General features: G+C 64.0%; 58 protein-coding genes (1 of these 58 cut by a window edge). 31 read left to right on the forward strand and 27 right to left on the reverse strand.

All coding sequences use genetic code 11. The features are described 5' to 3' along the window. Positions 1–67 precede the first annotated feature (67 nt). Positions 68–1,324, reverse strand: a complete 1,257-nt coding sequence (locus E5X34_RS22780) for a hypothetical protein (RefSeq protein ID WP_292569152.1) — start codon at positions 1,322–1,324, stop codon at positions 68–70. Positions 1,325–1,472: 148 nt separating this feature from the next. Between E5X34_RS22780 and E5X34_RS22785 the strand changes: the two genes are divergently transcribed. After that, positions 1,473–2,516, forward strand: coding sequence for a CapA family protein (locus E5X34_RS22785; protein ID WP_292569157.1), 1,044 nt, complete (start codon positions 1,473–1,475; stop codon positions 2,514–2,516). Positions 2,517–2,596: 80 nt separating this feature from the next. Next, positions 2,597–3,568 (forward strand): DUF3137 domain-containing protein, encoded by a 972-nt coding sequence (locus tag E5X34_RS22790; protein ID WP_292569160.1) that lies wholly within the window; start codon positions 2,597–2,599, stop codon positions 3,566–3,568. Positions 3,569–3,570: 2 nt separating this feature from the next. On the opposite strand, the gene E5X34_RS22795 is transcribed toward E5X34_RS22790, so the two are convergent. Both E5X34_RS22795 and E5X34_RS22800 read right to left on the reverse strand, forming a co-directional pair. Continuing rightward, complete coding sequence (locus tag E5X34_RS22795; protein ID WP_292569163.1) at positions 3,571–3,972, reverse strand: DUF2314 domain-containing protein; 402 nt, start codon at positions 3,970–3,972, stop codon at positions 3,571–3,573. Between the two features lie 338 nt (positions 3,973–4,310). Further along, a complete protein-coding gene (locus E5X34_RS22800; protein WP_292569166.1) occupies positions 4,311–4,826 on the reverse strand; it encodes a hypothetical protein in 516 nt (171 codons plus the stop codon). An 823-nt stretch (positions 4,827–5,649) separates the two neighbouring features. On the opposite strand from E5X34_RS22800, the gene E5X34_RS22805 reads away from it, so the two are divergent. Next, positions 5,650–6,588: a diacylglycerol kinase family protein gene (locus tag E5X34_RS22805; protein ID WP_292569169.1), complete on the forward strand. Its 939-nt coding sequence runs from the start codon at positions 5,650–5,652 to the stop codon at positions 6,586–6,588. 72 nt (positions 6,589–6,660) lie between these two features. On the opposite strand, the gene E5X34_RS22810 is transcribed toward E5X34_RS22805, so the two are convergent. Genes E5X34_RS22810 through E5X34_RS22820 form a run of 3 tightly spaced genes read right to left on the reverse strand, consistent with a single transcriptional unit; the run spans position 6,661 to position 10,399 of the window. Beyond that, positions 6,661–7,578, reverse strand: coding sequence for an NAD(P)-dependent oxidoreductase (locus E5X34_RS22810; protein WP_292569172.1), 918 nt, complete (start codon positions 7,576–7,578; stop codon positions 6,661–6,663). Further along, a complete protein-coding gene (locus tag E5X34_RS22815) occupies positions 7,575–8,786 on the reverse strand; it encodes a mandelate racemase/muconate lactonizing enzyme family protein (RefSeq protein WP_292569175.1) in 1,212 nt (403 codons plus the stop codon). Before E5X34_RS22815 ends, E5X34_RS22810 begins: the two co-directional genes overlap by 4 nt. Further along, complete coding sequence (locus tag E5X34_RS22820) at positions 8,783–10,399, reverse strand: GMC family oxidoreductase N-terminal domain-containing protein (RefSeq protein ID WP_292569178.1); 1,617 nt, start codon at positions 10,397–10,399, stop codon at positions 8,783–8,785. Before E5X34_RS22820 ends, E5X34_RS22815 begins: the two co-directional genes overlap by 4 nt. Positions 10,400–10,588: 189 nt before the next feature. On the opposite strand from E5X34_RS22820, the gene E5X34_RS22825 reads away from it, so the two are divergent. Both E5X34_RS22825 and E5X34_RS22830 read left to right on the forward strand, forming a co-directional pair. Next, positions 10,589–10,984: an acyl-CoA thioesterase gene (locus tag E5X34_RS22825; RefSeq protein ID WP_292569182.1), complete on the forward strand. Its 396-nt coding sequence runs from the start codon at positions 10,589–10,591 to the stop codon at positions 10,982–10,984. Between the two features lie 117 nt (positions 10,985–11,101). Next, positions 11,102–11,305, forward strand: a complete 204-nt coding sequence (locus tag E5X34_RS22830; RefSeq protein WP_292569185.1) for a hypothetical protein — start codon at positions 11,102–11,104, stop codon at positions 11,303–11,305. A gap of 169 nt (positions 11,306–11,474) precedes the next feature. Here E5X34_RS22830 and E5X34_RS22835 read toward each other — a convergent pair whose 3' ends face one another. Continuing rightward, the gene (locus E5X34_RS22835; protein ID WP_292074511.1) at positions 11,475–11,843 is read right to left on the reverse strand and encodes a helix-turn-helix domain-containing protein; all 369 of its coding nucleotides are present in this window, start codon (positions 11,841–11,843) and stop codon (positions 11,475–11,477) included. Between the two features lie 90 nt (positions 11,844–11,933). Here E5X34_RS22835 and E5X34_RS22840 point away from each other — a divergent pair, with 90 nt between their 5' ends. The 5 genes from E5X34_RS22840 to E5X34_RS22860 all read left to right on the forward strand — a co-directional run bounded on the left by E5X34_RS22840 (position 11,934) and on the right by E5X34_RS22860 (position 16,469). Further along, positions 11,934–12,539 carry an NADPH-dependent FMN reductase gene (locus E5X34_RS22840; RefSeq protein ID WP_042646171.1) on the forward strand — a complete coding sequence of 202 codons (606 nt, stop codon included), beginning with the start codon at positions 11,934–11,936 and terminating at the stop codon, positions 12,537–12,539. Between the two features lie 228 nt (positions 12,540–12,767). Further along, entirely contained in the window at positions 12,768–13,133 is a 366-nt protein-coding gene (locus tag E5X34_RS22845; RefSeq protein ID WP_292569191.1) for an avidin/streptavidin family protein, read from the forward strand. A 132-nt stretch (positions 13,134–13,265) separates the two neighbouring features. Then, entirely contained in the window at positions 13,266–13,808 is a 543-nt protein-coding gene (locus E5X34_RS22850) for a helix-turn-helix domain-containing protein (RefSeq protein ID WP_292569194.1), read from the forward strand. Then, positions 13,805–14,899, forward strand: a complete 1,095-nt coding sequence (locus E5X34_RS22855; RefSeq protein ID WP_292569199.1) for an HlyD family secretion protein — start codon at positions 13,805–13,807, stop codon at positions 14,897–14,899. The genes E5X34_RS22850 and E5X34_RS22855 overlap by 4 nt, the downstream gene beginning before the upstream one ends. A 7-nt stretch (positions 14,900–14,906) precedes the next feature. Beyond that, complete coding sequence (locus E5X34_RS22860; protein ID WP_292569202.1) at positions 14,907–16,469, forward strand: MDR family MFS transporter; 1,563 nt, start codon at positions 14,907–14,909, stop codon at positions 16,467–16,469. Positions 16,470–16,498: 29 nt separating this feature from the next. Here E5X34_RS22860 and E5X34_RS22865 read toward each other — a convergent pair whose 3' ends face one another. The 4 genes from E5X34_RS22865 to E5X34_RS22880 all read right to left on the reverse strand — a co-directional run bounded on the left by E5X34_RS22865 (position 16,499) and on the right by E5X34_RS22880 (position 23,501). Then, the gene (locus E5X34_RS22865) at positions 16,499–16,750 is read right to left on the reverse strand and encodes a hypothetical protein (RefSeq protein ID WP_348632071.1); all 252 of its coding nucleotides are present in this window, start codon (positions 16,748–16,750) and stop codon (positions 16,499–16,501) included. Between the two features lie 76 nt (positions 16,751–16,826). Then, the gene (locus E5X34_RS22870; protein WP_292569208.1) at positions 16,827–21,539 is read right to left on the reverse strand and encodes an autotransporter outer membrane beta-barrel domain-containing protein; all 4,713 of its coding nucleotides are present in this window, start codon (positions 21,537–21,539) and stop codon (positions 16,827–16,829) included. Between the two features lie 426 nt (positions 21,540–21,965). Then, a complete protein-coding gene (locus tag E5X34_RS22875; RefSeq protein WP_292569211.1) occupies positions 21,966–22,142 on the reverse strand; it encodes a hypothetical protein in 177 nt (58 codons plus the stop codon). A gap of 48 nt (positions 22,143–22,190) precedes the next feature. Next, positions 22,191–23,501, reverse strand: coding sequence for a hemolysin family protein (locus E5X34_RS22880; protein WP_292569214.1), 1,311 nt, complete (start codon positions 23,499–23,501; stop codon positions 22,191–22,193). Between the two features lie 252 nt (positions 23,502–23,753). Between E5X34_RS22880 and E5X34_RS22885 the strand changes: the two genes are divergently transcribed. Then, positions 23,754–23,930: a hypothetical protein gene (locus E5X34_RS22885; RefSeq protein ID WP_292569217.1), complete on the forward strand. Its 177-nt coding sequence runs from the start codon at positions 23,754–23,756 to the stop codon at positions 23,928–23,930. 33 nt (positions 23,931–23,963) lie between these two features. Here E5X34_RS22885 and E5X34_RS22890 read toward each other — a convergent pair whose 3' ends face one another. The 4 genes from E5X34_RS22890 to E5X34_RS22905 all read right to left on the reverse strand — a co-directional run bounded on the left by E5X34_RS22890 (position 23,964) and on the right by E5X34_RS22905 (position 27,253). Beyond that, on the reverse strand, positions 23,964–24,671 hold the full coding sequence (locus tag E5X34_RS22890) for an LssY C-terminal domain-containing protein (RefSeq protein ID WP_292569220.1): 708 nt from the start codon (positions 24,669–24,671) through the stop codon (positions 23,964–23,966). Positions 24,672–24,736: 65 nt separating this feature from the next. Continuing rightward, positions 24,737–25,567: an extensin family protein gene (locus tag E5X34_RS22895; protein ID WP_292569223.1), complete on the reverse strand. Its 831-nt coding sequence runs from the start codon at positions 25,565–25,567 to the stop codon at positions 24,737–24,739. A gap of 135 nt (positions 25,568–25,702) precedes the next feature. Then, on the reverse strand, positions 25,703–26,719 hold the full coding sequence (locus E5X34_RS22900; protein WP_292569226.1) for an extensin family protein: 1,017 nt from the start codon (positions 26,717–26,719) through the stop codon (positions 25,703–25,705). Positions 26,720–26,827: 108 nt separating this feature from the next. Next, positions 26,828–27,253, reverse strand: coding sequence for a DUF3775 domain-containing protein (locus tag E5X34_RS22905; protein WP_292569229.1), 426 nt, complete (start codon positions 27,251–27,253; stop codon positions 26,828–26,830). A gap of 177 nt (positions 27,254–27,430) precedes the next feature. Here E5X34_RS22905 and E5X34_RS22910 point away from each other — a divergent pair, with 177 nt between their 5' ends. Then, positions 27,431–27,979, forward strand: a complete 549-nt coding sequence (locus E5X34_RS22910) for a tetratricopeptide repeat protein (protein ID WP_292569232.1) — start codon at positions 27,431–27,433, stop codon at positions 27,977–27,979. On the opposite strand, the gene E5X34_RS22915 is transcribed toward E5X34_RS22910, so the two are convergent. Beyond that, a complete protein-coding gene (locus E5X34_RS22915; protein WP_292569235.1) occupies positions 27,961–28,188 on the reverse strand; it encodes a hypothetical protein in 228 nt (75 codons plus the stop codon). The genes E5X34_RS22910 and E5X34_RS22915 overlap by 19 nt on opposite strands. 52 nt (positions 28,189–28,240) lie before the next feature. On the opposite strand from E5X34_RS22915, the gene greA reads away from it, so the two are divergent. After that, a complete protein-coding gene (greA, locus tag E5X34_RS22920; RefSeq protein ID WP_027168132.1) occupies positions 28,241–28,714 on the forward strand; it encodes a transcription elongation factor GreA in 474 nt (157 codons plus the stop codon). 168 nt (positions 28,715–28,882) lie between these two features. Here the strand turns inward: greA and waaC are convergent, their stop codons facing one another. The 3 genes from waaC to rfaD are packed head-to-tail and all read right to left on the reverse strand — an operon-like array spanning position 28,883 to position 31,808. After that, positions 28,883–29,884, reverse strand: a complete 1,002-nt coding sequence (gene waaC, locus E5X34_RS22925) for a lipopolysaccharide heptosyltransferase I (protein WP_292569238.1) — start codon at positions 29,882–29,884, stop codon at positions 28,883–28,885. Next, on the reverse strand, positions 29,881–30,888 hold the full coding sequence (gene waaF, locus E5X34_RS22930; protein ID WP_292569242.1) for a lipopolysaccharide heptosyltransferase II: 1,008 nt from the start codon (positions 30,886–30,888) through the stop codon (positions 29,881–29,883). The genes waaC and waaF overlap by 4 nt, the downstream gene beginning before the upstream one ends. After that, complete coding sequence (rfaD, locus tag E5X34_RS22935) at positions 30,861–31,808, reverse strand: ADP-glyceromanno-heptose 6-epimerase (RefSeq protein ID WP_292569246.1); 948 nt, start codon at positions 31,806–31,808, stop codon at positions 30,861–30,863. The genes waaF and rfaD overlap by 28 nt, the downstream gene beginning before the upstream one ends. Positions 31,809–31,952: 144 nt before the next feature. On the opposite strand from rfaD, the gene E5X34_RS22940 reads away from it, so the two are divergent. The 6 genes from E5X34_RS22940 to E5X34_RS22965 all read left to right on the forward strand — a co-directional run bounded on the left by E5X34_RS22940 (position 31,953) and on the right by E5X34_RS22965 (position 36,076). Further along, positions 31,953–32,189 (forward strand): type II toxin-antitoxin system Phd/YefM family antitoxin, encoded by a 237-nt coding sequence (locus E5X34_RS22940; protein ID WP_292569249.1) that lies wholly within the window; start codon positions 31,953–31,955, stop codon positions 32,187–32,189. After that, positions 32,182–32,595 carry a hypothetical protein gene (locus E5X34_RS22945; protein WP_292569252.1) on the forward strand — a complete coding sequence of 138 codons (414 nt, stop codon included), beginning with the start codon at positions 32,182–32,184 and terminating at the stop codon, positions 32,593–32,595. The genes E5X34_RS22940 and E5X34_RS22945 overlap by 8 nt, the downstream gene beginning before the upstream one ends. A 9-nt stretch (positions 32,596–32,604) precedes the next feature. Further along, positions 32,605–33,237 (forward strand): LysE family translocator, encoded by a 633-nt coding sequence (locus E5X34_RS22950; protein ID WP_292569255.1) that lies wholly within the window; start codon positions 32,605–32,607, stop codon positions 33,235–33,237. A 152-nt stretch (positions 33,238–33,389) separates the two neighbouring features. After that, a complete protein-coding gene (gene rfaE1, locus E5X34_RS22955; RefSeq protein ID WP_292569258.1) occupies positions 33,390–34,874 on the forward strand; it encodes a D-glycero-beta-D-manno-heptose-7-phosphate kinase in 1,485 nt (494 codons plus the stop codon). Positions 34,875–34,881: 7 nt separating this feature from the next. Then, positions 34,882–35,454, forward strand: coding sequence for an SIS domain-containing protein (locus E5X34_RS22960; RefSeq protein ID WP_042646200.1), 573 nt, complete (start codon positions 34,882–34,884; stop codon positions 35,452–35,454). Continuing rightward, entirely contained in the window at positions 35,447–36,076 is a 630-nt protein-coding gene (locus E5X34_RS22965) for an HAD family hydrolase (protein ID WP_292569261.1), read from the forward strand. The genes E5X34_RS22960 and E5X34_RS22965 overlap by 8 nt, the downstream gene beginning before the upstream one ends. Positions 36,077–36,145: 69 nt before the next feature. On the opposite strand, the gene E5X34_RS22970 is transcribed toward E5X34_RS22965, so the two are convergent. Further along, the gene (locus E5X34_RS22970) at positions 36,146–36,622 is read right to left on the reverse strand and encodes an Lrp/AsnC family transcriptional regulator (protein WP_126081712.1); all 477 of its coding nucleotides are present in this window, start codon (positions 36,620–36,622) and stop codon (positions 36,146–36,148) included. A gap of 231 nt (positions 36,623–36,853) precedes the next feature. On the opposite strand from E5X34_RS22970, the gene trxB reads away from it, so the two are divergent. Further along, positions 36,854–37,828, forward strand: a complete 975-nt coding sequence (gene trxB, locus E5X34_RS22975) for a thioredoxin-disulfide reductase (protein WP_292569265.1) — start codon at positions 36,854–36,856, stop codon at positions 37,826–37,828. A 72-nt stretch (positions 37,829–37,900) separates the two neighbouring features. Next, positions 37,901–38,797, forward strand: coding sequence for a LysR family transcriptional regulator (locus tag E5X34_RS22980; protein WP_042646207.1), 897 nt, complete (start codon positions 37,901–37,903; stop codon positions 38,795–38,797). 150 nt (positions 38,798–38,947) lie between these two features. On the opposite strand, the gene E5X34_RS22985 is transcribed toward E5X34_RS22980, so the two are convergent. From E5X34_RS22985 to E5X34_RS22995, 3 genes are all read right to left on the reverse strand, one after another. Beyond that, positions 38,948–39,445 carry an isoprenylcysteine carboxylmethyltransferase family protein gene (locus tag E5X34_RS22985; protein ID WP_292569268.1) on the reverse strand — a complete coding sequence of 166 codons (498 nt, stop codon included), beginning with the start codon at positions 39,443–39,445 and terminating at the stop codon, positions 38,948–38,950. A gap of 681 nt (positions 39,446–40,126) precedes the next feature. Then, positions 40,127–42,175 carry an elongation factor G gene (locus E5X34_RS22990; RefSeq protein WP_292569271.1) on the reverse strand — a complete coding sequence of 683 codons (2,049 nt, stop codon included), beginning with the start codon at positions 42,173–42,175 and terminating at the stop codon, positions 40,127–40,129. A gap of 224 nt (positions 42,176–42,399) precedes the next feature. Further along, a complete protein-coding gene (locus E5X34_RS22995) occupies positions 42,400–43,929 on the reverse strand; it encodes an EAL domain-containing protein (protein ID WP_292569274.1) in 1,530 nt (509 codons plus the stop codon). Between the two features lie 307 nt (positions 43,930–44,236). Between E5X34_RS22995 and E5X34_RS23000 the strand changes: the two genes are divergently transcribed. Continuing rightward, complete coding sequence (locus tag E5X34_RS23000; protein ID WP_292569277.1) at positions 44,237–44,632, forward strand: cupin domain-containing protein; 396 nt, start codon at positions 44,237–44,239, stop codon at positions 44,630–44,632. 65 nt (positions 44,633–44,697) lie between these two features. Here E5X34_RS23000 and E5X34_RS23005 read toward each other — a convergent pair whose 3' ends face one another. After that, entirely contained in the window at positions 44,698–45,900 is a 1,203-nt protein-coding gene (locus E5X34_RS23005; protein ID WP_292569280.1) for a pyridoxal phosphate-dependent aminotransferase, read from the reverse strand. Between the two features lie 219 nt (positions 45,901–46,119). Between E5X34_RS23005 and E5X34_RS23010 the strand changes: the two genes are divergently transcribed. The 3 genes from E5X34_RS23010 (at position 46,120) to E5X34_RS23020 (ending at position 48,590) form a co-directional block, all read left to right on the forward strand. Beyond that, on the forward strand, positions 46,120–47,010 hold the full coding sequence (locus tag E5X34_RS23010; RefSeq protein WP_292569283.1) for an EAL domain-containing protein: 891 nt from the start codon (positions 46,120–46,122) through the stop codon (positions 47,008–47,010). Continuing rightward, positions 47,007–47,867, forward strand: a complete 861-nt coding sequence (locus E5X34_RS23015; RefSeq protein ID WP_292569286.1) for an EAL domain-containing protein — start codon at positions 47,007–47,009, stop codon at positions 47,865–47,867. Before E5X34_RS23010 ends, E5X34_RS23015 begins: the two co-directional genes overlap by 4 nt. A 114-nt stretch (positions 47,868–47,981) precedes the next feature. Continuing rightward, positions 47,982–48,590, forward strand: coding sequence for a glutathione S-transferase family protein (locus E5X34_RS23020; RefSeq protein WP_292569290.1), 609 nt, complete (start codon positions 47,982–47,984; stop codon positions 48,588–48,590). Positions 48,591–48,887: 297 nt separating this feature from the next. On the opposite strand, the gene E5X34_RS23030 is transcribed toward E5X34_RS23020, so the two are convergent. Together E5X34_RS23030 and E5X34_RS23035 are read right to left on the reverse strand one after the other, a co-directional pair. Then, positions 48,888–49,088 carry a hypothetical protein gene (locus tag E5X34_RS23030; RefSeq protein ID WP_292569296.1) on the reverse strand — a complete coding sequence of 67 codons (201 nt, stop codon included), beginning with the start codon at positions 49,086–49,088 and terminating at the stop codon, positions 48,888–48,890. A gap of 327 nt (positions 49,089–49,415) precedes the next feature. Further along, on the reverse strand, positions 49,416–49,628 hold the full coding sequence (locus E5X34_RS23035; RefSeq protein WP_027168154.1) for a cold-shock protein: 213 nt from the start codon (positions 49,626–49,628) through the stop codon (positions 49,416–49,418). A 279-nt stretch (positions 49,629–49,907) separates the two neighbouring features. Between E5X34_RS23035 and E5X34_RS23040 the strand changes: the two genes are divergently transcribed. Next, on the forward strand, positions 49,908–50,237 hold the full coding sequence (locus E5X34_RS23040) for a hypothetical protein (RefSeq protein WP_292569299.1): 330 nt from the start codon (positions 49,908–49,910) through the stop codon (positions 50,235–50,237). 28 nt (positions 50,238–50,265) lie between these two features. Here E5X34_RS23040 and E5X34_RS23045 read toward each other — a convergent pair whose 3' ends face one another. Further along, complete coding sequence (locus E5X34_RS23045; protein WP_292569302.1) at positions 50,266–50,835, reverse strand: methylated-DNA--[protein]-cysteine S-methyltransferase; 570 nt, start codon at positions 50,833–50,835, stop codon at positions 50,266–50,268. Between the two features lie 165 nt (positions 50,836–51,000). On the opposite strand from E5X34_RS23045, the gene E5X34_RS23050 reads away from it, so the two are divergent. From E5X34_RS23050 to E5X34_RS23070, 5 genes are all read left to right on the forward strand, one after another. Beyond that, positions 51,001–52,017: a lytic transglycosylase domain-containing protein gene (locus E5X34_RS23050; RefSeq protein WP_292569305.1), complete on the forward strand. Its 1,017-nt coding sequence runs from the start codon at positions 51,001–51,003 to the stop codon at positions 52,015–52,017. 34 nt (positions 52,018–52,051) lie between these two features. Further along, a complete protein-coding gene (locus E5X34_RS23055) occupies positions 52,052–52,549 on the forward strand; it encodes an N-acetyltransferase (RefSeq protein WP_292569426.1) in 498 nt (165 codons plus the stop codon). A gap of 374 nt (positions 52,550–52,923) precedes the next feature. Further along, entirely contained in the window at positions 52,924–54,186 is a 1,263-nt protein-coding gene (locus E5X34_RS23060; RefSeq protein WP_292569308.1) for an ABC transporter substrate-binding protein, read from the forward strand. A gap of 23 nt (positions 54,187–54,209) precedes the next feature. Then, on the forward strand, positions 54,210–55,124 hold the full coding sequence (locus tag E5X34_RS23065) for a sugar ABC transporter permease (protein WP_292569429.1): 915 nt from the start codon (positions 54,210–54,212) through the stop codon (positions 55,122–55,124). Between the two features lie 7 nt (positions 55,125–55,131). Further along, a protein-coding gene (locus E5X34_RS23070; RefSeq protein ID WP_292569433.1) for a carbohydrate ABC transporter permease crosses the window boundary here: on the forward strand, positions 55,132–55,543 show its 5' portion. 407 nt of this gene lie beyond the right edge of the window; the window shows 412 of its 819 coding nt (coding positions 1–412); the start codon lies at positions 55,132–55,134; its stop codon lies off the right edge, out of view.

A 55,543-nucleotide genomic window follows, 5' to 3' on the forward strand; every position in this document is an offset into this window, starting at 1 on the left:
CCGTCTCGGCTTCGCCGAGCCACCTCTCCCCCATTTCATGGGGGCGAGGAACCCAGACTTGCGACACTCAATTGAACCACAGCGCAAACGTCAAAAACCCGGCGCCGCCGAACTCGCGCTGGATCTGGTCGAAATCGTCGCTGGTAAGGATCTTGCCGCTCTCGAGATAGGGCGCGATGCCGGGGCCGGTGATCGACAGAACGAGGTCGAAGGGTTTCGGCTCGTCGAAGAAGCGCTTCATGTTGATGCCCTTGCCGGCGATGCGGAAATGCGGCAGCAGCACGCGGCCTTCGAGAAGGTCCTCCGCCATCGTCAGCGTGGCGAGCCAAGCGGTTACCTGCTCCTGGCCGACGTCGAGGCCGGTGAGGGGATTGGCGCCTTTCTGCTGCGGCCCGGGCAGCCATTCGCGGTTGTTGTCGGTCTCGGCCAGGATCGCTTTCCAGTCCTCGCGCGACAGCCGGATCATCTCCAGCAGGTGGCGTCGCGCGGCCTGCCGGCGTTCCGGCTCGACCACCGGCCAGTTGACGAGATGCACCAGCGAGATGAAGTCGGCGAAACGCCATTCCGAGGCGAACATGTTGCCGCTCATGCCGACGTCCAGCGGCACCAGCGCGTCCTGCAGCGGCAGTTTGGCGCGCGGGAACAGCATGTGGAAAGAGCCGTCGAACATGGCCTTGAAATCATGCGCCAGCCAGAAATCGGCCTGCGCCATCAGGAACTCCGCATAGCCTTGCAGCCAGAAACCGTCGGCGCGGTCGAAGCGGAAGGTGAGCGAGGGCGCGGCAGCGCTCATGTCGACGCTGCCGCGTGAGAGCGCTGCCATGATCGCGGCGAAGCTTTCCTCCGGCGCGATGGCGCCGTCCTCGTTGAGATCGATGCCAGCGCGGGTGAGGTCGACGACCATGCCGATGTCGGCGTTGGCCGGGACGGAACCCAGCGTTGCGGCGGATTTTTCCAGCCGGTCGCGGAACGAGACCAGGATGGCGCGGAATTCCTCATAGGTCAGAGGCTGCGGGTTGGGATTGTCCGGCACGGGCAACTGCATCAGCGGCAGCATGAAGGATTTCGGGCTATCGAAGCCGTAGCGATGCAGACCGCCGGCGAGGAGCTCGAGCGCAGTGAAGAACTCGCCGGCGCCGGCCGCATAGCCCGATGCCGGGTCCTTCGCCGCTGAGGCCTCCAATGTCGATAGCGCTGTGTTCCGCTCGGCCACGCTCTTCGCCTCGAACAAGGACTTGGCTGCGTCCGGCATCTCCGCCCAGGCGAAGGACGCCGGCAGGAATGCTAACAAGGCTGCTGCAAGGACCGTTCTACGCATCGTCATCGCCCTCCACTGCGTCGTGTCGCAAGCATATACGCATTTGGCTCGTGGCGTCGCCTAGCCCACGCCGATTGGGGGGCAGCTTTCGATACGGCGGTCGGCTTCAATCGGCTGGGCAGACAGTCTAGAGAAAGCAAAACTGGACCTGGCCGTGTCGAATTATCCGCTTTCCTACAAACTGTCCTGGCTGCCGCGCCTGCTGCGGCCGTCGCTTGGCGGCGACAGCAATGGTTTTGCTGCGTCCAAGGCGAGGTTGAGCGATCCGCCGCCGATGCGGACGGTGCGGCTGGCCTTCGTCGGCGACATTTCGGCCGTTGCCAATCGCGATGCGCCGGAATGCGATCCGGCGATTGCCGGGCTGCTTTCGTCTGCAAACCTCGTGGTCGGCAATTGCGAAAGCCCGATCATCGAACGGTCACGCGCGGCGATGGGCACATGGCTCGGCACGCATCATGCGATGAGCGAGCGCTTTCTCGCTGACGCCCTTGCTGCTGTCGGCATCGCGCGCGACAGGCTGGTGCTGTCGCTGGCCAACAACCACGTGCTCGATCAGGGGATTGGCGGTTTCGAGGAAACGCTCGCGGCGCTCGACCGGCTCGGGATCCGAACCGTCGGAACGGTTGCGGGCGGACCTGTCCAGCGTCATGCCGCCGGATCGCTGACGATCGGCTTCGCGGCCTTTACGCTCTGGCGCAACACCGGCGCCGCGCCGTTTGAGGAACGTGTCTTGATGCAGGCCGCCGAATGGCCCCGCAACGCAATGTCCGGTATCGACCTTGCCTGCGCGGTGCCGCACTGGGACTGGGAGTTCCGGCATTTTCCGCGCAAGGCGACGCGGGCGCTGGCGAGGCTGCTGGCGGATAAGGGCGCCGGGCTGATCGTCGGCCATCATGCCCATGTCGTGCAGCCCGTCGAGCGCATCGGCGGCAGTGTCACCGCTTATGGGCTCGGCGATTTCCTCGGCACTGCCTTGACCAGGCTGCCATGGCCGGCACGCATCGGCTCGATATTCGTGGTCGACGTCAGCGCCGATCCGGCCACGCACGGTAGGATCGCCGCCTACCGGCAGCATTTCTTCATGCGACTGCGAGCAGGCAACCACGAGCGGCTGGTGCCGGTGGAGGCTCTGGACGGCGCGCTCAAGCGGCGGGTTGCGGCGCGGCTGGAGGCGGTTTTCCCGATTTCGGGGGACTAGCTCCACCCGCCGCAAGCGCAGGCGACTTTCGCGCGAAAGCCGCTATCATAGGCCGATCTCAGCGACGGCCGGGGGTGGCCATGGAAGCAGCGGATTTCATGCCGAGCGAGGCGGTTATCGCGGGCATCAGGCGCGGCATCGAGGCGTATGAGGCGAAACGGGCATCGGCCCAGAGACAGGTACGCTGGCGCGTGCCGGTGTTCGTCGGCCTGGTCGTCGTCTTCGTCGCGCTGATAGCCTGGCTGTTCAACGCTGTCGCCGATCCTCACGAACAATGGCTCTCGACGCCGCATGTCTTTCTCTATCTCGGCGGCATGGTCGCGGCGGTGGTGCTCTATTTCCAGGCGCTGCGGCCAGCGACCCGGCTGCAGCAGTCGTTCCGCGACACGCTGCTGCCGATGATCTTCGGCTTCGTGCGCGACGTGCGCTATCAGCACGGCGTGCGGCCGAACTCCTTCGACAGGATGCCGCGCGAAACCGTCGGCGCCTTCAACCGGCAGAGCTTCGACGACGTCATTTCCGGACGCTATGAGGATTTTCCCTTCGAGCTTTACGAGGCAAAGCTCTGGGAAGGATCCGGCAAAAGCGAGACGACCGCCTTCAAAGGCGTCATCGTCGCCTTCGAAACCATCGAGCCGTTCCCGGGAACGCTGGTCGCGGCGCGCAAGGCCGGCAAGGTGGCGCATTTCTTCCGCGGCATGTTCGCCTCCAAGATGCAGGAGCTGTCATCCGGCGTCGAAGACCTCGATGCGAGCTATGAATTCCGCACCGACAATGTCGAGGCGGCGCGGCCTCTGGTCACCGGCCGGATGGCGCAGGCGCTGACCTGGCTGCGCGAGACATGGCCCTACGACCAGGCGCGGGTGGCGCTCAGCGGCAGCGACGGCTTTCTGCTGATGCCGCGCTCGAAGAACTTCTTCGAGTTGCCGGATATTGCGCAGCCGATCGACTACAACGCGCATGTCGCGCCGATGATCACCGATCTCGGGGCCATGCTGGCGACGGCGGCGCTGGTGCGCAAGATCGGCGCGAAGGACGAGTCGGTTGGCTAGGCTCAGCAGTCGAAGCCGTACTTGGCGCGCAGGTCGTCGGCTTCCTCCTTCGACATCCTTTTGAACATCACGCAGACGGTGAAGCTACCGACCTGATGGCCGTTCCTGGTGTAGCCCCAGTCGGAGATATCGTCCCTGGTGAATTCGATGTTCTGGCCGAGCAAGACGTTATGCACCTCGGCGGGCTGGTTCGACAGGATTCCGACAAATCCGGCCTCGGTGCGGCGGAAGGGCACGACCCAGAAATGCTCGGTGATATTGCCGTCCTTTACCTTCACCTTCAGCTTGAAGCGCGACGTGCCGGCCGGAGGGCTGTCGGCGAGCGCGAGGAACTCGTCGAGGCCGGAAAGCGCCTGCTTTGTCGCGGCTGCCATTTCCGGATCGCCGGGAGCGAATATGGTCACGTGGTCATCGTTCGGATCGGTTGCCTGAGCGCCGGCCGTCGCCGACCCCAACATAGAGAAAAGACACAGTGCGGCGCGAACAGCCAAGGTCATCGAAGGGCCCCCAACTTCCGAAAGGCCTCTATCTTTCCGCATCGCGGGGACGTGATCAACCGGGTGGTTTGCAAAGTGGCCCACGTCAACCGTCATCGAAATGATAAGCGCTACGTCGGAACCAGCGTCTGCTATTCATCACGCGCATCGGCGACCAGGAGAATGCAGTTCTGGGAGATTCTCAAGGTCAAGCTGTAGGGCGTGCCGATATTCAGGTGAGGCGGCCTGACCTCAATTGGATGGGCTTACAGCCCTGTCAGATCGGCCAGCCAGCTTGCCGAGCGCTTCGCTGCGTCCACGGTCGCGCCGGCGGCGCGGCTGAGATCGGTCTTGACCACGGCATAGCCGGCCTTGGTGCGGTAAAGCACGGCGCGGCCGCCATCGACCGACCCATCGAAGGCGACGGGCTTCGCGGCTTCCGTTTCGCTGGCCGTCACGGTTCCGCCCACTGGAACGCTTGGGCGATGGTCGAGCTCGGGCGGCAGCGGGGCGATGGTTTCGACCACGCGGTTCCTGGGCTTCAGATCCGGCCTGGAGGCTTTCGCGGCAAGCTCCGAGGAAGAGGCCGAGCCCTTGACGCGGCAGATGCCCGAAACCAACGGATAGTTGAAATTCTTCTGATGCAGCATCTGGCTCTTCATCGCCGCCTCGCAGTCGGCAATCGTCGCCCACTTGGCCGGCGTCTCGCCGATATATTCGCAGAGCTTCGCGTCGCAGTCGCAGCCGACGATGGTCATGGCGACAAGGGCGGTCTTGATCACGGTCTTGTCCCTTCGAAATTGCCCCTTCACCCCACTCGCATCAATCCATGCCGAACAAGGCGGGATTTGGCCACGATTGTGAAATGTGGATGACGGGACGTTTCCGAAGGTTGCTCAGGCGGCGACTGTGACCGAAATGCCTCAGGCATGCTTGGCTACCCAAAAAGACAGTCGGCGCTGGGATTGCTCCCAGCGCCTCCCTGTCAGATCAGGAACCGGTCAAGGCAGCAACTTCCGTGAAGTCGTCGCGCCAGGCCAGCCTTGATTTTGACGGTCCTTCCAGTCGCCACCCGAGGGCAGCGCCCGTTCCAGACCACGCCGATCTCCACCCTTGCGGGCTTCGCCCAGCGTGCCATCGAAGGTTTTTCCCGGCCTTCATGGCAGCATCGGTCCGCCGTCGGCGTTGGCACGCTTTCCGCGGCACCCGTAGGTCTCGGCATCCGTCCCTCCAACAGGCGAACCTGCTCTCGTTCTGGGCCGTACGGGCCTCAGGAAATCCGCCTTGCGCTTTTGCCTTTCGGCTGGGGCGTTCAGTGGCCGCCTGAGATGGGTTGAATGTACGCCGGGTAAGCGGTTTGCGGAATGCCCGCCTGCCTGTGGATAGCGGGATTATCGGGGACCGACGGCAAAACCTCGGAATTCGGCGGCCGAACCCCTTAGACAGCCTGCCCCGCTTTTTTAGCGACCTTGGATGTTGGAGCCTTGTCGCGCCGCCCGGTCCGCGTTTGAATGTCGGCAAAAGAGTTTGGGTCGGCAAAAGACTTCGGGCGCCAGCGCGGATTCTGCCGCGCATTTCGCGCGATGTGCCTCGGGGGAGGTCGGTTTGAAGGTCGGGGTGGTTCTCAATCCGATTGCCGGAGGCGGCAGGCTCAAGCGGCACTGGGCGGAGGCGGCGGCATCGCTCAAGGCGAATTTCGGCGATTTCGACCTGCGCGAGACGCAAGCCGCCGGCGACGCCGAGCGGCTGGCGATCGACCTCGCCGCCGGCGGATGCGGGCTGGTGATCGCGGCCGGCGGCGACGGCACCGCCAGCGAAGTGGCCGACGGGCTGCTGCAGGCGCAGGACGAGACCGGAAGGACGAGCGAACTCGGGCTTTTGCCATGCGGTACCGGCATCGATTTCGCGCGCGGGCTTGGCATGCCGCGCGGCATCGATGCCACGCTGAAACGGATCGCCGATACCAAGGCGCGGAAAGTCGACGCCGGGCGGGTTTGCTATATCGACGATCATGGCAAGCTGGCCAGCCGCCACTTCATCAACATCGCCAGCCTCGGCCTATCCGGCGCGACGGATCGCGCCGTCAATGCCGACAAGCGCAAGGGCAGGGTCTCGGCCAAGGCGCTGTTCTTCTGGCGCACGGTGCTGGAGTTCGTCCGCTACCGCTTCCAGGACGTCCGGATCACCATCGACGACGGCGAGCCGGTCGAGGCGCGCATGGCGCTGGTGGCAGTGGCCAACGGCAAATTCTTCGGCGGCGGCATGATGATCGCCCCGGACGCCGAGCTCGCCGACGGCCTGTTCGACATCGTCATCCTGCGCGCAGCCGGCAAGCTCGGCCTGATAAGAGACATCCGCCTGCTCTATGGCGGGCGGCACCGCAACCATCCGGCGATCACCATCCTGCGCGGCCGCAAGGTGCTGGTCGAGCCGTTGGGCGATGTCGAGAAGAATGGCGCGCTGGTCGACATAGACGGCGAGTCGCCGGGGCGGATTCCGGCGACGTTCGAGATCCTGCCCGGCGCGCTGAGGCTCAGAGGTTGAGTCAACTGGCTGAGGGCTTGATTCAGCCGAAGTGGTCAGGTGATTGAAATAGCTGGCTAAATTCTTGCCGGATTACAGTTCGAGCCTGGCCGGAAAGCCCGGCGCGCGAAGCTCCGTGCCGACCGCATCCTCAAGCAGCTTGACGATCTGCGTCGACCAGGCATCGCCGCCATAGGCGCGCTTGCCCTCCTCGAAGATCGCGTTGACGCGTGTCGCCAGATCGAGCGGCGCGCCGAAATCCCTGCCCATGGCGAGCGCGAAGCCGAGGTCCTTCAGCGCCAGGTCCATGGTGAAACCGATATCGTAGGAGCCGTTGAGCACGAGCTGGCTTTCGGTCTCGTGGACGAAGCTGTTGCCGGAAGAGGCGACGATCGCGTGATAGGCCTGGGCGAGGTCGAGACCGCCTTGCTTGGCCAGCATCAGCGCCTCGCCGGCGGCGACGAGATGGATGAAGGCTAGCATGTTGGTGATCACCTTGATGACCGCCGCCGAGCCGACTGGTCCCATCAGGAAGGATCTTGCGCACATCGCCTCGATCGCCGGGCGATGGCGTTCGTAGAGCGCGGCGTCGCCGCCGACGAGAGCGGTGATCTTGCCGGCCGCCGCCAGATGCACGCCGCCGGTCACAGGGCATTCGAGCGTCTCGATGCCCTTTGCCGAAGCAAGCGCGGCGAGCCGCAAAATCTCGTCGCGGCCATTGGTCGACATCTCGATCCAGGCGCCGCCCGCGGGCAGGCCCTTGAGCAATCCGTCCGCGTCGGCGAGCACCGCTTCGCTGACCTCGGGGGAAGGCAGGCAGGTGATCGCGTTGCCGGCGCGGGCAGCGGCCTCGGCGGGGCTCGCCGCCGCCGTGGCGCCGAGCGCGACGAGGCGCTCGACAGCCGCCGGGTCGCGATCGAAGACCGTGACGGCGAAGCCTTTGCGCAGCAGGCTGGCGGCAAGATTGCCGCCGAGATGGCCAAGGCCGATGAAGGCGTAAGCGAGGGTCACGGCATCAACGGCGTCTGCATCATCTGCAGATGCAGGTCCTTGCCGTCATAGGGGTGCGCGTCGCAGACCGCCTCGTCGAGCTCGACGCCGAGGCCAGGCTCCTTCGACGGGATGACGTTGCCGTCCTGCCATTCGATCTTCTTCTTGAGCAGCGTGGCGTGGAAACCGTCCCACTGTTTCAGCGATTCCAGGATGAGGAAATTGGGCAGCGTCACCGCGAGCTGGATGTTCGCGGCGCCGACGATCGGGCCGCAATAGCAGTGCGGCGCCACCTGGATGTGGTAGGCCTCGGCCATGGCGGCGATCTTCTTGGTCTCGAGGATGCCGCCGGAGCGGCCGAGATCCGGCTGCAGGATGGTCGCGGCACGGTTCTCGATGACGCGGGCGAACTCGAATTTCGTGGTCAGCCGCTCGCCGGTGGCGATCGGGATCGAGGTGCCGCGTGCGACCTGCGCCATCACCTCGGGCATATCCGGCGGCACCGGCTCCTCGAACCACAGCGGATCGTAGGGCTCGATGGCGCGGGCCAGGCGCAGCGCGCCGGAGGCGGTGAACTGGCCATGCGTGCCGAACAGGATGTCCGCCCTGGTGCCGACAGCTTCACGGATCGCCTTGATCATGCGCGCCGAGAGGTCGATGTCGATCAGGCGCGGCTGGTGGCCGTCATAGGCGGTGTAGGGCCCGGCCGGATCGAGCTTCACGGCGTTGAAGCCCTGCTCGACATATTCGAGCGCGCAGGCGGCGGCCATGTCGGGGTCGTTGTAGACATTCCGGCCGCGCGCATCTTCCGAGTGGACGCTGCCGGTGTGCGGATAGAGATAGGTATAGGCGCGCAGCGTCTCGTGCACCTGGCCGCCAAGCAGCTTGTAGACCGGCTTGCCGGCCTCCTTGCCGATGATGTCCCAGCAGGCCATCTCCAGCGCGGAAAAGCAGCCCATGCCGGAGACGTCCGGGCGCTGGGTGAAGCCGGAGGAATAGATGCGGCGGAACAGGTTTTCGATGTCGTGCGGGTCGCGCCCGACGAGATAGCGCTCGGCCATGTCCTCGATCATCCTGGCGGTGACATGGGCCGAGAAGGTGGCGTTATAGGCTTCGCCATAGCCGACGACGCCGCCATCGGTAGTGAGCTTGACGAAGATGAAATACTTGCCGCCGATGCCGGGCGGCGGGTTGCCGACAACCCAGGTCTTCACGTCGGTGATTTTCATTTCTGATCCTCCAGAACCAGGTCGGCGCCTTTCCATCCGGTCAGGATCGAGGCGGCGTTGGTGTTGCCCGTGATGTTGTCGGGGAAAATCGAAGCGTCGATGACGCGTAGGCCCTCGAGCCCGTGCACCCGAAGCCGTGGATCGACGACGGCGCGCGCCGCGTCCGGCCCCATGCGGCAGGTCGAGACCGGGTGGTAGACGGTGCCCGAGCGCTTCCTGAAATCCTGGATGAGGTCGGCGTCCGATTGGATCGAGGGCCCAGGCAGAACCTCTTCCTCGATGATCTCGGCCATGGCCGGCATCGCGGCGATCCTGCGCACGAACTTCACCGCGGCCAGCATCTCGTCGACATCGGCATTGGTCGAATAGGCATTGGCCGTGATCCTCGGATAGTCGCGCGGATTGTTTGAGCGGATCATGATCTCGCCGCGGCTCGACGGGCGGCAGTTGGACAGGCCGATCGAGAAGCCCGGCCAGGGGTCGGGCGTCAGGATCGGACGTTCGCCGCTTTTCGGGATGACGGTCGAGAAGGCCTGGAAATAAAGCTGCATGTTCGGCCGCGCCATCGACGGATCGGTGCGGAAGAAGCCGCCGGCATTGTTCATCGACAGCGACAGCGGTCCGGAGCGCAAGAGGATGTATTGCATGCCGACCAGCAGCTTGCCCCACCAGGGCCGCAGGATCTGGTTCAGCGTCGGCAGCTTGCCTTTGAAAGTATAGTTGATGCCGACATGGTCCTGCAGATTGGCGCCGACATTGTCGTTGGCGTGGACAACCGGGATCCCCAGATTGCCAAGCAGCGCCTCGGGGCCGACGCCGGACAACTGCAGCAACTGCGGCGAGTTGATCGAGCCGCCGGAAAGGATCACCTCGCGGCCGGCGCGAGCCGTCTTGGTCTCGCCGTTCTGCTCGTATTCGATGCCGACCGCGCGCTTGCCCTCGAACAGGATTCTTGTCGCCAGTGCGTTGGTCTCGACGCGAACGTTGGAGCGTTTCATCGCCGGGCGCAGGAAGGCGCGGGCGGCGGACATGCGGCGGCCGTTCCTGGTCGTGATCTGGTAGACGCCGACGCCTTCCTGGGAGGCGCCGTTGAAGTCCGGATTGAAGGGCAGCCCGGCCTGTTCGGCGGCAGCGAGATAGCGCTTGGTCAGCGGGTGCACCGCGCGCGAACAATCGGTGACGTGCAAGGGGCCGCCGACGCCGCGCCATTGGTCGGCGCCAGCCGCATTGTCCTCCATCGCCTTGAATGAGGGCAGGAGGTCGTCATAGCCCCAGCCGGGATTGCCGGCGGCGGCCCAGGCATCGAAATCCTCGCGCGCGCCGCGGATGAAGACCATGGCGTTGATCGAGCTCGAGCCGCCGAGCAATTTGCCGCGCGGCCAGTGGTCGGCATTGTTGCTGAGACCCGGATCCGGCTCGGCCTTGTAGTTCCAGTTGACGGCCGGGTCGAAGAAGGTCTTGCCGTAGCCGAGCGGCATCTGGACGTAGAAGCGCCGGTCGGTCCCGCCGGCCTCCAGCACCAGCACCGAGAAGCGGCCGGAAGCCGACAATTTGTCGGCCACGACCGAACCGGCCGAGCCGGAGCCGACGATGATGAAATCATAAGTCTGCATGATGGGCGGCCGCGCTCCGAAATTCGTAGCCTAGCCTAGACATTGCCGGTTCACGTCGTCGCCGGACCTTCCGGCATGGCTTGTGAAAAAAGCGACTGGCGGGGTGGCGCGCATTTCGCTTTCACCAGAGCTTGCGACATGGCGGTCGCATTGCTAGGCAACAGCAACTGACCCCCTAAGGATTTCGCCATGGTGCATTACGCGGACGGAAAACCACTCGGCGATCTCACGCTGCGCACGCTCGCCATGCCCTCCGACGCCAATGCCGCCGGCGACATCTTCGGCGGCTGGGTGATGGCGCAGATGGACCTTGCCTGCGGCATCCGCGCCGCCGAGCGCGCCAAGGGGCGCGTGGTCACCGCCGCGGTCAAGGAGATGTCCTTCGCCAAGCCGATGAAGATCGGCGACACGCTCTGCATCTACACCCATGTCGAGCGCGTCGGCCGCACCTCGATGCTGCTCAAGGTCGAGGCCTGGGCGCAGCGCTACCTTTCCGACCTGATGGAGAAGGTCACCCATGCCGATTTCGTCATGGTGGCACTCGACGGCGAGGGCAAGCCGAAGCCGGTTCCGGCCGAGAGCTGACGGGTCTCCGATTCTCCCAAGCTTGCGGTTTTGTAACGACGCCCGCGCGGAAGATGCGCTCCGCGACATCCAATGGTTGCCTTCGCGCCCCAGTTTGTGGTCGCGAGGGGGAAAACAATGCGTCAACACATGCTGAACGGCTGGCTCGTGGCAGCCCTTATCGCGCTGGTCTGCTTGCTCGGCGTTACAGCCTATGTGGAGATCAGCAAAGACCTTCCACGCGTCGCATGCGTGAAGGGCCTGAAGGCGATCGACAAGAAGGACGCGCAGCACGAGAACTGCTCGACACCGTGCTGCACCACTACCGCTGCAAGCGCCTGATCGGTGGCCGGCTAAAGACAGTCATCCTTGTCGAGACGGTTGCGTGGCGACGCCTGCGAGGCTGGCTGCAGAGCCGCAGAAGATCCGGCCAAAGCCGGAGGCACGACGGGCCCGGCGCCGAGCGGCACGGTTGTTCAATGGTTCGCAAACCTTTGAACCAAAAAGGGGTTCAGGCTTGCTGGCTGTCGAATCTCGCCCGCGCCTCGCGGACCCGATTGGTGTTCTTCCGGGCCCATTCGCCAAGCGCGCCGACCGGCACGAGCAGTTCATGACCGAGCTCGGTCAGCTCGTAGTCAACGCGTGGCGGAATGGTTGGAAACACCTTGCGCGTGACGAAGCCATCGCGTTCCAGACCACGCAAGGTGGTGGTCAGCATCTTTTGCGAAATGCCGCCGACGGCGGCGCGCAATTCGTTAAAGCGCAACGGCCCGTCGCCCAGCTTGCCGACCACGAGCACGGTCCATTTATCGCCGACCCGCTGCAGGATTTCCGACACGGCACGGCAGTCTTCGGTGATATGCGGGTGCCTCAGTAACATAAACGTGCCCCCTTGCGCGCTGGTTTGTCAGTATCACATATAGCGCCGGTATCCAAACGATACCAGAAATTCCCGCAAGGAGAGCCCCTTATGTCCAAGCCCAAAATCGCCATCGTCGTCGGTTCGACACGCGCCGCTCGCTTCGCCGACGTGCCGACGCAGTGGATCGCGAAGATCGCCAAGGCTCATGCCGACATCGACGTCGAGATCGTCGATCTGCGCGACTGGCCGCTGCCTTTCTTCGACGAGGTTGCGTCCTCCGCCTGGGCGCCGTCACAGAACGAAGTGGCGCAGCGCTGGCAGAAGAAGGTCGCCGAGTTCGACGGCTTCATCTTCACCGCCGCCGAATACAACCACGCTCCGACCGGTGTCCTGAAGAACGCCATCGATTACGCCGCCAATGAATGGAACAAGAAGCCGGCCGGCTTTGTCGGTTACGGCTCGGTCGGCGGCGCGCGCGCGGTCGAACAGCTCCGCCTCATCGCCGTCGAGCTGCAGATGGCGCCAGTCAAGTCGGCCGTGCATATCGCCTGGGGCGATTTCCTTGCGGTGCGCCAGGGCGAGAAGAAGCTCGAGGATCTCGAGCACCTGAACCAGGCCGCCGTGGCGCTGGTCAATGACGTCGCCTGGTGGGCGAAGGTGCTGAAGGCGGCCCGCGCCGCCGACGCGATCGCCGGCGAAGCCCAGGCCGCTTAAAGCGCCTACGAAACATCATCCTCCCGAAGGGCGGCGCTTGCGCCGCCCTTTTCAATGCGCGGTGGACTCAAAACCACCGATGTTCCCTGGACCCAGCTTGATCCCCTAAACCAGCGCACTGTCCTGCGTTCGGTCCGGGCACGTCTGGCGGTCCTTGACCGCTCGGAGCGGTGCTTTAGATGCAGGACCGAATCCGCCGAAAGACGAAGACGGTCGTGGAGGAGCGGAATGCCTTGGCGCGGCAGATGGCGCAATCAGTATGGGTCCGTCCTCGATATCACCCGCGAGGAGGGCGGTCGGATCGAAGGCACGTTCCGCACGGCGCTCGAAGACAGCAGCTTCTATGGACAGACCGTGCCGATATTCGGCATCGCGCATGGCGATGTGATTGGCGTGACGGCCGCCGGCGAGGGTACGGCCGGCCCGGCCGCGGTGAGCTACACCGGCATATTGCGGGACGGCAAGCTGGAGACGATGTGGCTGACGGTGGCGGGCAGCACCATCACCGGCAAGGAGGGCGAAATCGCTTCCCGCAAGCAGGTCGGGACCTGGCGTGCCTTCGGCACCAGCCTCGACACCTTCGTCCGAGAATAGCCAAACAGCCAGCAGGTACGAGACCGCTCACGACTTCGTGTCGAGCGATTCCAGATCTGCGCCGCATAGTGACTTGCATTATGCAACTAACTCGGCTATTCGTGACTTGCATCTTGATAGTGAGCGACGGAAATGGTTGCCAGGACGAGCTTCGAAACGCGCCCATGTCCGATCGCGCGCAGCCTCGACGAGGTCGGCGAGTGGTGGAGCATCCTTTTGCTGCGCGACGCATTTCAGGGCCTTACCCGCTTCGACCAGTTCCAGAAGAGCCTTGATATCGCGCCCAACATCCTGACGCGGCGGTTGAACAGCCTGGTCGAGCGCGGGCTGTTCGAGAAGCGCGCCTACTGCGAACGGCCGCTGCGCCATGAATATGTGCTGACCGCCAAGGGCCGCGACTTCCGGCCGGTGCTGCTTACGCTGCTTGCGTGGGGCAACCGGCACCTGGCGCCCGAGGGCCCGAGCCTCGTCGTGGTGGACACGGCGGACGGGCGCTGGGCCGATCCGGTCCTGGTCGACAAGGAGACCGGCAGGCAGCTCGACAGCGGCGGCTTCGCCTTGGCCACGGGACCGAGAGCCAGCGATCGCATGCGGCAACGCTACCGCTTCAGCAGCGAGGGGCCGGGCCTCCCGCTGGTCGAGAATGGCGGCCAGGAAGAGGTGCGAAGCAGATGAACAAGGCTCTTTCCCCGGCCGAGTTGCAGGCCTCCGTCGTTGAAGCCCCGAAGCCGGCGAAGAAGCGGCGCAAGCCGCTGCTGCTCGGCGCAGCCCTGATCGCTATCGCTGCCGCCGGTTGGTATGGCGCCGAGTGGTGGCAGGCCAACCGCTTCATGGTGACGACCGACGACGCCTATGTCGGCGGCAATGTCACGCCGCTGGCGCCGCGCGTCGCCGGCCATATCGACCAGGTGCTCGTTGAGGACAACCAGCATGTCGCCGCCGGCCAGCCTGTCATCCGCATCGACGACAGGCCGTTCAAGGCGGCGCTGGAACGTGCGCAGGCATCGGTTGAGCAGAAGCAGTCGGCGCTCGACAATCTGCGTGCCCAGATATCGCTGCAGAACTCGCTGATCGAGCAGGCCAGCGCCGATCTCGAGGCCAAGAGCGCTGCCGCCGCGTTCACCGCGCAGGATGCCAAGCGCTACGCGGTGCTTGCCAGCGCCAGCACCGGCTCGCAGCAGGATGCCCAGAAGAGCGCCGCGGCCGACGGCCAGGCGCAGGCCTCCGTCGCCGCCGCGCGGGCGGCGCTTGCGGCATCTAGGCAGCAGCTCGACGTCCTCAACACCCAGATTTCGGAGGCGACCGCGGAAGTCGCGGCCGCCAAGGCGGATCTCGACACCGCCCAGCTCGATCTCGGCTTCACGGAAATCCGCTCGCCGATCGACGGCATCGTCGGCAACAGGCTGGCGCAGGTCGGCACCTATGTCTCGCCGGGCAGCTACCTTTTGACCATCGTTCCTGCCTCTGGGCTGTGGGTCGACGCCAATTTCAAGGAAGACCAGTTGCGGGCGATGGCCGACGGGCAGGCCGCGACCGTCTATGCCGATATCGCTCCCGACCAGCCGCTCAAGGGCCATGTCACCAGCCTGGGGCCGGCCACGGGGGCGATCTTCAGCGTCATCCCGCCGCAGAACGCGACCGGCAATTTCACCAAGATCGTGCAGCGTGTACCGGTCAGGATCGCGATCGACGCCGACCAGGCGGGCAAGGTCGCGCTGCGGCCCGGCCTGTCCACCGTCGTCACCGTCGATACCGGATCGCGCTGAGGGCGCCATGTCAGCGCCGGCCGCCCCGCAATCCTTCCTCGCCAGCATCCTGCCGTTCATGGTGATGTGCGTGGGGATGTTCATCGCGCTGCTCGACATCCAGATCGTCGCCTCCTCGCTGCAGGATATCGGCGGCGGCCTGTCGGCCGCGCAGGACCAGATCGGCTGGGTGCAGACCTCCTATCTGGTGGCGGAGATCATCGTCATCCCGCTGTCGGGCTGGCTGACACGCGTCTTCTCGACCAGATGGCTCTTCACCATCTCGGCCGCCGGTTTCACCTTGGCCAGCATGCTGTGCGGCTTTGCCTGGAACATCGAAAGCATGATCGTGTTCCGGGCGCTGCAGGGGCTGCTCGGCGCCTCGATGATCCCGACGGTGTTCACCTCGTCCTTCCACTATTTCCAGGGCCCTAGGCGCGTCTACGCCGCCGCCGTCGTCGGCAGCATCGCCTCGATCGCGCCGACGCTAGGGCCAGTCATCGGCGGCTGGATCACCGACACGTTGAACTGGCACTGGCTGTTCTATGTCAATGTCATCCCCGGGGCGGTCATCACCGTGCTCGTCGCGCTGCTGGTCAAGATCGACAAGGGTGATCTGTCGTTGCTGAAGGGCGCGGACTATATCGGCATGGCGCTCATGGCGGTCAGCCTTGGCACGGCGGAATATGTGCTGGAGGAAGGATCGCGCTGGAACTGGTTCGACGACGCCACGATCCGCAATGGCGCCGTCGTCGCCGTGGTCACGCTCGTCCTGTTCGTCGTGCGCAGCCTGACCTATGCGCAGCCGGTGGTCGACTTCCGCGCCTTCGGCAACCGCAATTTCGCCATCGGCTGTTTTCTCTCCTTCATCACCGGCATCGGCATCTTCGCCACGATCTATCTGACGCCGTTGTTCCTCGGCTATGTGCGCGGCTACAACGCGCTTGAAACGGGGCTAGCGGTGTTTTCGACCGGCGTCGCTTCGTTGGTCGGCGTTCCGGTCTACATCTTCCTCGCCAAGCGCTTCGACACGCGCTGGCTGATGATGTTCGGCCTGGCATCCTTCGGCGCCTCGATGTGGAGTTTTTCCGCCATCACCAGTCAGTGGGGCTCGGCCGAGCTCCTCCTGCCGCAGATCTTTCGCGGTTTCCCGCAGGTCTTCGCCGTCGCGCCCAGCGTCAATCTCGGGCTCGGCAGCCTGCCGCCGGAACGGCTGAAATATGCCAGCGGCCTGTTCAACACCATGCGCAATCTGGGCGGCGCGGTGGGCATCGCGATTTGCGGCGCGATCCTCAACAACCGCACCAACTTCCATTTCCTGACGATCGCTTCGCATCTGACGCCGCAGAACGAGGCGGCCATGCGCCTTGTCGACAACGTTGCGCAACGCTACGGCCAGTTGCCCGGCGCCATCGAAGACGGCCACGCCGCCTCGCTGAAGCAGCTCTGGCAGCTCGCCTATCGCGAGGCTTCCACCATGGCCTATGCGGACGCGTTCCTGGTCATCATGGTGGCTTTCGTCATCGCTACCGCACTGGTCCCGTTCCTGCGCAACGTGACGCCGAAGGCGCCGCCGCCGGACGCGCATTGAGGGACGCGCAAGCGCCGCGGGCGACGCAGTTACTGCGACCCCGCCCCAAACCAGCGAATAAAAGCAGCGTCCTTGCCGGTGATGTCCTTCACCGCTTTCAGCAATGCCTCGTGCAGGGTTTGCATCGAGCGGTAGTGATCGCATTGCGTCGATATCAACGGGGCCACAATACTGCGATGCAGCTCTCCTGCCGCCATCAGGAACCGGTCAAGCTCCGACTCCGATAATTGCTTTGCCTTGTTACGACGAACCACCGCGACCTCCAGCGAGAATCGCCCCACCAAGGATTAAATTCCTATACGCATCGGAAAGTTTCCAGCGACCGCTGGTTGCCTTTTTCGGCCTATCGTCGTCAGCCTACCACTTCACGCTGAAACCGACCGAGCCGCCGAAGGCATGGCTGTCGCCGAAATCCTCCAGGCTGGTGCGCGCCAGCAGCTCGCCATGGACGGAATAGCGATCGTCGGCCCAGCTCAGCGAGCCGCCGACGCCGAGGCCGCCCCAAAGCTGCTGCGGCTTGCTGGTCAGCTTGGTGCCGGAGACGTCGACATCGGTACCATCGAGGAAGTCGTAGTAGAGATTGGCGATGCCATAGACATGCGAGCGGCTCGTCTGCCCCGCTTTGTCCTTCCAATCGCTTTCATAGTCGGCGGAGAGACCGAGGCGGCCGATCAGGCTGTCGCTGCCGCCGTTGGAGACCAGCGCCCCATAGGGATCGGTGAAAGTGTCGAAGTCGACCGAGGCGTAGGAGAGCTGCGCCTGCGGCGTCAGCGACCAGTTGCCATGAAGCGCGATCTTCTGCCCGGCCTCGATGCCGAGGCCGTAGCCGAAGCCGTTGTTGCCGTCGGCGAGCTTCCTGCCGAGCGTCGCGGAAGAAAGATCGCTGTCGAACCAGGTGAGCTCGGCCTGGGTGTCGACATAAAAGCCGTTCTTGCCATACCAGGTGAGCGTGCCGCCAAAGCCATAGCCGGTTGCGTCGATCGAGCCGGTGCCGAAGGAAGAGGAGACGTCTGATTTCACCGTGCCGTAGTGGACGGTGAGACCGCCGACCAGCATGCCGGAGGTGGTCTCGGAGAGCAGCATGTCGAGGCCGGCCTGGAGCCGCCAGAGATCGGCGTCATAATCGGTGCCGGTGGTGGTCGTGCCCGGCTCGAACTCGCTGTGCGAGGCCTCGATGCGCCCCCAGATCGGGTTGCCGCCCTGGATGGCGCTGCCTGTCGCCGACTGGTCGGCGACAGTCCATGAGCGGTTGCCGATGCGCTGCTGCAGCGTGCCGAGCTGGGTGAAGCTCTGCAGCACGCCGGCATAGGCCTCGTAGATGGGCGCGGCCGGCGAGTAGAGCGGCGCGGTCGGGCCGCCCGGATCGACGGGATTGATCAGCGCCGAGCGCAGATACCAGTCGCCATCGGCCGGCGTGCTGACGCCGTTCTGGTAGAGCCGGTAGGCGTAAGCGCCTGCCACCACGGCCTGGTCGCCTTGGAAGATATAGTCGCCCTGCAGATTGAAGGTGCCGGCGGAGACGCCGCCGACATCGACGATCTTGATGCCGTCGACGGTCTGCGCGCCGGCGCCGCCGACAGGGGTCACCTTGATGTTGGCGGTCCCCGACGTGTTGCCGGTGATGATCAGCCTGTCGGTGGAGGAGGCATCGCCGTCGAGGATCGCTTCGATTTCGACCGTGCCGCCGGCGCCGACGAAATTGCCCTGGATAGTCAATTGGCCGATCGAGTTGCCGGGCGCGATGACGCCGCCGGTCTGCAGCGTCGTCGACCCCACGGTGCCGTTGCCGCCGAGCGCGCCGCCACTCAAGACGGTCACCGCGGAGTTAGCGAGGGAGCCGTTGACCGAAAGCTTGCCGGCCGCGATCGTGGTCGCCCCGTTGAGCGTGTTCGTACCGGTGAGATTGAGATTGCCGCTCCCCAACTTGGCCAGCGTGCCGGTGCCGGAGAGGATGGCGGAGAAGGCGGCATCGGTCGGCTGGTCGAAAACCAAAGCCGCGTTATCAAGGATATCGCCGCTGCCGAAGCTCGTTGCCTGGCCGATCAGCGTGCCGGTCGAGATCGTCGTGCCGCCGCTGTAGGTGTTCGCGCCGGAAAGCACGAGCGTGCCGGTATCGGTCTTCACCAGACCGCCGCTTCCGGCGATCTGCGCGGCGATGGTCGCCGTAACGCCGGCGTCGGTCCTGATCGTCGTGGCGGCGGTGTTGGTGGTGAGCGTGTCACCGTCGATCACATAGCCGTTGGTCATGAACTGCATGCCGGTAAATCCGACCGCGCCGGCGGAATCATCGACCGTGACGGTGCCGGCCTGACCGGCGAACACCGCGAAATCCTGACCCCACTTGCCGTTGATCGCGCCATCGGCTTCCGTCCAGTTGCGGTTCGTCGCGTCCCACACGCCGTCACCGCCGTCGATCGCGCCGTTGTCATGCAGCCCCGTATTGCCGCCGTCCCAGAAGCCCAGCGTCACGCCGGCGCTGGAGATCAGGTTCACCTCACCGGCGATGCTGGTCTGGATGAAGAGATCGCTCGCGGAGACGGGCGTGGTCCCGAACTCAAGCCCGTTGTCCGTCAACGCACCGCCGTAGTTCATGAGCCGGTAGACGCCGGGACCGAAGCCGCCGACATCGGTGATGTTCAGCGTGCCGTCGAGGGTGAGATCACCATTGACCACGATCAAGTCGTTGACGCCGTTGCCGACCGTCCCCGGAACGCCGAGCTCGTAGTCGAGTTTCGCGCCTGCGTTGAGTGTCAGCGAACCGACCGTGAGCGTGCCGGGGCTGTCGCCCGGCGCGATTGTGCCATCAACCGTCACCGGCCCCGCGATCGTTCCCACGCCCGACAGGGTGCCGGAGCTGTTGACGCTGACGGCGGTATTTCCGAGCGAGCCGTCGACGCGCAACCTGCCTGCGTCGACCGTCGTCGCGCCGGTATAGGTGTTCGTGCCCGAGAGCGTGAGCGTGCCGGTGCCCAGCTTGGCAAGAGAGCCGCCGGCACCCGACATCGAGCCGGAGAACGTGGTGCTGGCGTCGCCGCCGATCGTCAGTTTCCTGTCGCCGAGAGCGACATTGCCGGCGCCCGACAACGAGCCGATCGTCTCGTCGTCGCTGTCAATCCCCGTGATGCTGGAGGAGATGGAGGGTCGCGCTAACGATAATGTGGCGCCGGCCGCCACCGTCACGGCCGACGCGTCGGGAATGGAGTCGATGCCCGAACCGACCGCATAGAGCGTCCCGCCCAGGATTTGTGTCGCGCCCTGATAGCTGTTGTTGCCGGCCAGAACCTGGCGGTAGGCGCCGTTCTTGACGAAGCCGCCGGTTCCGGTGATGCCGCCGTAGAACAGCGCGGTCGTGTTGGCGAAATTCGTGCTGGTCGTGAGGTCGCCGACAAGCTCCACCGTGCCGGCATCGCCCGAGAGCGTGCCGATGGTCTCGTCGCCGAGGACGCGGAACACACCGGCCTGGGCAATCACGGCAGACTGGTCGCCGATCGCGTTGCCGCCCTCGGCCTCCAGGATCCCGCCCAGAATTCGCGTGCCGCCGGTATAACTGTTGTTGCCCAATAAGGTCAGCATGCCGGCGCCGGTCTTGGTGAAAAGGCCGCTGCCGCTGATGACGCCCGTCAGGACAAGGTCGGCATCGGTCTGGAACGTGCCGTTGTCGGTCAGGGCGACATTGCGGCTGCTGGTGAAGGCGGAGGTCGTCTGCAGCGTGCCGCCGTTGAAGGTCAGGCCGCCGGAAGCAGCGCCGAGATTGTTGTCGGCGGAGACCGACAATGTGCCGGCCGAGATCGTGGTTCCGCCGCCATAGGTGTTGGCGCCGGTGAGTATGGTCGTGCCGGTGCCGATCTGGTTCACCGTGCCGCTGCCAGAGATGATGCCGGCAAAGGTAGAGACGTCGGAGCGGTCGAAGGCGAGCATGCCGTCGTTGGTCACATCGCCGATGATCGAGCCAGTCGTGCCGCCATTACCGATCTGCAGCGTCCCCTGCTGAATATCCCAGTTGGTCGTAGCGGTGTTGTCCGCCGTCAGTGCCCAGGTGCCGCTGCCGGTCTTCTCGAAAATATCGAAATTCCGATATTGCCCGGCGGCGCCTATCGAACCATCCAGGATGGAAAAGCCTGTTCCGCTGAGCCGAAGCGAATCCGTGGTCGCCGTCGCGTTCGCGACCACGTTGCCAAATATCTGCGAGCCGTCCTGAAGTTCTAGGGCGAGGGAGCCTGTGGTCGCTGTCGGGGCCAACAGGATCGCAGTCGCCTGGCCGGCGCCAGCCCGAATCGTGCCGCTGTTGACGAGGTTGATATTGGCCGTTAGGCCGAAGCTAGTTATCGCGAAGGCGCCGGCCCCGCCTTCGATCGTCCCGGTATTGTTGATTTGATCAACGCCTATCCGGACGCCCACGCCGACCCCGTTAAAGCCGCTACCATTCGTGGGACCAACTCCGCCGCGGATCGTGCCGCTGTTGGCTAGAGTGCTGGTTGTGCCGGCGCCGCCGGCAATATCGACGCCTGCGCCGCCGGAGGTCGTGGCGCTGTTGCCACCCTGGATGATGCCGCTGTTGGTCACCGACGATTGGGTCGAGACTCGGACACCTGCTCCGCCAGATCCGGCGTTGCCGTTGCCGCCGGTGATCGAGCCGCTGTTTATGAATATCGTTCGGTTAGCCGTAATGCCGCCTTGCGAGCTGGCAGAACCGCCATCGGCACCTATGAGCGTGCCAGAAAAAATGACCTGATCAGGGGAACCCGTCTGCGAGAAACTGATGGCGCCGCCGGCACCGTTTAAGGTCCCAGAGAGAGTGAAGCCTTGCGTGTCGATCGTGATCGGCTTCCCCGGATCAGGAAGTGCTGTCGATCCTGCAACCGCGAAGCTCTGGGTCATGACGATCAATGAGCTGGGATCGCCGTCGGTATTCGCGGAGTTAATGGCGGCGCGCAGCTCCGTCTCGTTGCTCACCATGTAGGTCGCCGCCGAGGCCGCGCCTAGAAACAGGCAGGAGATCGCCGCGCCGCTGACACCGGCAAGGAGCATCCCGTCCCGCATGCGCCGAAGCGCGCCGCCGCTCGTCTTCATTGATCTGCCCGCCCGGAATCTGCTGCCCGCCACGCCGGATCGCCCGCACGGCGCACCGACCAAATCGCCGAGAGGTTAACTTGGTGTTTGATTCCTGTCTTGAAGTTGAATTGTCGATTATTGATTTTTTCTTGCCGTTACTTTAAAGCAACATTAGCTTCATTGAATATAAGCAATGTAAATATAAGCTTTGACTTGATTATGCGGATGGGAAACGCGATCGCCAGCGTTAAGGGGCGGGCGGAACCTGGGCGGTCCGGCCCGCTTATCATGGTGACACAGGATTTGCGGACCGGACCTTGCCCCCGCGGCTTGGCTGCCCGGGCAACACGTGGTCAGCTTCGCCCTTGGCGGCTGCCGTTGGCAATCGACAGTCCGTGCGCGCGCCGAGGCCAATCAAACGGAACCGCGATCAAGCTCCGCCACCTATTTCTTCTTCAGCAGCCGCGCTTCCCGAAGAAGCGAACTGGCGTCGATGCCGATCATGTCGACAAGGTCGCGGGCCTGGGAGTCGGTGATCCCGGTCTCCTGCACGAGAAATCGGATGCGGAATTCCTTCTCCGCCTTCAGTCGCGCGTCGCGTTCTTGCTTGTCTTCGGCCATGGATTTTTCCCCATGACCTGAAACCGCAAGTTGACGCTAAGGTTCCGCTCAGCGCGCCACCGGGCGATGCCCGTCGGGCAGGCGGGTGGCGATCAGCTTGTCGATGCGGCGGCCGTCGAGGTCGACCACCTCGAAGCGCCAGCCTTGCGCGTCGACGCACTCGCCGGTCGTCGGCAGATGGTGGAGATGCGACAGCACATAGCCGGCCACGGTCTCGTAGTCGCGGTTCTCCGGCAGGTCGATGCCCAGCACCTCGGCCATCTCGTCGGCCTGCATGTAGCCGGCGAGCAGCCAGGAACCGTCGTCGCGCTTGACGGCATTTTCCTCCTCGCCGGCCTCAAGATCGGAGCGGAACACGCCTGTGATCGCTTCGAGGATGTCGGCCGGCGTGACTATGCCTTCGAAATGGCCGTATTCGTCATGGACCAGCGCCATCGGCACGTCCGATTCCCTGAGCTTCTGCAGCACGTCGAGCGCGTCGGCCTGGTCGTGCACGATGGGGGCGGCGCGTACATGCTGGCGGGGATCCAAGACCCTGCCGGCAAGAAGCGCGGCCAGCACGTCGCGCGTCTGGATGACGCCGACCATGGCGTCGACATTGCCGTCGCCGACTGGCAATCGCGAGTGCTGCGTTTCCATCAAAAGCTTTCGGATCACCGTCTCATCGGATTGCAGGTTGAGCCAGTCGACCTCCGTGCGCGGCGTCATCACGGCGCGCACGGCGCGGTCGCCAAGACGCATGACTCCGGCGATCATGCGGCGCTCGTCGGATTCGATGGTGCCGTGATGCTCGGCCTCGGCGACCAGCATCTTGATCTCCTCGTCGGTGACCTTCTCTTCCGCCTCGCCGGCCTGGCCGAGCAGCCACAGCACGGCGCGGCCGGAGAGGTCGAGCAGGAAGACGAGCGGCGCCGAGACGGTGGCAAGGATGGTCATTGCCGGCGCGGCGCGGACCGCGACGCGTTCCGGGTCCTTGAGCGCGATCTGCTTCGGCACCAACTCGCCGACGATCAACGAGGCATAGGTGATCAGAGCGACGACGATGCCGACACCCACCGGGTCGGCGATGTTTTCGCGAATGCCGGTCGACGCCAGATATTGCGCCAGCCTTTCGCCGAGCGTCGCGCCCGAGAAGGCGCCTGAGAGAACGCCGACGAGCGTGATGCCGATCTGCACCGAGGACAGGAACTTGCCTGGATTCGAGCCTAGCGCCAGCGCGCGGCCGGCGCCCTTGACGTTGCGGTCGATCATCGCCTTGAGGCGGGCGGGCCGCGACGAGACGATGGCAAGCTCCGACATCGACAAAAGGCCGTTCACCAGAATGAGGACGGCCACGACGGCGATTTCAACGTAAAGCATGGGCGGTCAATAGCATTGCTGCAGTGCATTCGAAAATAGCCGGCCGGTATTTTTGGAAGATGACAGCTTTGGCGCGCGCCCTACCGGCTTCCGGACGGTCGTTCGGCAGGACGTGGTAAGCAGGCTGTGCGAGTTTGACATTCGAGCAGGACACCACCACGAAATCTCAAAAGCGGATCATGGAAAATCAATGGGATAGGGCGGAACCAATATCAAATGATATAGTTAGGGTAGCTTGTTGGGGGTTGCCTAATGGCGCTCGAACCAAAACGTGGCCTCGTCCAGAAGCTTCTGGAGGAGACCGGTATTTCCGAGGCGCAGGCGCTGGAACTGATCTCGCTGCTCGGATCGAACTGGTCGTCCCTGGTCAGGGAAGCCAAAGCCATAAGGGACAGCCTGAAGCCGCCGACCGGGCCCCCATCCGCATGACAGTCTGCGCTGCCGTTTGGCTTGGCCGTGCCGTCACTCCCGTGTGCTCAAGACGCCGATCACGGCCATGCCGTCGGTGAAATAGGGATCGCCGCCGCCGTTGCGCCCAGACTTCGTGGCGCCGATTCCCGGTATCTCGCTGGTTGAGGTAAGCAGGCCGGCGGCCTTCAGGTCGCCGATAAGGAAGTCGCGCTCGGCGTCGATGTCGGGGCCAATATGGTGAGTGATGGCGCCCGTGTCGTGGCTGAGGCCGACGCCGCGATCGAAGCTCGCGGCGCCCAGCCAAAGCGGACGGCCATCATCGCCGAACGCATCCGTCAGCCAGAAACGGACATGGTGGCGCCGGTCGGCACTGTCGCCGACCGGTTTCTCGAAGGCCAGGTCCTGGGCGCGGCCCTCGAACAATAGGCGGCTCATCGGCGCATCGGGGTAGGGGCGCGAAAACAGCACACTTTCACCGATATCGATCGCGGTCCTGAGCGTCACGGCATCGGCCGTATCCCAGCCCGCGACCGCGAAGGCGTGGGGCACTTCCTTCTCGGTGCCGACGAGGCCGACATTGATCGGATCGCCGGGAATGCCCTGCGGCGTATGCGTCACCATCTCGAAGGGGCGGGTGCGGAAGCCGCGTTCCCGCCAGGTCCAGAATTCTGGCGCGGCGACATAGGCGAGCGCCAGATAGAAGGCGCAAATAGCCGCAAGCCAGATCGCCGCTCGCCGCCTCAGGCTTCGTTTATCCACCAAACCCGCTCCCATCCTTGCGCGACCATTTTATGCGGTGTTGGCCGTTTTGGGGCAGAGCCGCCTCAGCGGCAGGCGCGGTAGCCGCTTTTGCGGTTCTTGATGTCGAAATGGAAATGGTTGCGGTGGTCGTAATTATAGCCCGGGCCGAGCACCGTGGTGAAATATTCGCAGCCGTCGGCGCGCACATTGTTGAGGAAGCCGCGGGTGCGAAACGCGAACAGTCCGGGCTTGCGCACGTCGATGTCGTCGCCATTGTTGAGCTCTATGCTCATGACGTCGAGGGCGTTGCCCTTGCCGTGCTCGGACAACACGCCTTCGCCGGCTATGTTGCGGCAGGAATAGCTGGAGCCCTGGTGGATCGCCTTGACGCCAGAGAAATAGCGCCAGCGGGCGGCCGGCTGCAGCTCGTTCTTGGTCCAGGCGGCGAAGGTGGCGGCCATGTTGCAGGTCAGTGTCGCGGCCGGCTTCATGGCGACGCTGCCGATCGCCGAGACTTTCACGGGGAAATCGATGCCGCACTGGCCTTCATGGATCGGCTGGACGTCCTGATAGACGACGCCCATCCGCTTCAGCTCGTTGCGGCAGTCGATCTCGCTGGCCGGCATCTGCTCCAGAGGCGACATCGGCTCGTCCATGCGCGGATAGGCGGCCTGGGTCATGTAGGGGTTGGACGGAACGAGCCGCTGCATGCCGGAATATTGCGGCGTGTCGGGCTGCGGCACGGCTGCCGTCTGGCTACCGACATCGACGGCCGGCTGCAGCGCAAAGACATCACCGGTCGTGCAGGCCGATATCGTCGCGATGGCGGCGCCTGCGACCAACCCGACGGCCGCGACGCGCGCACGCTTGTTCCATCGCGCCGCCACCAGCATAGCGCCAAGTCTTCGAGCCATCGAAAGGCGTCCTCGTCCCCGAATGGCACAAGTTTAGTGGGCAAGAGTAAAGGAAGGATCAGCGCCGGCATTCATGCATGAGGCGGAATTGCGGCGTTGTTGTTTGGTCAGAAGCGGCCAAGACTTCCGACTTGCCTATTGGCAGAACGGGCCGCCGTGGCGGCGGGGTTCGAGGTCCAGGTGGAAATGCAGCGCGTGGTCGGGGTCGGCGCCCGGTCCAAGCACCGTCTTGAACGGCCCGCAGGCAGCCTTGCGTACCGCGTCGAGGAACTTCGCATCTTTTTCAGGAGGCGCCGGCCCGACCTCGATCTTGCTTCCGTCCGACAAGGTGAAGCTTGCGATGTCGAGCGCGTTGCCGAAGGCGTGTTCCGACAGTTTGCGGGTGCCGTTGCGCGGGCGGCAGACGAAGGCAGAGGCCTGGTTGACCGACTTCAAATCGGCGCCGAGCTCGGCTTTCGCCGCAGGCTGGACGACATCGGCCATGAAGCGCGCCGCCGCCTCGGCCATCGGGCAGTTGAGCTCGGTGCCCGGGCTGATGCCGATGGACTTGCCTAGTGTCTTCAAAATTATCGGATAGGGGATAGAGCAGCCGATTTGCACATCGTGCTCGGCCTTGTGCTCCTCGAACTCGACGCCCATCGCCTTCAGCCGCTCGCGGCATGCGGTTTCCTCGGCCGGCATCTTGTCGGCCGGCACATCGGCCGAACGGGGATCGGGAAGCATCTTTTCCTCGCCTGGTTGGGCGGGCTTTTCCGGCGGCTGCGGCGCGGTTTCCGGCGGCTCCGGCTCCAGTTCGGCGGGTTTTTCGGTCGGCGTGGGGACAATCTCCGGCATTTGCGGTTCGGGCTCCGCCCGCGCCCCGGATTGAGCGTCCTTCGAACGCGGCGGATGGGCGTCCCATTTCGGATGCGACTTCTCCTGGTTGAGGAAGTCGTCGTTGCTGTCGAGGCGGCTTTTGCCTTGCCCGGACTTGTCGGCGCGGTTTTCCATATCCTGAGGACGCGACCCTGGCGCCGGTATCGTTTGCGGCGTCTCCGGTACTGGAGCGGCGCTCTCGCTGGCCGGCGGCAAATGTCTCTTGTGGCGGTGATGATGCTTGGCGGCCGTGGCCGGCGTTACCAGCAAGGCTGCCGCCGCAAAAGGCAACGCCAATCTGCACAATCCGGAAATGCTCAGCGTTGCCATCGCCCCGAAACGGCAATCGCGTCGCGAAGTTGCCTGCACCGACGGCCTTGCCGATCACAATCGGTTACCGGCGCGTTACGCGCCTATGGCTTCAAGGCCTTCCTCCAGCCAGTCGGCCAGCATCGGCAGGCCGAGCAGGTATTTGGCCGTGCGCTTCCTTGGACGCTCCCTGGCGGCTGCCACCGCGTCAGCCCATTCGGAAGCGTCATAGTCGCCGCGCCCGACCCAGGCGAGCGCGATCAGCTCGGCCGCCTCATCGATGTTGAGATCGTTGATCAGCTCGCGGAATTCTTCCTCGGTGAGGTTTTCCGAGGCCTCCTCGACAAGGCCGTCATGGTGGTGGCTGGCATGGGCATCGCCGTCGAACTCGACCTCGTGCTCGGCGCCATCGTCATAATCCTCGTTGACGCCGGCGCTCAGCGCCTTGGCCTTGAGGATGAACAGGCGCACCGTGTCCGGGTCGATGGAAAGCTCCCATTCTTTCTCGCGGCGCTGCTGCACGGTCCTTCTCCACGTGATGCGCGTGGTCCGATGATAGCGGATTTGCAGCGCGCGTCACGCCCGGAGGCAAGGCTCTCTTTCGAGCCGCGCAAAATAGTTCGCCAGCCGCCCGCATTTCGGGATGAAACCGCACCAGAGCGGCGTTAATCTGCCATTGTCACGCTCACGGAGGCTTCGATGCGCAGACGATTGCTTGTTCAAGTCATGGCTATTGCGGCGCTGCCGCTGTTCGTCGCCCCGGCTTTTGCGGCCGGAGAAGGCGGGGGAAGCGCCGGCGGCAGCGGTGGCCAGACGACCACTACCTGCAAGAAGGGCGAGGTCTGGGACAAGAAGAAGAACAAATGCGTGAAGCCGCAATATGGCATGCTGGATGACGACAGCATCTACGAGGCCGGCCACGATCTGGCGATGGCCGGGCGCTATGACGAGGCGATCTCGGTGCTGACGCTCGCCGCCAACAAGCAGGATCCGCGCATCCTCAACTATCTCGGCTATTCGCACCGCCATTCGGGCCGCGTCACCGTCGGCCTCGGCTATTACGAGGAAGCGCTGCGCATCGACCCGAACTACACGCTTGTGCGCGAGTATCTCGGCGAAGCGCATCTGCAGATCGGCGATCTCGCCGGCGCTCAGGAACAGCTCAAGGAAATCGAAAAGCGGACCGGCACGGGCTCGCGCGAATACGGCATGCTGTCCGAACAGATCGATCATTTCCTGCGGAGCTGAACAGGCTGCAAGCGCTTCGGGCCGGCTGCGAGCAATCGTAGCCGGCTTTTTGTTGTTCGCCGCCAGCCGGCATCCGCGAAAGCGGTGATCATTTTGCCGAACTTCATTTTTGGCGTGAAAATCGCGCCAAGATCGCTATATTCAGGGAAATTGTGGTGAAACGGTTCCGTTAGCCCGAGGCTGCCGGACCGTTTTCTTTTTGTACCCATTTGACAAGGCTGCTCCCGACAAGCGGGGGTGGCGGCAGGAAAGGTCAGGCATATGATCAAGGTCCCGATGACAGGCGAGGGGTTCGCGTCATTGAAGGAAGAACTGCGTTGGCGCCAGCAAGAGGAGCGTCCGCGTATCATCGAGGCGATCTCCGAAGCGCGCTCGCATGGCGACCTGTCCGAAAATGCCGAATATCATGCGGCCAAGGAGTCGCAGAGCCACAATGAAGGCCGCATCAACGAGCTCGAGGATCTGATCGCGCGCGCCGAGGTCATCGACGTCTCCAAGCTTTCCGGCGACAAGGTGAAGTTCGGCGCGACCGTCGTGCTCGTCGACGAGGACACCGAGGAAAAGAAGACCTACCAGATCGTCGGCGACCAGGAAGCCGACGTGAAGTCCGGCCGCATCTCGATCTCCTCGCCGATCGCGCGAGCGCTCATCGGCAAGGAAGTCGGTGACGCCATCGAGGTCAACGCCCCTGGCGGCGCCCGGGGGTATGAGATCGTCCAGGTGCAGTTCATTTAGCTCCAATCTCCCCCCTTGTGGGGGAGAAAGCGATTTCAACATCTTAGCCGAAGGCTAAGTGTTAGAAATCGCAAGAGAGGGGACAAGCGCTGTGCGACGAGGGCCGGGCGCCCGACGAAATCCCCTCTCTTGGATTTTCTACGACTTAGCCTTCGCGAAGTGCTCCGGCTAAGACCGTGAAAATCCATTCTCCCCCACAAGGGGGGAGACAGCGCGCCGCGCCAGTAGCCGTTCCGCCTCGGCCACCACCTCAGCCGGCGTGATCTTGCCGCCGGGCGGCGCAAGCAAGGTCGATGCAAACTTTCCCCGCGGGCCGGTGAGACCGGGCTCGGTCGCCAGGAAGATGGCGACTGTCGGCAGGCCGAAGGCGCTGGCGAGATGCGTCAGGCCGGTGTCGGCGCCGATGACCAGCGCCGAGCGGCCGAGGATCGCGGCGACGTCCGCGAGCGGCGATTTCGCAACCAGCACTGTCCTTGGCACGGCTCCGGCAATGGCTTCCGCCACCTTCTTTTCCGCCTCATTCGACCATGTGACCACCGGCGTGAATTGCCGGTCGGCCAGCTCGCGCGCGGTTCCGATCCAGTCCTCGGCCGGCCATTTCTTGTCCTCGCGGCTGGTGCCGTGGAGCAGGAAAGCGGTTTTGCCTTCAACACCGAGTAGCGCGCCCGCTGGCGGCACGATGCCGGAGTCGAGCGCCGACAGGTCAGGCTCGTAGCCCAGCGCCAGGCCGAACAGCCGCCTGGTGCGCTCGATGGCATGCAGATCGCGCGGCACGGCGTATTTGCGCTGATAGAACAGCGTCGCCGAAGGCTCACGGACGCTGGCGCGATCGAAGCCGGCAATCGGCGCTCCGGCCTGGATGGCGACCAGGGCCGACTTCAGCAAGCCTTGGGCGTCAATGACGAGGTCGTAGCGGGAGGCACGGAGCGCTCGGCGCAGCCCGGCCATCTCACGCCATGTTCCGCCGTCGAAAAGCCTCTTGCGCCAGCGCCGGACCGCCACCTTGTGGATCATTCCAATCGCCGGATGCAAGGCCACGATGCCGGCAAACGGCTCCTCCACGCACCAGTCGAAGCTTATATCGGGGCGGTTGCGCACCGCGTCCTCTACGGCCGGAAACGTGTGGATGACATCGCCCATCGACGATGTCTTGACGATCAGCACTTTCATGCGGCCGCCGGAACCTTGAGCAGGCGGTCGGCCGCGGCGGTGACCCGAGCGATATCGAGCGTCTTCAGGCAGTTGAGGTGCCCAAGCGGACAGACCTTCCTATGGCAGGGCGAGCAGGACAGATGCAGCCAGATCAGCTCGGAGCGCTCGCTGAGCGGCGGCGTGTTTTCCGGCGAGGTCGAACCGTAGACGGCGACGATCGGCGTGCCGACGGCGGCCGCGACATGCATCAGGCCGCTGTCGTTCGAGACCGCAAGCTTCGCCGCGGCGATCAGGTCGATGGCGTCCTCGAGGCGGGTCTTGCCGGCCAGGTCGATGGCGCCCGGCGCAAGTGCTGCGATCTCGCCGGTCACGTCGGCATCGTTCTTCGAGCCGAGCAGCGCGACGCCCAGACCCCTGGCCATCATGTCCCGGGCAAGCCCGGCATAGTGATCGCTCGGCCAGCGTTTTGCCGGGCCGAACTCGGCGCCTGGCATGAGAGCCACGAATTTTCTTCCCGTCAGCCCGAACCGCGCCAGCAGATCGGCCTGGTTGGCCTTGTCGACGGTGAGCCTCGGCGCGCGAAACGTGCCGCCGCGCGCGAGGCCGAAATAGGCGCGCGCCGTGCGCCGCTTCAGCGCCTCGGGCAGCGGCACAATGTCGGTGAGCAGGCCATAGCGCATCTCGCGCAGATTGCCGACGCGGTGCGGAATGCGGGCAAAGAACGGGATCAGCGCCGATTTCCAACTCCCTGGCAGCACATACGCCATGTCGTAGCGGCCGCGCAGCAGGCGGCCGAAGCGCCTGCGGCTGCGGAATTCGAGCGCGCCCGGCATCAGCGGGAAGTCGATCTGGCTGCGTATCTCAGGCATGCGCCTGACCAAGGGTGCAGCCCAGGCCGGCGCCAGCACGTCGATCGCCGCGTTCGGATGTTTTTCCTTCAGCGCCGCAAACAGGCACTGCGCCATGACCATGTCGCCCACCCAGCGTGGGCCGATCACGAGGATCGTTGGGCCTTCAGCCATTCGACATAGTCCCTGACGCCGGTTTCGACTGTGCGGAATTGGCCATTGTAGCCGGCCGCGCGCAAGCGGGACATATCAGCCTGCGTGAAACTCTGGTAGCTGCCCTTGAGATGGTCGGGGAAGGGGATGAACTCAATCTCGCCCTTGCCCAGCGTGTCGATCACCGTCTCGGCGATGGCCCGGAACGGCTGGGCGCAACCGGTGCCGCAGTTGAAGATGCCGCTCTGGCCCTTTTTCCAAAGCCAGAGATTGACGTCGGCGACATCGCCGACATGGATGAAGTCGCGGCTCTGCTCGCCCGGGCCGAAGTCGCCATAGGCGCCGAAGAGTTTCGGATTTTCGCCACGCTCGACCTGGTTGAACAGATGGAAGGCGACGGACGCCATGGCGCCCTTGTGCGCCTCGCGCGGTCCGTAGACGTTGAAATAGCGCAGGCCCGTCACCTGCGAATGGTCGGTGTCGACATTGCGGCGGACGTAGTCGTCGAACAGCTTCTTCGAATAGGCATAGACGTTGAGCGGGCGCTCGAACTCGGGTTCCTCGCGGAACTCGCTGTCGCCGCCATAGACGGATGCGGAGGAGGCATAGAGGAAGGGCACGCGCAGGTCGAGGCAGGCATGCAGCAGCCGCTTCGAATAGGTGTAGTTCACCTCCATCATGAACTTGCCGTTCCACTCGGTGGTGGTCGAGCAGGCGCCCTGGTGGAAGACGGCCTCGATGCGGCCGAGCGCGCCATTCTCGAGCTGGGCGAGAAAATCGTCCTTGTCGAGATAGTCGGCGATCTTGAGATCGGCGAGGTTGGCGATCTTGTGGCCGTCGGTGAGATCGTCGACCACGACGATGTCGTCATGCCCCTCGGCATTGAGAGCAGCGACGATGTTGGAGCCGATCATGCCGGCGCCGCCCGTGACGATGATCATGAAGGCCTCTGTCTGTTTGCGATCCGGGCTCTTATAGGGGAGGCTGGTGTGAGTGTCGATAAAACTGGTGCCGTCCCGTATTGAGGGTCGCCAATCTTGTCTATTTCGTCTGTTTTGTCTATTATATCCAAAACGGAGCGTGCCATGAAGCAGTACCCGTCGACTGATTTGAAACAGAATCTCGGTGATGTTCTTGCGGCTGCCAGCCAGCAGCCTGTCTCCATCACCCGTCACAACAAGCCGAGATACGTCCTCATGAGCATCGAGGCCTATGAGGCTCGCTTCGTCAACGACAGTCGCCGTGCCTACGCCGCCAAGGACGCCCCGTCAGAGCATGTCGATATGCTCGAGGAGTACGCTGCCGAGTTGGATCGTGATTAAGCCGGTTGCCGCCGACATCTGGCGATATCCATATCTGTGGTATCGCCAGCATGGAGACGGCGAGACCGAAGGCCGCAAGAGACGGCCCGTCGCCTTCGTGGCCGTTCTTCCCGGGAAAGCCGGGGGGACCAACCTTTTCATCCTCGCAATCACCTCCACGCAGCCGGGGCGCGATCGTATCGCCGTTGCCATTCCGGAAATTGAACGCCGCCGCGCCAGCCTTGACCCCATCCCTCTTTGGGTCATAATCGATGAGTACAACCACGATATCCTGGAATCGTCGGCTTACTTCGAACCGGGCGCGCGCATAGGCGCGTTCAGTCCATCATTCCACAAGAAAGTCATGGGTGCTTTCATTGCGGTTGTCCGCAAAGGCCAATCCAAAGCCATCCCCCGTGCGGACTAATGACCAAAAATGCCGCCGACCGAACTGCTGATCGCCTTCTTCGCCACCACCGCGATCTTCGCCTACATCCCCGGACCCGCCATGCTTTACGCCGCGGCGCAGACGATGGCGCGGGGCCGCTGGTCGGGGCTGACGGCGGCTCTTGGCATTCATCTCGGCGGCTATGTGCATGTCTTCGCGGCCGCCGCGGGACTGTCCGTCCTGTTCCACGCCGTGCCGCCGCTCTATCTGGCGGTCAAGCTCGGCGGCGCGCTCTACCTGATCTGGCTCGGCGTCTCAATGTTCCGCAAACGGACGGACGGCGATACGGATTTGCCGGCCATCGAGCGGAAATCGGCCCGGCGCGCCTTTTTCGAAAGCATCACAGTCGAGGTGCTCAATCCGAAGACGGCGATCTTCTTCATGGCGTTTCTGCCGCAATTCATCAATGCCTCGGCGGTGTTCCCGGTCTGGCTGCAGTTCGTCGTGCTTGGAACCATCGTCAATCTGATGTTTTCCTCCGCCGATATTGTTTGCGTATTCCTCGCCGGCGCGATGATCGCCCGGCTGCGGCGCTCGGGCCGCGCACATCGGCTGATGCAGCGCGCAGGCGGCGCCGTGCTGGTCGGCCTCGGCGTCCACGTGGCCCTGCAGAGAAGCTGATTGCACAGCTGGTTCCGGCCGCAGCCAATCGGGGCCTGCCGTTGCGCTCGCCCCAATTGCGGTATATCCGCATCGCGTTGAGCCAGGTGCGCCACAATTCCGGCGCTGAAACCTAATCAAGTCCTGCCTTTTTCAGGCATATGTCGAGCGAGATGATCAAGCACAATCCGCCCTCTCCGGAACCTTTGCATCGCACCATCGCCCGGTTCGGCGAGGTCACCGTGCTGGTGGTCGGCGATTTCATTCTCGACCGTTTCGTCAGCGGCGTGATCGAGCGCATCTCGCCGGAAGCCCCTATCCCCGTGCTGCATGGACGGGGCGAAACGCTGAACATGGGCGGCGCCGGCAATGTCGTCTCCAACATCGTTTCGCTGGGCGGGGCCGCGATACCCGTGTCGGTGATCGGCGCCGACCAGGCCGGCAACAATCTGATGCGCATGCTCAGCGAGATCGGCGTCGACACGGACGGGCTTCTGCAGCGCCAGACCCGCATGACCTCGTCGAAAAGCCGCTTCAGCGCGCTGAACCAGCAGGTGCTGCGCTTCGACGAGGAAGAGATCAAGCCGCTCAGCTCCGCCGAGCGGGCGAAGCTCATCGATCATTTCCAGGCCGCGCTTGGCCGCGCCGACATCGTGATCCTTTCCGATTACGGCAAGGGCATCCTGCTCGACGGCGTCGCCGGCGAGCTGATCGCGATCTGCCGCGACGCCGGCAAGCCGGTGCTGGTCGACCCGAAGGGACGCGACTATGCACGCTATACCGGTGCGACGGCGGTGACGCCGAACCGCAAGGAGCTTGGCGAGGCGGTCGGGCGCAAGGTGTTCGGCGATGACGAGATCGTGGCCGCCGCGCGCGACCTGATCGCCGAGCATGACTTCGAGTTCATCGTCGCCACGCGCAGCGAGAAGGGCATGAGCGTGGTCTCCGCCGAGGATGCCCGCCACATCTCCACCCAGGCCCGCGAAGTGTTCGACGTTTCCGGTGCCGGCGACACGGTCATCGCGAGCTTCGCGCTTTCGCTTGCCGCCGGCGCCGACCGGGTGCATGCCGCCGTCATCGCCAATGCGGCCGGCGGCGTCGTGGTGGGAAAACGCGGCACCGCTCGGCTGAATGTCGAGGAACTGTCCGGCGCGCTGTTCCGCTCGCATGGGCCGACGGCTCATACCGATGCCATTCTTGACGCCAATGCGGCGGCCAGGATGGTCGCTGCCTGGAAGGAAGAGGGCCTCACGGTCGGCTTCACCAATGGCTGTTTCGACATCCTGCATGCCGGCCATGTCAGCCTGCTGCATGCCGCCCGCAGCCAGTGCGACCGGCTGGTGCTCGGCCTCAACAGCGACGACTCGGTGCGCCGGCTGAAAGGGCCGGGGCGCCCGGTCAACAACCAGCATGACCGCGCCTGTGTGCTGGCAGCACTTGCCTCGGTCGACGCCGTCGTCGTCTTCGAGGAAGACACGCCGCTCAAGCTGATCGAGGCGCTGCTGCCCGACATTCTGGTCAAGGGCGCGGATTACACGATCGAGACCGTGGTCGGCGCCGATGTGGTGCAGAAGGCAGGCGGACGCGTGGTGCTGGTCGATCTCGTCGCCGGCAAGAGCACGACGAACACGATCGGCAAGCTGCGTGCCGCAAACTGAGGGTCTCATGTCCGATTTGAACGACTATCTGGTCCGCTCCGCGGCGGCGATCTCGGCGATGGTCGAGCGTGACCTGACCGGTGAGATGGAGCGCGCGGTGAGCACGGTCGTGACCGCGCTTTCGCAAGGCAAGGCGCTGCTAATCTGCGGCAATGGCGGCTCGGCCAGCGATGCCATCCACATCGCCGGCGAGCTGGTCGGCCGCTTCCTGAAGGAGCGCAAGGCCTACAACGTCATCGCGCTGCCGGCCAACGCCGCGGTGCTGACCGCCTGGGGCAACGATTACGGCTTCGACACGGTGTTTTCGCGCCAGGTCGAGGCGCATGGATCGGAAGGCGCCGTGCTGCTTGCGATTTCCACCAGCGGCAATTCGCCGAGCATCCTTGCCGCCGCCGAGCAGGCGCGCATGATGGGCATGACGGTGATCAGCCTTACCGGCGATACCGGCGGCAAGCTCGCGCCGCTGACCGACATCCTGCTCAACGTACCGTCGACCTCGACGCCGATCATCCAGCAGGGGCATCTGTGCCTCTACCACCATCTGTGCGAGGCGGTCGAAGCGCGTCTCAGCAATGGCTGAGAGCGAAGGCTTTCCGCTGGCCGGGCCGGGCCTTTGGGTCGAGCGGGTTGGTGACCGGAGCTTTCCGGCGGGCCGGCCGGCGCTGTTCCTCGATCGCGACGGCACGATAAATGTCGATACCGGTTATCCGAGCGATCCGGCGGCCATGGCGCTGCGCGATGGCATCGCGCCGGTCATCGCGGCCGCGAATGAGCAGGGCATTCCGGCCGTGGTCGTCACCAACCAGTCCGGCATCGCGCGCGGCTATTTCGGCTGGGACGCGTTCGCCCGGGTCAACGGGCGCGTGCTCGACCTGCTGGCTGAACAGAACGCGTTTGTCGACATGGTGCTGGCTTGCGCCTACCACGAGGCCGGCACCGGTCTACTGGCGATGGCCGATCATCCGATGCGCAAGCCCAATCCAGGCATGCTGCTGGAGGCGGGCCGGCAGCTCGGCCTGGACTTGAAACGATCACTGATCGTCGGCGACAAGCTGGCGGATATGGAAGCCGGCCAGCGCGCCGGCCTCACGCGTGGCTGGCTTGTCGACGGCGAAGGCTCGACGATGGGCGGGCTTTCGGTGTTGCCGTTGCGCGACGCAACGGACCTTGGTGGACTGCTCACTGCGATACGATCGCTTTGATCGCAGGTTGATTCAAGTCCTGAAGTTAAGCCTGTTGTTTCTGCAGCGGAATTTCCGGAAGCCGGCACATCAAGTTTGAAAGGCCACCAGCCCCTCATCCTTGACGCGGCGGATGGTCAAGGCGGTGCGCACCGTGTCCACATTCGGGGCCGAAGCCAGTTCCTCGATGACGAAGGTCTGGAAGGTGCCGAGGTCGCTTGCCACGCAGTGCAGCAGGAAATCGGATTCGCCCGAGACCATCCAGGCGTCGCGCACGATCGGCCAGCCGCGCGTGCGTTCGGCGAAGGTCTTCAGCTCGGCATCGGCCTGATGATGCAGGCCGATCAGGCAGAAGGCGACGACATCCATGCCGAGCGCCGGCGCGTTGAGGAGCGCGCGGTAACCGCGGATGATGCCGGCTTCTTCCAGCCGTCTGACGCGGCGCAGGCAAGGCGGCGCCGAGATGCCGACCCGGCTCGACAACTCGACATTGGTCATGCGCCCGTCGCTCTGCAATTCGCGCAGGATCTTCCAGTCGATGGCGTCGAGATCGGCTTTCAGCGGCATGGCGGTCTCAGCTTTGCGCAAGAATCTTTCGCGAATTTGTAATTAAACGACTTTTGTGTCCGCGCCAGCCCCTCATCGACGCGATTTTTAGAGGAACGAAAGCTGCGATTTTGCGAATATCCGGCTGACGGCAGCTTTCCGGGGACGACGGTCCGTTCGTCTTGCTGCCATGGTTGGCAACCCTTACATTAACCTCGACAAAACCACGGCCGCGCGCCGCAGGGGACTTTCATGAACACCAAACATGCGCCCGTTCTCATCATCGGTTCCGGCCCGGCCGGCTACACGGCGGCGATCTATGCCGCCCGCGCCATGCTGAAGCCGATGCTGGTCGCCGGCCTGCAGCAGGGCGGCCAATTGATGATCACCACCGACGTCGAGAATTATCCGGGCTTCGCCGATCCGATCCAGGGACCCTGGCTGATGAGCCAGATGCTGGCGCAGGCCGAGCATGTCGGCACCGATATCATCAACGACATCATTACCGAGGTCGACCTCAATGTGCGGCCGTTCCGCGCCACCGGTGATTCCGGCACGGTCTACACGGCCGACGCGCTGATCATCGCCACCGGCGCGCAGGCCAAGTGGCTGGGCATCCCGTCGGAGCAGGCCTTCATGGGCTTCGGCGTTTCGGCCTGCGCCACCTGCGACGGCTTCTTCTATCGCGGCAAGGACGTCGCGGTGGTGGGCGGCGGCAATTCCGCTGTCGAGGAAGCGCTCTATCTGTCGAACCTCGCCAAAAGCGTCACCGTCATCCATAGGCGCAGCGATTTCCGCGCCGAGCGCATCCTGCGCGAGCGGCTGCTGGCGAAGGACAATGTCCGCGTCATCTGGGACACGGTGGTGGACGAGATCACCGGACGTCCAGGCAAGGCGCCGTTGCCGCCTTCCGTCGAAGGCCTGACGCTGCGCAACGTAGTGACCGGCCAGGAATCGAAGCTGCCGGTCGACGGCGTGTTCGTCGCGATCGGCCATGCGCCGGCGGTCGAGCTGTTCGTCGGCAAGCTGAAGCAGAAGCCGAACGGCTATCTGTGGACGGCACCCGATTCGACCCGCACCGACGTGCCTGGCGTGTTCGCGGCCGGCGATGTCACCGACGATGTCTACCGCCAAGCGGTGACGGCTGCGGGGCTTGGCTGCATGGCGGCGCTCGAGGCCGAAAAATATCTGGCGGGCATCGAGGTTCACCGCGAAGCGGCGGAGTGACAACTCGGCTGAAAAAAGCCGTTTAAAAGCCTGATTTTTCATTCAGACGCCAAATGCAACGCGAGGGGAATCATGGCGCTGGACTGGGACAAGCTACGCGTATTTCACGCAGCGGCGGAGGCTGGGTCGTTCACCCATGCCGCCGAGACGCTGCATCTGTCGCAATCGGCTATATCGCGGCAGGTCAGCGCGCTGGAGCATGATGTCGGCGTCGCGCTGTTCCATCGTCATGCGCGTGGCCTGGTGCTGACCGAGCAAGGCGAGATGCTGTTCCGCACGGCGCATGACGTGCTGATGAAGCTGGAAACCATCAAGACCCGGCTGACCGAGACCAAGGACCGGCCGTCGGGCGTGCTCCGCGTGACGACCACGGTGGGACTGGGCGCCGGCTGGCTGACCGAGCGCGTGCAGGAATTCATCGAACTCTATCCCGAGATCAGCCTGCAGCTGATCCTGGCCAATGAGGAGCTAGACCTCACCATGCGCCAGGCCGATTGCGCGATCCGGCTGCGCCAGCCGCAGCAACCCGACCTTATCCAGCGGCGACTGTTCACAGTGCATTTCCACCTCTACGCGGCGCCGTCCTATATCGCCAAGTTCGGCAGGCCGGCCTCGATCGCGGAGCTCAGGAACCATCGCATTGTCACCTTCGGCGTGCCGGTGCCTTCGCATCTGTCGGAGCTGAACTGGCTGGAGACAGTCGGCGATTTCGAGGGCGCGCAGCGGGTGCCGACGCTGCAGATCAACGACATCCTGTCGATCAAGCGGGCGGTGCAGGGCGGCGCGGGCATCGCCATGCTGCCGGACTATGTGATCAACAAGGACTCGAACCTGGTGCAGCTGCTGCCGGAGACCGAAGTGCCGTCCTTCGACACCTATTTCGCCTATCCCGACGCGATGAAGAACCAGGCGAAGCTGCACGTTTTTCGCGATTTTGTCATCGCGAAGGCGCGTAGCTGGTCTTATTAGGGTGCGCCGATATTCAGGTGAGGCCGGCCTGCAAATGGCGGCTTCCTGCGCTTCCGGTGCTCACGTACTTCAAGTACGCTCCGCTCCGGTTCTCGGAAACCACCATTTCGACTCGGCCTGACCTGAATCTCGGCGCACCCTCAGCGCGGTTTATCCGCGCCATGGCGTCAGCCGAGGCAGCCAGCCGGGCACGGCGCGGCGATAGGCCTCGTATTCTTCGCCATAGCGGCTGGCGAGCGTCGGCTCTTCATAGAGCTTGACGAAGGAGATCATCGCCGCCGCGGCGATGAGGCCGTAGACCAGGACCGTCCAGCTCGAAAAGATCAGTGCCTGGCCGAGGAGGATCGCCAGCACGGCCACGTACATCGGGTTGCGGACATGGCGGTAGATGCCGCCCACGACCAATTTCTCCGTCGGCGCCACAGGGGAGGGCGTGCCCAGCCCTTCGAGGGCAAAACGAGCGAAGGCGTGCAGCAGGATCGCAGCTGCCACGATCACGAGAATACAGCCCGCGGCCACGACGCCCGGCACAGTCGCCAGAGGTTTGCGATAATGGTCGTTCAGCAGCCAGGGCATCAGTCCGGCGACAACGCCCGGCGCGACCACAAAGAACAGGGCGCTGCCGGCGATTGCTGAAAAAGTCCGCATCATCGATCCCCTGCCGCAAAAATAATCTCGGCATGCCGAAATCGGCATCATTTGCCGAGTCGCCTATATTTCGGAGCAAAATCGGCTTGATTTGGCATTTAAGCAGTCGCTTTAGATCAGGAAACGGCTTGAAATCCGCGATTTTCCTGGTCCTATGGCTTTCTGGAATAGGTTGGACCACAGCCTGCGTCTTTTTGCATGCGTGTGTTGCAAAATAGATGCTTGTTTCTTGGGCATGATGAGCACATATGTAGCCACATCTCTGGGGCGCGTTCTCCTCCCATTAGCGCCCTCGAGTGTTCCCCTCTGGAGGTTAGCCCTAATCGGCACTTCCAATCAAACTCAGCCGGATCTTTATTGATCCGGCTTTTTTGTTGCCCGCATGCCTTCGAGCCGGCAAAAACACGACCGAATCCGACACGTAACAGTGACATGTAACATCGGGTAACATGTCGCAGACGCAGTCTATGGTTTAACCAGAGCATAGGACGCGGTTGGTCGGTTCGAGAGATGGGGGCATCACTCGAAATGGCCGGGCTCAGGCAGCTACCGCGTCCGAACCATTTTTCCGGATGCGGCGGACCAGCCGTTGCCTCCCAGGAATACGGTCCGCAATAGAACGGCGTCCGGATCATCCGGACGCCGTTTGCATATCTCCAACAGTCAGGCAGGCCGACCTGTTCAGGCGGCCTTGCCATTCGCGTTCATCGCCTCGTCGGCGAGCCTGCCGGTGAGCTCGGCCATATGGTCGAAAGCGGCCTTGTAGCTGGCGACGCCGGCGGTCGCCGAGCGCAGCTCGATGATCAAGTCACCGATTTCGGCCTGCGGCATTGTCGCTTCGACAACGTCCCAGCCTGGCCAGTCCGGCCGCGCGTCATAGCCGAGGATCTGGCCGCGCCGCTGCGGGATCAGCGCGATGATCTTCGAGGTCGCGTCGGAAGGCGTGACGATCTCGACCTTCATGATCGGCTCCAGCAGGACCGGCGAGCAGGCGGCCATGCCTTCCTTCATCGCCAGCTTGGCCGCCATCTGGAAGGCCATGTCCGAGGAGTCGACCGCATGGTAGGAGCCGTCCGACAGGTTGACGGCGACGTCGACGACCGGGAAGCCGAGCGGGCCGGTCTTCAGATAGTCGCGAATGCCGGTCTCGACCGACTGGATGTATGTCTTCGGCACCACGCCGCCGGTGATGGTGTCGGAGAACTGGAAGCCGGAGCCGCGCGGCAGCGGCTTGATCTCGATCACCACGTCGCCGAACTGGCCGTGGCCGCCGGACTGCTTCTTGTGGCGGCCGCGCTGCTGCGCCGATTTGCGGATCGTCTCGCGGTAGGGCACCGCCGGGGCATGGCCCTCGATCGGAATCTGGTTCTTGCCCTCAAGGCGCTCGCGCACCACGCGCAGATGCATCTCGCCGTGGCCCGACAGCACGGTCTCGGCCGAATCCTGATTGTGACGCAGGCTGAGCGAAGGGTCCTCCTCGGCCAGCCGCTGGATCGCGGCCGACATCTTGACCTCGTCCTTGCGCTCCTTGGGGCGAAGCGCGAAGGCGAAGACGGGCTGTGGCGGCTCGAGCGTGACCAGTGGCCGGATACCGCCCTTGGCCGAACTCAACGTCTGGCCGGTCTTGACGTTGTCGAGCTTGCCGAGCGCGACGGTGTCGCCCGCCTTGGCCGATGTCTGCTTGATCTGGTCCTTGCCGAGCATCCTGTAGATGCCGGAGACCTTCGTCGTGTCACCGTTGGACAGGAAAAGCTCGGCGGCGTCGACCAGTTGGCCTGAAAGCACGCGCGATACCGAAAGCTTGCCGCCATGCGCCGTGTGGATGGTCTTCATCACCTGCACCACCGTCTGGCTTTCCGGCGCGCCGAGGCGCTTCCTCGTCGCCTCGACGTCCGGCGCGTCGTGGCGAATTGCTTTCAACAGGCGCAGCACGCCATTGCCCTTTTCTGCCGTGCCGATCAGCACCGGCGTCACCGCGCCGGCGCGCAGGTCAGCCGAGAGATCGTCGAAGATCGCGTCCTTCGGCGGCTCGATCTCCTCCAGCAATTGCTCCATCAGGTGATCGTCGTGATCGGCTAATGTCTCCAGCATGGAGAAACGCGCTTCCAGCTCGCGCGCCTTGTCGTCGTTCGGGATCTCGGCGACCTGGCTTTCGGCATATTCGCGATAGATGTAGGCGCGTTCCAGCGCCAGATCGATCGAGCCGATGACGATGCCGTCCTTGCGCACCGGAATCTGGCGTAAGAGCAGCGGCACCGAACTTGCCGGCTGCAGCATCTTCAGCGTCTCGCGCACGCCCGCAATCGCCTTGTCGACCTTGTTCAGAAACAGGATGCGCGGAATGGCGAGATCGTCGAGCTTGCGCATGATCAGCTGCAGCGCCGGGATCTTCTTCTCGTCGGCCTCGGCGACGACGACCGCAAGGTCGCAAGCGGCAAGCACGGGTTCGGCCTCGAAGGCGAATTCGATGGAGCCGGGGCAATCGACGAAGGTGATCTGCTCGCCCATGAAATCGGTGGTGGCGAAGGTCGCCTCGACGCTCATGGCGTGGGCGCGGGCTTCGGGCGAATGATCGGAGACGGTGTTGCCCGATGAAACGGATGACTGGCGGGGAATGGCGCCCGTGCGGGCGAGGATTGCTTCGAGAAGTGTCGTCTTACCGCTTGCAAAGGGACCGACTATGGCGATGCATTTCGGTCCCGTGCGTCGTCCTCCGGCGCGAGTACCCATGGCTGACCTCCACTCAGGCGTTTCCCAAGAGAGCGATCAGCAAAAGTGGAAACCGGTTTTTGCTCCGATCGCACCCTGTGCAGAGCGGCGGCCGGCCTGTTCGGCCGTCGCGGGCGGGGTTTATTCACCCCTTCCCAAGGCCATCGTCACACGGGTTCGCCGGGAGGGCAAGAGAAATAGGATTTTCGCCGGCTTGGGTTTGTCAGGCCGCCATTTGTTGTTCGTCAGGCCGTGAGGGCGAGCGGCTTGCGGCCGGCGACACACAAGGCGCTTGCCTTGTCGCGTGGTGCCGGCTTGCCGAAGAAATAGCCCTGGAAGCGGCTGCAGCCGGCCGCTCGGGCGAGGGTGAATTCCTGCTCGGTCTCGACGCCTTCCGCGACGATGGCGATCTCCTGGATGCGGGCGATCTGGGCAAGCGCCGAGACGAAGATCTGCGCCACCTGGTCATGGGCGAGGCTGCGGATATAGGAGCGGTCGATCTTGACGCTGTCGATGGGCAGCGACTTCAGATAGTTGAAACCGCAATGTCCAGTGCCGAAGTCGTCGAGCGCGATGTGGAAGCCGAGGCCGCGCAGCGCCTCCAGGCGCCTCAGCACCTCCGGCGTCGCGGCTGTCGCCACCGTCTCGGTGATCTCGATGATGAATTGCGAGGCGGACCGGCCGGTTTCGCGCAGGATCCTGTCGCACATCGTCACGATCTCATCGCGCTTCAGCTGCTCGCCGGAGACGTTGATCGAGATGCGCCGCTCGGGAAAATGCCCGATATCGGCACAGGCGCGCTTGAAGACCCATTCGCCGATCATGTCGATCAGCGTCGAGCGCTCGGCGATCGGGATGAATTCCGCCGGCGAGATCAAGCCGCGCACGGGATGGCGCCAGCGGATCAATCCCTCCAGCGCGTCGACCGAGCCGTCGGGATCGACGATCGGCTGGTAATGCAGTTCCAGCTCGCCGAGATAGATCGCGGCGCGCAGCTCGCGTTCCACCAGCCGGCGATAGCGCTTGTCCGACAGCATCTCCTCGTCGAAGACGGTAACGCGGCCGCGGCCGCCTGCCTTGCTTTCGTAGAGCGCAAGGTCGGCCAGCAGCATCAACTCAGCGCCGTTCGAAGCATGCAGCGGCGCAAGCGCCACACCCACCGAGATCGACAGCGGAATGATCTTGCCTTCATGTCTTTTGCCGGCCCGCATCGCATCGAGCAGCCGGCGCACGTCCTTGTTGATGACGGCGACGTCGCCATGTGGAACCATGACGCCGAACTCGTCGCCGCCGAGCCGGCCGATGACGCCGTCCTCGAAGATGCGTTGCGCTTCCGCGACCAGATGCGCCAGCGCCAGGTCGCCGAACTGATGGCCGAACGTGTCGTTGAGCTGCTTGAAATGATCGAGGTCGATCAGAAGCAGGCTTGCCTGGCGACGGTTGCGCAAACCGCCCAGCCGGTCGCGCAGGGCTTCGATGAAATAGCGCCGGGTCATGGCGCCGGTCATGGCATCGACGGTGAGAAAGCGGTGCTTCTCGGCTTCGGCATCCTCCGCCGATTGCAGGCGCTGGACGACGCTCGAGCGCATATACATCAAGACCAGAAGCGCCAACAGGGTCGATGCCGCCGACATCGTCAGCGCGCCGGCGCGGGAAGCGTTCTCCGTCAGCTCGAAAGCCGCGAGCCCGGTGGAGGCGATGCTCATCACGAGCAGAGCCTGGATGCCGCGATAGATACGGCCGCTATGATCCTTGATTGTCGCCAAGATACTCATGTCCGCGCCCCCACAGCACGCGCCATGGCTAGAACCTCAGCCGTTAACAAACGCTGAGCGCGGCGATCGTCTTGACCTGTTCTCTGGCGGATGGATCGAGGCGGCGATTTTATGGTTAAAAAGCAATGATTTATGACGGTATTCAGACATTCTAAAATAGAAAATGCTGGTGGCTGAGCGCGCTACCGGAGCTGCCGCGCCGGCAACTTCCCAAAGCCGTTGCAATGGCCTGTCCGCAGGAGGAGACTGCTCCACGAGAGGCCGAGCGCGGCCCCTTGTACGACCAACGAGTTCGAGGATCTGAACGATGAAGATCATTGCGTGCGGCAGCGTGCCGACGATCATCGCGCCGGAGGCCTATTTCACCGGGCGGGTGCTGCAGACGCCGATCATCGAGAAAGAAGCGCCGGCGCGGCTGCGGGCGACGCTGGTCAGTTTCGAGCCCGGCGCGCGCACTTACTGGCACACGCATCCGCTTGGGCAGACACTCTATGTCACGGCCGGCGCCGGACTTGCCCAGACCTGGGGCGAGCCGATCCAGACGATCAGGGCAGGGGACGTCATCTCCTTCGCGCCGGGCGAGAAGCACTGGCACGGCGCCGGATGGAAAACCGCCATGACCCATATCGCCATGCAGGAGGCGATGGACGGCGTCCATGCGGAGTGGCTGGAAGCGGTGACACCGGAGCAGTATGGCGGCTGAGACAAGCCTCTGACAAAAAACCCGGCGTGACGCCGGCTTCTTCGCGTTCGGAGCTTCTCGGCCGTTCAGGTCAGGGACGCGGTGAAGCGCTGGATGCGCGTGCAGGCTTCCTCCAGCAAGGTTTCCGAGGTCGCGTAGGAGATGCGGAAATTCGGACCGAGGCCGAAGGCCGAGCCGAACACCACCGCCACACCTTCGGCGTCGAGCAGTTCCGAGCAGAAGGCTTCGTCGGTGTCGATCACCTTGCCGGACTTCGTCTTCTTGCCGATCAGCTCAGCGCAAGACGGATAGACGTAGAAGGCGCCTTCGGGCGAGGGGCAGGAGATGCCGCGCGCCTGGTTGAGCATCGAGACGACGAGGTCGCGCCGGCCCTGGAAGATCGCCTTGTTCTTCGCGATGAAATCCTGTGGGCCGTTGAGCGCCTCGACGGAAGCCCATTGCGCGATGGTGCAGGCACCCGAGGTCTGCTGGCCCTGGATCATGTCCATCGCCTTGATCAGCGGCACCGGGCCGGCGGCGTAGCCGATGCGCCAGCCGGTCATGGCATAGGCTTTCGACACGCCGTTCATCGTCAGCGTCCGCTCGTAAAGATTCGGCTCGACCTCGGCGATGGTCCTGAAGACGAAGTCGCCATAGGTCAGATGCTCATACATGTCGTCGGTCAGCGTCCAGACATGCGGATGCTTGAGCAGAACATCGGCCAGCGCCCGCAGTTCGGCCTCCGTGTAGGCGGCGCCCGACGGGTTGGACGGCGAATTCATCAGCAGCCATTTGGTCTTCGGCGTGATCGCCTTTTCCAGCACCTCGGCCGTGAGCTTGAAGCCGTTGTCGATCGAGGTGTCGGCGAACACCGACGTGCCGCCGCAGATCGCCACCATTTCGGGGTAGCTCACCCAGTAAGGGCGGGGAATGATGACCTCGTCGCCGGGGTTCAGCGTCGCCATGAAGGCGTTGAACAGGATCTGCTTGCCGCCGGTGCCGACGATGGTCTGCTCCGGCCGGTAATCGAGATTGTTCTCGCGCTTGAATTTCTTCGCGATTGCCTCGCGCAGCGGCACGATGCCCGACACCGGCGGGTACTTGGTCTCGCCACGGCGGATCGCCTCGATCGCCGCGTTCTTGATGTTGTCTGGCGTATCGAAGTCCGGCTCGCCGGCGCCGAGGCCGATCACGTCACGGCCGGCATTTTTCAGCTCGCGCGCTTTCTGCGTCACCGCGATGGTCGCGGAAGGCTTAACGCGGGAAAGGGCGTCGGCGAGAAAGGCCATGACAAAAAGTCTCCTAGGAAAGGCGGCCAGGAGCGGCCGCGGCGCCTCTCATGTCGTATCATGGCGCGGAGCGCAAGCATTGTGCGATGAGCCAGAGGTCAACGAGGCGTGACCAAAGTCAGCCTGCGTGAGCGGCAACGCTAAATTCATCAACGGCCGGTAAACCCTTGGCTGCCAGGATCGCAGATCGGATTGCGCCAATTCGCGGAGCGAGAAACCTTGTCGCGCAGCATCGGGCTTGCCCACATCATCCGTCATGATGACGGCACCTCGACCGGTGTCTGGGGCATCTATACGCTGCAGAGCGCGTTCCAGCCGATCTTCGCCTTCAAGGAGGGCAAACTTTCGGTCGCCGCCTTCGAGGGGCTGATCCGGCCGTTCCGCGACGGCGAGCCGCAGTCGCCGTCGGCGTTCTTCGGCACCTGCCCGGCGGCCGACCGGCTGCATATCGAGGCGCTGACGCGCACGCTGCATCTTCTGAACGCCGGTGCCTGCCTGCCGCAGGAGGCGTCCATCTTCATCAATTTCGACCCGTCGGTCTTCACTGATCGCGGCATTGCCGACAAGGCATTGCGCGATATGCGGCTGGTGCTGCACGAAGCCGGCATCGATCCGCGCCGCATCGTCTGCGAGGTTACCGAGCAGAAGTCGGCCTCGCAGGAAGCACTCTACGATTTTGTCGAGGCGCTGAGGGCCAATGGCTTCCGCATCGCGGTGGACGACTACGGCGCCGATGAATCCGACATCCATCGGATCCAGGAACTGAAGCCCGACATCGTCAAGTTCGATGCGCAGTGGATCACGCATCTGATGGAGTCCGGCGCCGGCTTCGCTTTGCTGACGGCGATGGTGCAGGGCTTCGAAACCCAGGGTATCCGCACCGTCTTCGAAGGTATCGAGGAAGGCTGGCAACTGGAGCTTGCCGAGAAGTCCGGCGCCTCCATGGTGCAAGGCTATGTGCTTGCCCGGCCCGAACTTGCTCCCACCAGCTTTCGCGTCTTCGTGCAGCCTCCGGCTGAAGAGAGCACGGTGTCGGCTGCCGCAAGCCCTGCGGCTCCGGCGAAGCGGTCGCGGCGGGCAAGGGTATTCGGGCGCAAGGTCGCGCCATGAACGAAAGGCAGGAGAGGAGGCGCAATGTCGCCGAGGCGATCTTCGCCGACGAGATCGGCCTTCAGTTCGGCATTTACGGCGAATTCCGGCTGTGGAGCGCCTATCAGCCGATCTTCGCGCCGGAGGACAGGATGCTCAGGCCGGTCGCCGTCGAGGGGCTGATCGAGCCGCGCCGCATCGCCGAGCCGGTGGCTCCGTCGAACTTCTTCGGCGGCGTTCCCGCATCCGACCGGCTGTTTGTCGAAACGATGTGCCGGATGCTGCATCTCCGCAATTACCGCAACATCGGCCTCGAGGGGCTCACGCTGTTCTTCAACTACAATCCGATGGTCAACGATCATCTCGGGCGGGCGCTGGCCGAAATCCGGCTGATGACCAGGCATCTCGGCGATTTCGAGCTGGAGCCGGGCCTGCTGGTCTGCGAGATCACCGAACAGGCGGCGGACGATCACGTTCTTGCCAGCCTGGTTCGTGAAATGCGGCGCGATGGCATCCGTATCGCCATCGACGATTTCGGCACCGGACATTCCACCGAAGCGCGCATCAATCTGCTGGCGCCCGAGATCGTCAAGATCGACGGCGCCTGGTTCGGCGCGCTCTGCCGCCACGCCGCCGCCGAGCGCTTCTTCCGGCCATTGGTGGGTATGCTGCAGGAGCGGGGCGCCAAAGTCCTGGTCGAGGGCATCGAGAACGCCCAGCACTTGCGCGTCGCGCTCGAGGGTGGCGCCGACCTGCTGCAGGGTTTCCATCTCGCCCGCCCGGCGCTCGCAGGCACGATCTTCAAGGAAGAGCCGCTTTCCGTCGACGCCCTGCTCGACGCCGGCAACAAGGTTGTGCCCCTGCACCAGCAACGCTGATGCTCAGGAAGACCTATCAGCGGCGCTGATGGTTTTTCGTAAAAACAAATCACTGGATGCGACCTAGCCGCGCGCGTTAGAGCGTTCCCACGAGACTCGGAGAGGGCAAGAGGCATGATCCTTTACGACATGGCCGACAGCGGCAATTGCTACAAGCCGCGGCTGTTGATGGCGAAGCTCGGCATCCCCTTCACCCGGGTCGAGGTGAGCTCGCATACCGGTGAGACGCGCAGACCCGACTACGTCGCCAAGAATCCGAACGCGATGGTGCCGATGCTGGAGCTCGACGACGGCAGGCGCATCGCCGAGAGCAACGCCATCCTGCTTTATCTCGCCGAGGGAACGCGCTTCCTGCCGGCCGACAAATACGAACGCGCGCTGGCTTACCAATGGCTGTTCTTCGAACAATACAGCCACGAGCCCTATATCGCGGTGCGCAAGGCGCTTTTGACCTTTCCGGAACGGGCGAAGGACGCCACGCCGGAGCGGCTGGCGCTAACGCTGGAGCGCGGCAACAAGGCGCTGGGCGTCATGAACCGGCATCTGGAGCAGAACGCATTCTTCGCGGGCAATTCCTATAGCGTCGCCGACATCGCGCTGTATGCCTACACACACACCGCCGAGAAGGGCGGCTTCCAGATCGAGGCCTATCGGGCGGTCGCCGCCTGGCTGAAGCGGGTCGAGGCGGACAAGGGACATGTGCCGATCGAGTGGGTAGGGTAATTCTTTCTTACGCTGTGATCATCTTGCGGCTATTCAATGCCGAACGCTATTTAATGAGACGATCGTATTCGGCATGGTTTCCGATCCAGATCCAGTGGAACCCATCGGCGCCTTCCAGGGCCAAGGCCCGGTAATTGTCGTCTATTCTCGCCGACCAGAGTTCTCCCACCTTTTTGAAATGCAGAGACGGGTGTCGGGGATTAGTCTTCATTAACGCAAAGCTCTTGTCGGCTACGCGACGAATAGATTTCGGCAGAGAGTTGTATTTTGTCCAAAAGCTCGCTGTAGCGCGGTGCCTCACAGGTCGCGCAACTTACCGGCAGCTATCTCGGCGCGGGCTTCGGCTAGCAATTTGTCCAGCCGTCCCGCCTTCACGTCGGCCTCGATTTGCTTATCCCACAAATCAGCCTGCAGCGCCTCGAACCAGGCGGCAAAGGCCTTCAGCTCTTCGGGGCTGAGTTCTGCGACGGATTTTTCGATCTGTTCAAGCTTAGTCATGCGTCGATAGTACCACTGTTGGGCTAAAATGGTACTACCAGTGGGACCAATTCAACCCAGACGGCAATCCACCGGAATCCAGACAACAAAAAGGCGGGCATTGCCCGCCTTCCTATGCCGGTAGCCTGATCGGGAGCGTCCGGTCCGGGCTGGCAGCTATCTGCTGTTCCAGCTTGTCGGTCTTTCCGCTCCGGCGCGCTTATCGCGCGACCGTCAGTACATCCGTGACTTGCCGCGCGCCCCGAACCTTCGTCCGGCGCGCGCCTTACTTACTCGCATTTCGCGGCGCTTGGCGGTTAAGCCACGCTGCAAAATGCTTAAGCCAAATCAGGCTGCCTTGCTCAGAGACCCAGCGGCGGACTTGCCGGTACGGCGGTCCTGCTCGATCTCGAAGTTGATTTTCTGGCCTTCAGCCAGGCTCGTCATGCCAGCGCGCTCGACAGCGGAGATGTGGACGAAAACGTCCGCGCCGCCATTGTCAGGCTGGATGAAGCCGTAGCCCTTGGTGGCGTTGAACCACTTGACCGTACCAGTTGCCATATAGAATGCCCTTCACATTTGCTTTTGTTTGACCGGACAATGTCCGGCCGGCGGTATCGAAACTTTGGAGATAGACGTCAGCAAACGCGAAGATCGCGGCCCGATCGATCGGCCAAATTCAATGCCTCGGATATAGGATAGTTTTTGCAAGAAAACAAGACGTTCGCTTGCGCGCTGCCGGCGTGCAGCCTCAGGCGTTTGGAAGCGGCGCACGGAAGTTTTGACACCGGTCACACGTTGTGGAGAGATGAAATGCTCGCCGTTCCAGGGAGGAGAACCATGAAAGCCATTCTGCTTGCCGCCTGCTTCCTGCTGCTGGCCGCCGAGGCGCAGGCGGTGTCGCGCTATGATCCGACGCGCATGAGCTGCGACCGGGTGCAGGCGACGATCGCCAGACAGGGCGCCGTCATTCTGCGCTATCAGTCGACGCGGGTGCCGGGGCTGCCGCTTTATGATCGCTATGTGCGCGACGAGCGCTTCTGCAACGCGGGCGAGGTGAGGTCGCGCGCCTATGTGCCGAGCGCCGATACCAGGTCCTGCATGGTCTATGTCTGCAAGCGGCCGGACTTCGATCGGCGTTTCCGCCGCCGGTTCCTGCACAACGACTGAGAGCGGGTGAAGGGCCGGGTAGCGCCCTTCAGAACCCGAACGAGGCCTGCGCGGCCGGCGGCGGGCCGACGCGAACGCCTTCCATGGCCAGCATCTTTTCCTTGGTGGCCGAGCCGCCCGGCGCGGAGAAGCCGCCGATCTTGCCGCCGGCCGCCAGGATGCGGTGGCAGGGAATGACCAGCGGCACCGGATTGGCGCCGAGCGCTGCTCCTGTTTCGCGCGGAAGCCCGGCATGACCGGCACGCTTGGCCAGCTCGCCATAGGTGGTGGTCTCGCCAAAGCGGAGCTTGCGCGCTGCGTCATAGATGGCCAGGCGGAAATCGTCGACGCCTTCGAGGTCGACCGGCACGCCGGAGAAGTCGACGTCCTCGCCGGCAGCGTAAGCCTTGATCGAGGCGATCAGCTCGACCACCCATTGCGGCTGGTCGGTTGAGCTCGAGACGCCTTGGTGACGAAACAGCCGGCGCTCGATCGCCTCGCGGCTGCGCTCGGGCAGGCAGAGCCGGATCAGGCCCTTCTCGCTCCAGGCGATGCCCATGAAGCCGATCACTGTTTCTAACACTGCGTGGCCGGCCGTGATCTCAGATGCGGGTTTCATGGCGTTTTCCTTCGGCAAAACAGTGAAATACGAGTACATATCCAGAACAATATGGCATTTCCACCCTGTTCCCGCCACCCGAAAACCGCCTGGTGGCCCCGATTGCCGGGTGTGAATCGCTGGTGTAAGGACTCCTTAACGACAGACAAACCGGACCCTCACGGCTTGCCAGCTAAAATCATATTCACCGCGATCGGCGTGCTCGTTGCTGCTGCTAGTCTGGGCGGCTGCACCTCGACCTCGCAAATGAAGGCCGCGCCCGCGCTTGCGGAAGCCTCGACGCCTGCCGTCGCGGACGACACGCCGACGGTCGCGCTGCCCGAAACGGTGGCCGTATTGCCGGAGCCTTCCGGCCTCGCGCAGGTGCAGACCGCCGCGCTTACCGGGGATGCCGTTGCCATGGCGACCGCGCCCGGCGCGCCGGCCACGCCTGGCGCGCTCGCGACGCAAAGCGCGCTTGCGACGCAAGGCGCGCTGTTGCCGCCGCCTGTCCAGCCCGGCGCGGTGCTGGCTCAGCCCGCGGCCTTCGCCGGAGCGACGCCGATGGCGGGCAAGTTTCCGCCGCCGCCGGTGCTGACGGCCGGCGGCTCGCCGACTGGCCCAGGATCCATCAAGCAAGCGGCATCCATCAAGCAGGCGGCGGTCTATACGACCGCGGGAGTCGCCATGCCGGTCACCGGCCAGTCGGCGAAAATCGCCCCTATGCCCGGTGTCCAGCAGGTTGCTTACGTGGCGCCGGACAACCCCGCTCTGCTGGCGGCGCCCGGCCAGCCCGAGCAGCACGCCAGCGGCCCGCGCGGCGAGATCGAGCGGCTGATCGAGAAATATTCGGCGCTCTATGAAGTACCGGTCGAACTGGTGCGCCATGTCGTCAACCGCGAGAGCACCTTCAACCCGAAAGCCTATAATCACGGCCATTGGGGACTGATGCAGATCAAGCACGCGACGGCGCGCGGCATGGGTTATGACGGCCCGGCGACCGGCCTGTTCGACGCCGAGACCAATCTCAAATACGCCGTGAAATATCTGCGTGGCGCCTGGCTGGTCTCGGGCGGCAACGCCAAGCGCGCCGACACGCTCTACCAGACCGGCTATTATTACGACGCCAAGCGCAAGGGCCTGCTCGAGGCGGCGGGACTTGGCGCCGACCGCAAGCGGCATCGCCTGCCACCCGACGCCTGAGCGGACGGTCCGCGCGGCGTTTCGAGACAGCGCCATGCATGAGAACACGACGCCTCGTCCGCCGGCTCCCAACGACATCCGCCTGCGCAAGCTGCTCGACGATACGCTCGCCGCGCCGCATTGGCCGGAAGGCTTCGTCATGCGCGCTTTCGAACATCGTGACGCGCAGGCTTTGCACGCGCTGCTGGAAGAGGTGTTCGACGACGGCGCCGACGGGCCGTTCGACGATTGGTGGCCGCGCATTGCCGGCGACGCCGAGTTCGATCCCGCTCTCTGTTTCCTCGTCATCGACGGCAAGGGGCTGCTTGCGGGCGCGGCGCTGTGCTGGACATCCGGTTTCGTCAAGGACCTCGCCGTCCATCCGGAGTCCAGAAGGCAGGGTATCGGCGAGGCGCTGATGCGGCACGTGTTCCTTATTTTTCGCGAGCGCGGGGCGACGCATGTCGATCTCAAGACGAACACGGTGAAGAACACCGCGGCCTTGAGGCTCTATGAGCGGCTCGGCATGATCCCGGTCGACTGGGAAGGTTAATAGCGTCCCGGCATTGTGAACTCCTTCACATAGGCTGACGTTAGGGCATGCTAATTCGTCGTCGTGCCGGGCGGCCGATCGGCGGATCGACGCTGGCAAGGCGTCGGAGGGGGCTGTGCCGGCATGCGTCAGCCACTCCCAGACGGGCTCCGGGGCGGGGGTTTCGGAGCCCGTCCGCTTTCGTGAAGCGGGTGAAGGGAAGCAGGACGCCGACGCGGTCAAGCTGACCGAGGCGGCTTCACCGACCTGCCGGACCGAACCGGCGCGCGTGAGCGCATGGAACCCTACGCGGCATCGCGCATTCATCGCAGGGGCCTTGATGAGCCGCGACGCCGAAATGGCGCCGCCGGCCGCTGAGGGAGGCCCGCAATCCCGTGAAATTTGTTCCCGCGTTCCTGGCGTTGGCTGCCGTCATCCTGCTGGGCGCTGTCCAGGCGCGAGCCGTGGAGCTGTCGATCGTGTCGGGCGACACCGGCAACGGCATCAAGGTGCTGCGCGAGATCCTCGACCTCTATGAGAAAAAGAGCGGCAACAAGGTCGGCATCGTCGTCATCCCGCCCTCGACCACCGACCAGTTCGGCCAATACCGGCTCTGGCTTGCCGCCGGCAGCAGCGATATCGACGTCTACCAGACCGACGTCATCTGGGCGCCGCAGCTGGCCAGCCAGCTGGTCGACCTGACCGAGGCGACCAGGGATGTGGTGGCTAAGCATTTCCCATCGATCATCCAATCGCAGACGGTCAACGGCAGGCTGGTCGCGCTGCCGATCTTCACCGACGCGCCGGCGCTCTATTACCGCAAGGATCTGCTCGACAAATATGGCTTGAAGGTGCCGACAACCTGGCAGGAATTGCAGGACACCGCGAAGCGCGTCATGGACAGGGAGCGGGCGGCCGGCAACAAGGACCTCTGGGGCTATGTCTTCCAGGGCAATGCCTATGAGGGGCTGACCTGCAACGCGCTCGAATGGGTGATGTCGAATGGCGGCGGCGGGATCATCGAGCCGGACGGCCGCATCTCCATCAACAATCCGAAGGCGGCCGCGGCGCTCGAGAGGGTCAAGGGCTGGATCGGCACCATCGCGCCGCCGGGCGCGCTCGCCTATCAGGAGGAGGAAACGCGGGGCGTCTGGCAGACCGGCAATGCGGTCTTCATGCGCAACTGGCCATATGCCTATGCGCTCGGCAACAGCGAGAATTCGCCGATCAAGGGCAAGTTCGACGTGGCGCCGCTGCCGGCCGGCGAAGGCGGGCATCCGGTCGCGACGCTGGGCGGCTGGAACCTTGCCGTGTCCAAATATTCGAAACATCCGGATGCCGCGATCGATCTGGTCAAGTTCATCGCGTCGCCCGAGATGCAGAAATACCGGACGCTGAAGACGTCCAACCTGCCGACCATCGCGGCGCTCTATGACGACCCCGACATCGCCAGGCAGCAGCCGATCGTGCCGCGCTGGAAAGAGATCTTCCTCAACGCGCAGCCGCGTCCCTCGGCGACCGCCAGGATCAAATACAACGAGGCATCGAGCCAGTTCTGGACCGCCGTCCACAACACGATCTCCGGGAACGGCACCGCCGCCGACAATCTGGCCGATATCGAGGCGCGGCTGACCAGGCTGAAGGGCAAGGGCTGGTGAGCGCGGCACGGCGATCGCCGCTGATGCGCCGGCGCGTGCGCACGGCTTGGCTGTTTTTGGCGCCGATGCTCTTCGTGCTCGCCATCGTCGCCGGCTGGCCGTTCCTGCGCACGGTCTATTACGGCTTCACCGATGCGTCGCTGGCCGATCTCGACGCGCGGCAATGGGTGGGCTTCGACAATTATTTCTCGGTGCTCACCCTGCCGAGCGGCCGGGTCCTCTATGACGGGCTGCTGGTCGATCCGGTCTGGTGGCGGGCGGTGTGGAACACGGTGCGCTTCGCCGTGGTTTCGGTGGCCTGCGAGACGGCGCTCGGCATGATCGTCGCACTGGCGCTCAACGCCGAATTCAAGGGGCGCGGCATCGTGCGCGCCGCGATCCTCGTCCCCTGGGCGATCCCGACCATCGTCTCGGCCAAGATGTGGCAGTGGATGCTCAACGATCAGTTCGGCATCATCAATGTCGTGCTGCTCAATCTCGGCCTGATCGACAGCAAGATCGCCTGGACCGCCAGCGCCGACACCGCGATGGTCGCGGTGCTGATCGTCGATATCTGGAAGTCGACGCCGTTCATGGCGCTGCTGATCCTGGCGGCGCTGCAGATGCTGCCGCGCGAGATCCTGGAAGTGGCGAAGCTCGACGGCGCCAACCCCTGGCAGATCTTCTGGCGCGTGACCCTGCCGCTGATCCGCCCGGCGGTGATGGTGGCGGTGATTTTTCGCGCGCTCGATGCGCTGCGCATCTTCGACCTGATCTATGTGCTGACGCCCAACAACGTCCAGACCAAGTCGATGTCGATCTTCGCGCGCGAGAACCTGTTCGAGTTCGACAAGTTCGCCTATGGCTCGGCCGCCTCGACGCTGCTGTTCCTGATCATCGGCCTGCTCACCATCGCCTATATCCGGCTTGGACGGCTGAGTTTCGAGGGAGGGCGCTGAGGTGAAAATGCTGAAGCGCGCCGCCTTCTATCTGCTGCTGCTGGCGATCGTCTTGGTCGCGGTGTTTCCGTTCTACTACGCCATCATCACCAGCCTGAAATCGGGGACCGAGCTGTTCCAGGCTAACCTTTGGCCGCATTCGTTCAGCCTCGCCAATTACCGCAACGTGCTGACGGAAGGTCCCTTCCTGCGCAATCTTTTCAATTCGCTGATCGTCTCCGGCGCGGTCGTGGCGGTCTCGCTGCTGCTCGGCGTCACCGCGGCCTATGCGCTGGCGCGGATCCGTTTCCGCGGGCGCTCGGCGCTGATGCTCGCCATCCTGTCGGTGTCGATGTTTCCGCAGGTCGCGGCATTGGCCGGGCTGTTCGAGATCGTCAGGGCGCTGCATCTCTACAATTCGCTGTTGGCACTCATCCTGT

It is taken from the genome of Mesorhizobium sp. (assembly GCF_004963255.1).
In the GTDB taxonomy this organism is placed as follows: domain Bacteria; phylum Pseudomonadota; class Alphaproteobacteria; order Rhizobiales; family Rhizobiaceae; genus Mesorhizobium.

Bases quoted from the DNA above. Each gene is read 5' to 3' on its own strand.
- E5X34_RS22840 (WP_042646171.1), top strand. From the start codon at position 11,934: ATGTCCAAGCCCAAAATCGCCATCGTCGTCGGTTCGACACGCGCCGCT.
- E5X34_RS22825 (WP_292569182.1), top strand. From the start codon at position 10,589: ATGGTGCATTACGCGGACGGAAAACCACTCGGCGATCTCACGCTGCGC.
- E5X34_RS23015 (WP_292569286.1), top strand. From the start codon at position 47,007: ATGAACGAAAGGCAGGAGAGGAGGCGCAATGTCGCCGAGGCGATCTTC.
- trxB (WP_292569265.1), top strand. From the start codon at position 36,854: ATGAACACCAAACATGCGCCCGTTCTCATCATCGGTTCCGGCCCGGCC.
- E5X34_RS22850 (WP_292569194.1), top strand. From the start codon at position 13,266: ATGGTTGCCAGGACGAGCTTCGAAACGCGCCCATGTCCGATCGCGCGC.
- E5X34_RS22985 (WP_292569268.1), bottom strand. From the start codon at position 39,445: ATGCGGACTTTTTCAGCAATCGCCGGCAGCGCCCTGTTCTTTGTGGTC.
- E5X34_RS22815 (WP_292569175.1), bottom strand. From the start codon at position 8,786: ATGAAAATCACCGACGTGAAGACCTGGGTTGTCGGCAACCCGCCGCCC.
- E5X34_RS22940 (WP_292569249.1), top strand. From the start codon at position 31,953: ATGAAGCAGTACCCGTCGACTGATTTGAAACAGAATCTCGGTGATGTT.
- E5X34_RS23055 (WP_292569426.1), top strand. From the start codon at position 52,052: ATGCATGAGAACACGACGCCTCGTCCGCCGGCTCCCAACGACATCCGC.
- E5X34_RS22875 (WP_292569211.1), bottom strand. From the start codon at position 22,142: ATGGCCGAAGACAAGCAAGAACGCGACGCGCGACTGAAGGCGGAGAAG.
- E5X34_RS23020 (WP_292569290.1), top strand. From the start codon at position 47,982: ATGATCCTTTACGACATGGCCGACAGCGGCAATTGCTACAAGCCGCGG.
- E5X34_RS22835 (WP_292074511.1), bottom strand. From the start codon at position 11,843: ATGTTACTGAGGCACCCGCATATCACCGAAGACTGCCGTGCCGTGTCG.
- E5X34_RS23000 (WP_292569277.1), top strand. From the start codon at position 44,237: ATGAAGATCATTGCGTGCGGCAGCGTGCCGACGATCATCGCGCCGGAG.
- E5X34_RS22995 (WP_292569274.1), bottom strand. From the start codon at position 43,929: ATGAGTATCTTGGCGACAATCAAGGATCATAGCGGCCGTATCTATCGC.
- E5X34_RS22830 (WP_292569185.1), top strand. From the start codon at position 11,102: ATGCGTCAACACATGCTGAACGGCTGGCTCGTGGCAGCCCTTATCGCG.
- E5X34_RS23045 (WP_292569302.1), bottom strand. From the start codon at position 50,835: ATGAAACCCGCATCTGAGATCACGGCCGGCCACGCAGTGTTAGAAACA.
- E5X34_RS22880 (WP_292569214.1), bottom strand. From the start codon at position 23,501: ATGCTTTACGTTGAAATCGCCGTCGTGGCCGTCCTCATTCTGGTGAAC.
- E5X34_RS22885 (WP_292569217.1), top strand. From the start codon at position 23,754: ATGGCGCTCGAACCAAAACGTGGCCTCGTCCAGAAGCTTCTGGAGGAG.
- E5X34_RS22970 (WP_126081712.1), bottom strand. From the start codon at position 36,622: ATGCCGCTGAAAGCCGATCTCGACGCCATCGACTGGAAGATCCTGCGC.
- E5X34_RS22915 (WP_292569235.1), bottom strand. From the start codon at position 28,188: ATGGGTACAAAAAGAAAACGGTCCGGCAGCCTCGGGCTAACGGAACCG.
- E5X34_RS22855 (WP_292569199.1), top strand. From the start codon at position 13,805: ATGAACAAGGCTCTTTCCCCGGCCGAGTTGCAGGCCTCCGTCGTTGAA.
- E5X34_RS22895 (WP_292569223.1), bottom strand. From the start codon at position 25,567: ATGGCTCGAAGACTTGGCGCTATGCTGGTGGCGGCGCGATGGAACAAG.
- E5X34_RS22965 (WP_292569261.1), top strand. From the start codon at position 35,447: ATGGCTGAGAGCGAAGGCTTTCCGCTGGCCGGGCCGGGCCTTTGGGTC.
- E5X34_RS22820 (WP_292569178.1), bottom strand. From the start codon at position 10,399: ATGCAGACTTATGATTTCATCATCGTCGGCTCCGGCTCGGCCGGTTCG.
- E5X34_RS23005 (WP_292569280.1), bottom strand. From the start codon at position 45,900: ATGGCCTTTCTCGCCGACGCCCTTTCCCGCGTTAAGCCTTCCGCGACC.
- E5X34_RS23040 (WP_292569299.1), top strand. From the start codon at position 49,908: ATGAAAGCCATTCTGCTTGCCGCCTGCTTCCTGCTGCTGGCCGCCGAG.
- E5X34_RS23035 (WP_027168154.1), bottom strand. From the start codon at position 49,628: ATGGCAACTGGTACGGTCAAGTGGTTCAACGCCACCAAGGGCTACGGC.
- waaC (WP_292569238.1), bottom strand. From the start codon at position 29,884: ATGAAAGTGCTGATCGTCAAGACATCGTCGATGGGCGATGTCATCCAC.
- E5X34_RS22790 (WP_292569160.1), top strand. From the start codon at position 2,597: ATGGAAGCAGCGGATTTCATGCCGAGCGAGGCGGTTATCGCGGGCATC.
- E5X34_RS22980 (WP_042646207.1), top strand. From the start codon at position 37,901: ATGGCGCTGGACTGGGACAAGCTACGCGTATTTCACGCAGCGGCGGAG.
- rfaE1 (WP_292569258.1), top strand. From the start codon at position 33,390: ATGATCAAGCACAATCCGCCCTCTCCGGAACCTTTGCATCGCACCATC.
- rfaD (WP_292569246.1), bottom strand. From the start codon at position 31,808: ATGATCATCGTCACGGGCGGCGCCGGCATGATCGGCTCCAACATCGTC.
- E5X34_RS22870 (WP_292569208.1), bottom strand. From the start codon at position 21,539: ATGAAGACGAGCGGCGGCGCGCTTCGGCGCATGCGGGACGGGATGCTC.
- E5X34_RS22960 (WP_042646200.1), top strand. From the start codon at position 34,882: ATGTCCGATTTGAACGACTATCTGGTCCGCTCCGCGGCGGCGATCTCG.
- E5X34_RS22950 (WP_292569255.1), top strand. From the start codon at position 32,605: ATGCCGCCGACCGAACTGCTGATCGCCTTCTTCGCCACCACCGCGATC.
- E5X34_RS22910 (WP_292569232.1), top strand. From the start codon at position 27,431: ATGCGCAGACGATTGCTTGTTCAAGTCATGGCTATTGCGGCGCTGCCG.
- E5X34_RS23065 (WP_292569429.1), top strand. From the start codon at position 54,210: ATGCGCCGGCGCGTGCGCACGGCTTGGCTGTTTTTGGCGCCGATGCTC.
- E5X34_RS22845 (WP_292569191.1), top strand. From the start codon at position 12,768: ATGCCTTGGCGCGGCAGATGGCGCAATCAGTATGGGTCCGTCCTCGAT.
- E5X34_RS23030 (WP_292569296.1), bottom strand. From the start codon at position 49,088: ATGACTAAGCTTGAACAGATCGAAAAATCCGTCGCAGAACTCAGCCCC.
- E5X34_RS22990 (WP_292569271.1), bottom strand. From the start codon at position 42,175: ATGGGTACTCGCGCCGGAGGACGACGCACGGGACCGAAATGCATCGCC.
- greA (WP_027168132.1), top strand. From the start codon at position 28,241: ATGATCAAGGTCCCGATGACAGGCGAGGGGTTCGCGTCATTGAAGGAA.
- E5X34_RS22780 (WP_292569152.1), bottom strand. From the start codon at position 1,324: ATGACGATGCGTAGAACGGTCCTTGCAGCAGCCTTGTTAGCATTCCTG.
- E5X34_RS22860 (WP_292569202.1), top strand. From the start codon at position 14,907: ATGTCAGCGCCGGCCGCCCCGCAATCCTTCCTCGCCAGCATCCTGCCG.
- waaF (WP_292569242.1), bottom strand. From the start codon at position 30,888: ATGGCTGAAGGCCCAACGATCCTCGTGATCGGCCCACGCTGGGTGGGC.